Annotated in this window: 50 protein-coding genes and 2 pseudogenes (1 of these 52 only partly in view); 23 read left to right on the top strand and 29 right to left on the bottom strand. The window is 68.8% G+C overall.

Translation table 11 applies throughout. The annotated features are described in order from the left end of the window. The 7 genes from ACIHFB_RS08095 to ACIHFB_RS08125 all read right to left on the bottom strand — a co-directional run. Positions 1-386 carry the 5' portion of an FAD-dependent oxidoreductase gene (locus tag ACIHFB_RS08095; protein ID WP_365278823.1) on the bottom strand. Its footprint begins 946 nt before the window's first position, so the window shows 386 of its 1,332 coding nt (coding positions 1-386); it begins with the start codon at positions 384-386; its stop codon lies beyond the left edge, outside the window. Between the two features lie 40 nt (positions 387-426). Beyond that, positions 427-972, bottom strand: coding sequence for a helix-turn-helix domain-containing protein (locus ACIHFB_RS08100; RefSeq protein WP_365278821.1), 546 nt, complete (start codon positions 970-972; stop codon positions 427-429). Positions 973-1,102: 130 nt separating this feature from the next. After that, positions 1,103-2,041: a sigma-70 family RNA polymerase sigma factor gene (locus ACIHFB_RS08105; protein ID WP_365278818.1), complete on the bottom strand. Its 939-nt coding sequence runs from the start codon at positions 2,039-2,041 to the stop codon at positions 1,103-1,105. A 10-nt stretch (positions 2,042-2,051) separates the two neighbouring features. After that, positions 2,052-3,275 carry an FAD-dependent oxidoreductase gene (locus ACIHFB_RS08110; protein WP_365278816.1) on the bottom strand — a complete coding sequence of 408 codons (1,224 nt, stop codon included), beginning with the start codon at positions 3,273-3,275 and terminating at the stop codon, positions 2,052-2,054. A gap of 100 nt (positions 3,276-3,375) precedes the next feature. After that, positions 3,376-5,220 carry a CDP-alcohol phosphatidyltransferase gene (locus tag ACIHFB_RS08115; RefSeq protein WP_400125917.1) on the bottom strand — a complete coding sequence of 615 codons (1,845 nt, stop codon included), beginning with the start codon at positions 5,218-5,220 and terminating at the stop codon, positions 3,376-3,378. Between the two features lie 187 nt (positions 5,221-5,407). Then, positions 5,408-7,345, bottom strand: coding sequence for a glycogen debranching N-terminal domain-containing protein (locus ACIHFB_RS08120; protein ID WP_365278813.1), 1,938 nt, complete (start codon positions 7,343-7,345; stop codon positions 5,408-5,410). Further along, positions 7,342-8,793: an MGH1-like glycoside hydrolase domain-containing protein gene (locus ACIHFB_RS08125; RefSeq protein WP_400125919.1), complete on the bottom strand. Its 1,452-nt coding sequence runs from the start codon at positions 8,791-8,793 to the stop codon at positions 7,342-7,344. Before ACIHFB_RS08125 ends, ACIHFB_RS08120 begins: the two co-directional genes overlap by 4 nt. Before the next feature lie 119 nt (positions 8,794-8,912). Between ACIHFB_RS08125 and ACIHFB_RS08130 the strand changes: the two genes are divergently transcribed. Together ACIHFB_RS08130 and ppdK are read left to right on the top strand one after the other, a co-directional pair. Next, positions 8,913-10,109, top strand: coding sequence for an ROK family protein (locus ACIHFB_RS08130; RefSeq protein ID WP_365278807.1), 1,197 nt, complete (start codon positions 8,913-8,915; stop codon positions 10,107-10,109). A 377-nt stretch (positions 10,110-10,486) separates the two neighbouring features. Further along, on the top strand, positions 10,487-13,243 hold the full coding sequence (ppdK, locus tag ACIHFB_RS08135) for a pyruvate, phosphate dikinase (protein WP_400126749.1): 2,757 nt from the start codon (positions 10,487-10,489) through the stop codon (positions 13,241-13,243). A 107-nt stretch (positions 13,244-13,350) separates the two neighbouring features. Here ppdK and ACIHFB_RS08140 read toward each other — a convergent pair whose 3' ends face one another. Further along, complete coding sequence (locus ACIHFB_RS08140; RefSeq protein ID WP_400125922.1) at positions 13,351-13,770, bottom strand: VOC family protein; 420 nt, start codon at positions 13,768-13,770, stop codon at positions 13,351-13,353. Positions 13,771-13,874: 104 nt separating this feature from the next. Here ACIHFB_RS08140 and ACIHFB_RS08145 point away from each other — a divergent pair, with 104 nt between their 5' ends. Next, positions 13,875-14,327 (top strand): TIGR03668 family PPOX class F420-dependent oxidoreductase, encoded by a 453-nt coding sequence (locus ACIHFB_RS08145; protein ID WP_400125924.1) that lies wholly within the window; start codon positions 13,875-13,877, stop codon positions 14,325-14,327. A 33-nt stretch (positions 14,328-14,360) separates the two neighbouring features. Here ACIHFB_RS08145 and ACIHFB_RS08150 read toward each other — a convergent pair whose 3' ends face one another. The 4 genes from ACIHFB_RS08150 to ACIHFB_RS08165 form a co-directional block, all read right to left on the bottom strand. Beyond that, entirely contained in the window at positions 14,361-15,482 is a 1,122-nt protein-coding gene (locus ACIHFB_RS08150) for a caspase domain-containing protein (protein WP_400125925.1), read from the bottom strand. After that, positions 15,475-15,927, bottom strand: coding sequence for a hypothetical protein (locus ACIHFB_RS08155; RefSeq protein ID WP_400125926.1), 453 nt, complete (start codon positions 15,925-15,927; stop codon positions 15,475-15,477). Before ACIHFB_RS08155 ends, ACIHFB_RS08150 begins: the two co-directional genes overlap by 8 nt. Before the next feature lie 52 nt (positions 15,928-15,979). Beyond that, entirely contained in the window at positions 15,980-16,456 is a 477-nt protein-coding gene (locus tag ACIHFB_RS08160; protein WP_400125927.1) for an excalibur calcium-binding domain-containing protein, read from the bottom strand. A gap of 126 nt (positions 16,457-16,582) precedes the next feature. Continuing rightward, positions 16,583-17,509, bottom strand: a complete 927-nt coding sequence (locus tag ACIHFB_RS08165; RefSeq protein WP_400125929.1) for an oxidoreductase — start codon at positions 17,507-17,509, stop codon at positions 16,583-16,585. 211 nt (positions 17,510-17,720) lie between these two features. Here ACIHFB_RS08165 and ACIHFB_RS08170 point away from each other — a divergent pair, with 211 nt between their 5' ends. Then, entirely contained in the window at positions 17,721-18,881 is a 1,161-nt protein-coding gene (locus tag ACIHFB_RS08170) for an alkaline phosphatase PhoX (RefSeq protein ID WP_365278793.1), read from the top strand. Positions 18,882-18,937: 56 nt separating this feature from the next. Here the strand turns inward: ACIHFB_RS08170 and ACIHFB_RS08175 are convergent, their stop codons facing one another. Continuing rightward, the gene (locus tag ACIHFB_RS08175; protein ID WP_400125931.1) at positions 18,938-19,540 is read right to left on the bottom strand and encodes a TetR/AcrR family transcriptional regulator; all 603 of its coding nucleotides are present in this window, start codon (positions 19,538-19,540) and stop codon (positions 18,938-18,940) included. Positions 19,541-19,617: 77 nt separating this feature from the next. Here ACIHFB_RS08175 and ACIHFB_RS08180 point away from each other — a divergent pair, with 77 nt between their 5' ends. The 3 genes from ACIHFB_RS08180 to ACIHFB_RS08190 all read left to right on the top strand — a co-directional run bounded on the left by ACIHFB_RS08180 (position 19,618) and on the right by ACIHFB_RS08190 (position 21,831). Beyond that, complete coding sequence (locus ACIHFB_RS08180) at positions 19,618-20,508, top strand: DMT family transporter (RefSeq protein ID WP_400125934.1); 891 nt, start codon at positions 19,618-19,620, stop codon at positions 20,506-20,508. A 50-nt stretch (positions 20,509-20,558) separates the two neighbouring features. Further along, positions 20,559-21,215, top strand: coding sequence for a maleylpyruvate isomerase N-terminal domain-containing protein (locus ACIHFB_RS08185; RefSeq protein WP_400125936.1), 657 nt, complete (start codon positions 20,559-20,561; stop codon positions 21,213-21,215). A 115-nt stretch (positions 21,216-21,330) separates the two neighbouring features. After that, a complete protein-coding gene (locus ACIHFB_RS08190) occupies positions 21,331-21,831 on the top strand; it encodes a pyridoxamine 5'-phosphate oxidase family protein (RefSeq protein ID WP_400125938.1) in 501 nt (166 codons plus the stop codon). Between the two features lie 40 nt (positions 21,832-21,871). Here the strand turns inward: ACIHFB_RS08190 and nirD are convergent, their stop codons facing one another. Genes nirD through ACIHFB_RS08205 form a run of 3 tightly spaced genes read right to left on the bottom strand, consistent with a single transcriptional unit; the run spans position 21,872 to position 26,049 of the window. Beyond that, entirely contained in the window at positions 21,872-22,222 is a 351-nt protein-coding gene (nirD, locus tag ACIHFB_RS08195; protein ID WP_365278778.1) for a nitrite reductase small subunit NirD, read from the bottom strand. Next, entirely contained in the window at positions 22,219-24,834 is a 2,616-nt protein-coding gene (gene nirB / locus ACIHFB_RS08200) for a nitrite reductase large subunit NirB (protein WP_400125940.1), read from the bottom strand. The genes nirD and nirB overlap by 4 nt, the downstream gene beginning before the upstream one ends. Beyond that, the gene (locus tag ACIHFB_RS08205) at positions 24,835-26,049 is read right to left on the bottom strand and encodes an NAD(P)/FAD-dependent oxidoreductase (protein WP_400125941.1); all 1,215 of its coding nucleotides are present in this window, start codon (positions 26,047-26,049) and stop codon (positions 24,835-24,837) included. Between the two features lie 369 nt (positions 26,050-26,418). Here ACIHFB_RS08205 and ACIHFB_RS08210 point away from each other — a divergent pair, with 369 nt between their 5' ends. Both ACIHFB_RS08210 and ACIHFB_RS08215 read left to right on the top strand, forming a co-directional pair. Next, the gene (locus tag ACIHFB_RS08210; protein WP_400125943.1) at positions 26,419-27,051 is read left to right on the top strand and encodes a LuxR C-terminal-related transcriptional regulator; all 633 of its coding nucleotides are present in this window, start codon (positions 26,419-26,421) and stop codon (positions 27,049-27,051) included. Between the two features lie 130 nt (positions 27,052-27,181). Further along, on the top strand, positions 27,182-27,967 hold the full coding sequence (locus ACIHFB_RS08215) for a TSUP family transporter (RefSeq protein WP_365278767.1): 786 nt from the start codon (positions 27,182-27,184) through the stop codon (positions 27,965-27,967). A 45-nt stretch (positions 27,968-28,012) separates the two neighbouring features. Here the strand turns inward: ACIHFB_RS08215 and ACIHFB_RS08220 are convergent, their stop codons facing one another. Continuing rightward, positions 28,013-28,630, bottom strand: a complete 618-nt coding sequence (locus tag ACIHFB_RS08220; RefSeq protein WP_365278764.1) for a class F sortase — start codon at positions 28,628-28,630, stop codon at positions 28,013-28,015. A gap of 108 nt (positions 28,631-28,738) precedes the next feature. Then, positions 28,739-29,260 (bottom strand): hypothetical protein, encoded by a 522-nt coding sequence (locus ACIHFB_RS08225; protein WP_365278762.1) that lies wholly within the window; start codon positions 29,258-29,260, stop codon positions 28,739-28,741. 285 nt (positions 29,261-29,545) lie between these two features. Between ACIHFB_RS08225 and ACIHFB_RS08230 the strand changes: the two genes are divergently transcribed. Together ACIHFB_RS08230 and ACIHFB_RS08235 are read left to right on the top strand one after the other, a co-directional pair. Then, positions 29,546-30,169, top strand: coding sequence for an NADPH-dependent FMN reductase (locus tag ACIHFB_RS08230; RefSeq protein WP_400125945.1), 624 nt, complete (start codon positions 29,546-29,548; stop codon positions 30,167-30,169). 89 nt (positions 30,170-30,258) lie between these two features. Continuing rightward, positions 30,259-30,843, top strand: coding sequence for a hypothetical protein (locus tag ACIHFB_RS08235; protein ID WP_400125947.1), 585 nt, complete (start codon positions 30,259-30,261; stop codon positions 30,841-30,843). A gap of 296 nt (positions 30,844-31,139) precedes the next feature. Here the strand turns inward: ACIHFB_RS08235 and ACIHFB_RS08240 are convergent, their stop codons facing one another. After that, the gene (locus ACIHFB_RS08240) at positions 31,140-31,724 is read right to left on the bottom strand and encodes a DinB family protein (RefSeq protein WP_365278756.1); all 585 of its coding nucleotides are present in this window, start codon (positions 31,722-31,724) and stop codon (positions 31,140-31,142) included. Positions 31,725-31,729: 5 nt separating this feature from the next. Between ACIHFB_RS08240 and ACIHFB_RS08245 the strand changes: the two genes are divergently transcribed. From ACIHFB_RS08245 to ACIHFB_RS08275, 7 genes and pseudogenes are all read left to right on the top strand, one after another. Next, complete coding sequence (locus tag ACIHFB_RS08245; RefSeq protein WP_365278753.1) at positions 31,730-31,858, top strand: hypothetical protein; 129 nt, start codon at positions 31,730-31,732, stop codon at positions 31,856-31,858. 250 nt (positions 31,859-32,108) lie between these two features. Continuing rightward, positions 32,109-32,303 (top strand): annotated as a pseudogene (locus ACIHFB_RS08250) (NADPH-dependent FMN reductase); the annotation flags it as partial. 377 nt (positions 32,304-32,680) lie between these two features. Next, entirely contained in the window at positions 32,681-35,980 is a 3,300-nt protein-coding gene (locus ACIHFB_RS08255; protein ID WP_400125949.1) for a LamG domain-containing protein, read from the top strand. A gap of 5 nt (positions 35,981-35,985) precedes the next feature. Beyond that, positions 35,986-36,216: a LamG-like jellyroll fold domain-containing protein gene (locus tag ACIHFB_RS08260; RefSeq protein WP_400125951.1), complete on the top strand. Its 231-nt coding sequence runs from the start codon at positions 35,986-35,988 to the stop codon at positions 36,214-36,216. Between the two features lie 88 nt (positions 36,217-36,304). Continuing rightward, positions 36,305-42,862, top strand: a complete 6,558-nt coding sequence (locus ACIHFB_RS08265; protein ID WP_400126750.1) for an RHS repeat-associated core domain-containing protein — start codon at positions 36,305-36,307, stop codon at positions 42,860-42,862. 78 nt (positions 42,863-42,940) lie between these two features. Beyond that, the gene (locus ACIHFB_RS08270) at positions 42,941-43,387 is read left to right on the top strand and encodes an SMI1/KNR4 family protein (RefSeq protein ID WP_365278744.1); all 447 of its coding nucleotides are present in this window, start codon (positions 42,941-42,943) and stop codon (positions 43,385-43,387) included. Between the two features lie 854 nt (positions 43,388-44,241). Further along, positions 44,242-45,041 (top strand): IS5 family transposase gene (locus tag ACIHFB_RS08275; protein ID WP_400126751.1). Its coding sequence is split into 2 segments (ribosomal slippage): positions 44,242-44,581 and positions 44,581-45,041, totalling 801 coding nucleotides; the frame shifts between segments, so codons are not numbered across the junction. Here the strand turns inward: ACIHFB_RS08275 and ACIHFB_RS08280 are convergent. Next, positions 45,031-45,348: an ankyrin repeat domain-containing protein gene (locus ACIHFB_RS08280; RefSeq protein ID WP_365278741.1), complete on the bottom strand. Its 318-nt coding sequence runs from the start codon at positions 45,346-45,348 to the stop codon at positions 45,031-45,033. The genes ACIHFB_RS08275 and ACIHFB_RS08280 overlap by 11 nt on opposite strands. A 100-nt stretch (positions 45,349-45,448) precedes the next feature. Here ACIHFB_RS08280 and ACIHFB_RS08285 point away from each other — a divergent pair, with 100 nt between their 5' ends. Next, entirely contained in the window at positions 45,449-45,751 is a 303-nt protein-coding gene (locus ACIHFB_RS08285) for a hypothetical protein (protein ID WP_365278738.1), read from the top strand. A gap of 28 nt (positions 45,752-45,779) precedes the next feature. Here the strand turns inward: ACIHFB_RS08285 and ACIHFB_RS08290 are convergent, their stop codons facing one another. Continuing rightward, complete coding sequence (locus ACIHFB_RS08290) at positions 45,780-45,965, bottom strand: DUF397 domain-containing protein (protein ID WP_365278735.1); 186 nt, start codon at positions 45,963-45,965, stop codon at positions 45,780-45,782. Positions 45,966-45,968: 3 nt separating this feature from the next. Continuing rightward, positions 45,969-46,856 (bottom strand): helix-turn-helix transcriptional regulator, encoded by an 888-nt coding sequence (locus ACIHFB_RS08295; protein WP_365278733.1) that lies wholly within the window; start codon positions 46,854-46,856, stop codon positions 45,969-45,971. A gap of 196 nt (positions 46,857-47,052) precedes the next feature. Here ACIHFB_RS08295 and ACIHFB_RS08300 point away from each other — a divergent pair. The 3 genes and pseudogenes from ACIHFB_RS08300 to ACIHFB_RS08310 all read left to right on the top strand — a co-directional run. Next, positions 47,053-47,388: pseudogene (locus ACIHFB_RS08300) on the top strand (ATP-binding protein); the annotation flags it as partial. 141 nt (positions 47,389-47,529) lie between these two features. Then, entirely contained in the window at positions 47,530-47,778 is a 249-nt protein-coding gene (locus ACIHFB_RS08305; protein WP_365279555.1) for a hypothetical protein, read from the top strand. 173 nt (positions 47,779-47,951) lie between these two features. Then, positions 47,952-48,095, top strand: coding sequence for a hypothetical protein (locus ACIHFB_RS08310; protein WP_365278730.1), 144 nt, complete (start codon positions 47,952-47,954; stop codon positions 48,093-48,095). Between the two features lie 66 nt (positions 48,096-48,161). Here the strand turns inward: ACIHFB_RS08310 and ACIHFB_RS08315 are convergent, their stop codons facing one another. After that, a complete protein-coding gene (locus ACIHFB_RS08315; RefSeq protein WP_400125955.1) occupies positions 48,162-49,820 on the bottom strand; it encodes a M4 family metallopeptidase in 1,659 nt (552 codons plus the stop codon). Positions 49,821-49,964: 144 nt separating this feature from the next. Between ACIHFB_RS08315 and ACIHFB_RS08320 the strand changes: the two genes are divergently transcribed. Then, on the top strand, positions 49,965-50,369 hold the full coding sequence (locus ACIHFB_RS08320) for a gamma-glutamylcyclotransferase family protein (protein WP_400125957.1): 405 nt from the start codon (positions 49,965-49,967) through the stop codon (positions 50,367-50,369). 31 nt (positions 50,370-50,400) lie between these two features. On the opposite strand, the gene ACIHFB_RS08325 is transcribed toward ACIHFB_RS08320, so the two are convergent. The 6 genes from ACIHFB_RS08325 to ACIHFB_RS08350 form a co-directional block, all read right to left on the bottom strand. Next, entirely contained in the window at positions 50,401-51,288 is an 888-nt protein-coding gene (locus ACIHFB_RS08325) for an SDR family NAD(P)-dependent oxidoreductase (protein WP_400125958.1), read from the bottom strand. A gap of 53 nt (positions 51,289-51,341) precedes the next feature. Next, on the bottom strand, positions 51,342-52,859 hold the full coding sequence (locus ACIHFB_RS08330; RefSeq protein ID WP_400125960.1) for an MFS transporter: 1,518 nt from the start codon (positions 52,857-52,859) through the stop codon (positions 51,342-51,344). A 220-nt stretch (positions 52,860-53,079) separates the two neighbouring features. Next, the gene (locus tag ACIHFB_RS08335) at positions 53,080-53,658 is read right to left on the bottom strand and encodes a TetR/AcrR family transcriptional regulator (protein WP_400125962.1); all 579 of its coding nucleotides are present in this window, start codon (positions 53,656-53,658) and stop codon (positions 53,080-53,082) included. A gap of 130 nt (positions 53,659-53,788) precedes the next feature. Further along, on the bottom strand, positions 53,789-54,352 hold the full coding sequence (locus ACIHFB_RS08340) for a hypothetical protein (RefSeq protein WP_400125963.1): 564 nt from the start codon (positions 54,350-54,352) through the stop codon (positions 53,789-53,791). Positions 54,353-54,501: 149 nt separating this feature from the next. After that, positions 54,502-56,634, bottom strand: coding sequence for a molybdopterin oxidoreductase family protein (locus tag ACIHFB_RS08345; protein ID WP_400126752.1), 2,133 nt, complete (start codon positions 56,632-56,634; stop codon positions 54,502-54,504). A gap of 115 nt (positions 56,635-56,749) precedes the next feature. Continuing rightward, entirely contained in the window at positions 56,750-57,421 is a 672-nt protein-coding gene (locus ACIHFB_RS08350; RefSeq protein ID WP_365278711.1) for an ElyC/SanA/YdcF family protein, read from the bottom strand. Positions 57,422-57,516 lie beyond the last annotated feature (95 nt).

The raw sequence follows: 57,516 nt of genomic DNA on the forward strand, positions 1-57,516 counted from the left end.
CCGGAGCCGACGACGACCACGTGTTCGCCGGGGCGTGCCGCCTTGATGATCTCGGCGGCTGCCCTGCGCCCGCTGAGCAGGGCTCCGGCCTGGGTGGCCGGCGCCTCGGCGGAGGTTGCCTCACCGGCGAAGTGCAGGCGCCCGACGGGGGCGGCGAGCTTTTCGCGTACGGACGGCCCGAGCGGGCTGGGGGCGAGGTACGAGTAGGAGCCGAGTGCGAACGGGTCGGTCGACCAGGACGTGCGCAGGGAGGCGACCGGCTCGGGCACGGAGCTGTCGTGCGACCCGCTGCCGTCGGTCCCGGTGGTGCCGCACGAGGATGTCGCACCGGCGGCGACGGCCGCTCCGGTGGCGGTCAGGAACCAGCGTCTGGTCATTGCGGTCATGTCCTTCTCTCCTTGTGGATGCCGACGGGGGACTGAGCGGTCAGGACCGTGCACCGTCGAGGAGGAGCTTGCTGAGGTAGTCCGGGGCCTGGCGTTCACCCATGACGCCCTCGCCGACGAGTTCCCAGGCGCACTCGGCCAGCGAGCACAGGGTGGAGGCGAGCCAGGCCGCCGGCATGTCCGTGCGGAACAGGCCCTCGCCCTGGCCGCGGACGACGAAGGCGGTGATGCGTTCCACGACCGCGTCCGCGGCATCGCTCAGCTCGGCCACGCCGAGCACGTCCGCCTCCACGTAGACCACGGACCACAGCTGGGCGAGCACGTCGTAGTTCCGCACCAGCACGGCCAGGGCCTCGTCGACCGGCGCCTCGTCCAGGCGGGCCTCTTCGAGGGCCTCCTCGCAGTGGGCGAGGATCCTGCGGCCCATCGCGTCGATCATCCCCTCGCGGGTCGAGAACAGCCGCGTCAGCGTCGCCCGCGACACCCCCACCCGCGCGGCGAGGTCTCCCATCGACGCCCCGCGGTCCTCCGCGATCACCCGAATCGCCCGCTCCAGCACCGCGTCCATGTCCGTACGCACCGGCACACCATCCCTTCCTTCTGACGCAATAATGCCTCACTTGAAGCAAAAGTGCATCAGTGGATTGACGCGACAGGGCGTCCACGGGGGTGCGGTGGCTACTGAGGTTCTCGGTTCGGGGTGACGGAGGCGCCGCTTACCACTGGCCGATGACCGGCGCGTCGGGTTCGTGCAGCGGCCACATCTCGGTGAGGCGGGCGAGCCGTTCCGTGGCGGCGAAGCCGTGCACCGCCGCCACCTTGCCGTCACTGATCTCGAACGCCACAGCGCCCACGACCCGGTCGTCGAGCACGGCGAGCACGGCGGGCCAGCCGTTGACCTGCCCGAGGTGGATGGTGGGCGAGCCGCCGGCCAGGCGCCGCTTCGCGGGAGTCGGTTTGAAGGCGGTCCGCATCAAGGTGGCGATGCGCTCGGGGGTCTCGTAGCGCCACAGCGTCCTGGCGAGTCCCGCGCCGTCGGAGACCGCGGTCGCGTCGTCGGTGAGGAGTGCCACCAGACGTTCGGTACGACCCGAGGACGCGGCGGCGAGGAACTCCTCCAGGACCTTGCGCGCGGACGCCGGGTCCACCTCACCGCCGCCGCGGCGTGCGGCCGCGACCCGGCGCCGGGCCCGGTGGACGTGCTGCTGGCTCGCGGACTCCGAGATGTCGAGGATCCCGGCGATCTCGGAGTGGGGGTAGGAGAACGCCTCGCGCAGGACGTAGACGGCCCGTTCGACCGGTGAGAGCCGCTCCATCAGGGTCAGGACGGCGAGCGACACCGATTCGCGCTGCTCGAAGGTGTCGGCCGGGCCGAGCATCGGGTCGCCGTCGAGAAGCGGCTCGGGCATCCAGGCTCCCGCCGCGCGTTCGCGGCGCACCGGTGCCGAGCGGAGCCGGTCCAGGCACAGGTTGGTGACGACCTTGGTCAGCCACGCCTCCGGCACCTCGATCCGCTCCCGGTCGGCGGCGTGCCAGCGCAGGTACGCGTCCTGCACGACGTCCTCGGCGTCGGATGCCGAGCCGAGCAGACGGTACGCGAGCGAGGCCAGCCGGGCCCGGCCGGCCTCGAAGCGATCGGTGGCGGTGCTCTCCATGCGGTCGACTTTATGCGGCGGCATTCTCGGGCGCGTGGGCAACGGCCGTGGCGTCGGGAGCCGTTGTGCCGGGGGTCACGTGGCGCTTGCGCTTCGGCATGCCGAAGGTCGGGTGCGCGGTGGCCCACAGGCTGCCCCTGAGGATGCTCGCCTTGAGCCGCGCGGCCTTCCGGCCGCCCACGAACCAGGACTTCGCCCGTACGTCGCCGTCGACCATCTGGAAGATCGCGTCGAACCGCCCGAGGCTGATGTGGTTGCCGACGTACGTCTTCTTGCCCCTCGGAACCGCGCGTCCGGTCAGCCGTGCCACGATCGCGTCGGTCGCCTGCATGTTGGTGTACCCCGCCGAGGCGCAGGACATCGGCAGCGGCCTGCCGTTGTCGCCGATCGCGTACGCGACGTCGCCCGCGGCGTAGACGTCCGGGTGCGAGACCGAGCGCATGGAGTCGTCGACGACGATCCGCCCTTCCCCGGTGACCTCCAGACCGGCGGCGGCCGCGATGGGGTCGACGGCGAACCCGGCCGTCCACACGGTCGCGTCGGCCGGGAAGGAGGTGCCGTCCGAACCGACCGCGCTCGTCGCCCCCACTCCCTCGATACGGGTGTGCTCGTGGACGGTGATGCCCAGCCGGTCGAACGCCTCCCGCAGGTGGCGCCGGGCCCCCGGGGAGAGCCAGGCTCCCAGCTCACCGCGGGCGGCGAGCGCCACGGAAAGACCGGGACGCGACTCGGCGAGCTCGGTCGCGGTCTCGATGCCGGTCAGGCCCTCGCCGACGACCAGCACGGCGCCGCCTCCGCCCAGAGTGTCGAGCCGGTCGAGGCGCTCGCGCAGCCGCAGCGCCGAGGGCCGTCCCGCGACGTCGAAGGCGTGCTCGGCCACACCGGGGACACCGTGGTCGGCGACCCGGCTGCCGAGCGTGTACAGCAGCGTGTCGTAGCCGAGCTCGTCGTCACCGCCCTCGCCGGTCACGGCGACGGTCCTGCGCTGCGCGTCCACGGCGGTGACACGCGCCACGCGCAGCCGTGCCCCGGTGCCCGCGAACACGTCGGCGAGGCGCAAGGTCGCGAGTTCCCGGCCCGCCGCGAGCTGGTGCATGCGCATCCGCTCGACGAAGACCGGCTCGGCGTTGACGACGGTGATCTCGGTGTCGGCGGGCGAGAGGCGGCGGGCCAGGTTCCCGGCGGCGAAGGCCCCGGCGTATCCGGCGCCGAGGACGAGGATGCGGTGCTTCATGGTGTGGCTCCCGTCTGAATCGTTTGACCCTTGAGCGGGACAGCGCAGCGATTCCTGACAGAAGCCCGGTGTGAGCTGGGTCACCGGACCGGGAACGTCGTCAGTTCTTCGTCGGGTGCGGCGTCGAGCCGTAGGCCAGCAGGAAGCGGTCGCGGAAGGCGTTCATCTTCCAGACGGGGGCGTTGTGGGCGGGCTTGAGGCCGTCGGTCCAGTTCCAGGACGAGATCTTGTCGAGGACCTTCGGGTCCTTGGCGACGATCGACACCGGGACGTCCCGGCTGGCGTTGTCGCCGCTGACCCGGGCGATCGGCTGGTGGTCGCCGAGGAAGACCATGACGGTGTCGTCGCTGCCGTAGCGCTCCAGCCACTGGGTGAGTGACGTGACCGAGTACTGGATGGACTTGCCGTACTCCTCACGTGACTTGGTGCTGTCGGCCATGACGGACGACGGGTTGGTGCCCGCCTTCTGGATGCCGTCGAAGATCGAGCCGTCGCCCAGCTCGTCCCAGCCGACCATCTTCGGGATCGGTGACCACGGCTGGTGGCTGGAGGTCAGGATCACCTCCGACATCAGCGGCTTGTCGCGCTTCTTGCCGTGCACCTGGCGCTGGAAGGCCTCCAGGGCGTACTGGTCCGGCATCGTCGACCAGCTGAACTTCGGTCCCTGATAGCCGAGTTGGAAGGCGTTGTAGACCTTGTCCAGGCCGTAGTACTGCTGCTCCGGCCAGCCCTTCTGGATGCCGGGCATGACGCCGACCGTGTCCCACGCGCCGGTCTTCTGGAACGCCTTGGTGAGGGAGAGGCGGTCGCTGGCCATGACGGTGCGGAAGCGCTGCTGGTTGTCGATCCACAGGCCGGACAGGAACGAGGAGTGGCCGAGCCAGCTGCTGCCGCCGTAGGTCGCCGACGTCAGCCAGCCGCTCTTCGCATGGAAGCCGGCCTTCGCCAGAGCCTCGGTGCTCGTGTCGAGCGTCTTGTCCACGCCGGGCGCCATGATCGGGTCCTCGATCGCACTGCGGCCGTAGCTCTCGATGAAGGTGAAGATGACGTCCTTGCCCCGCAGGTCCGGCACCAGCTGACTGCCCGGCGTACCGCCGAACGTGTCCGCCTTGGCCTCCTTCGCGAACGCCGCCTCGTCCCGCAGCGTGTCCTGCACCCGCCGCACCTGCATCTTCAATGTGTCCACGGTGCGGTCGGCGGCGACCGGCATGCCCGATATCTGGATGCCGAGCGCCGCGCACAGGATCCAGACGGTGCCCGCGATCAGCGTGCCGCGCGAGGCGACCGAGGCGTTCCGGGCGAGGAAGTCGGCGACCCTGACCGTCGCCAGCGCCATCACGACGAGCAGGGCCACGACGAGGAGTACGACTGCGATGGCGGCGACCGCCGCGACCGTACCGCCCATCGAGTCCGCCATGTACGACTGCGCGTCGTCCAGCAACTCCCAGTCCAGCACCAGGTTGAAGCCCCGGCCGAGGTACTCCCGGAACCCCATGTCGAGGAAGTTCAGAACGGTCAGCACACCGAGGGCCACACCGGACACCGCGGCGAGTGCCGTGCGGGGGCGGCGCGGCAGGCTGAGCAGGATGACCGCGCCGACGATCGCCTCCGCAGGCAGGCGCAGGAACCTGTTCGGGCGCAGTGCCGGCCATGCGTTCGGGAGGAGGAGCGCGGCTATGACCAGGAGTGCGGCGAGGGCGGTCGTGGTCCAGCCGAGGTTGCGGGCGGCGGTGGGGTGGCGGGAGGGCCAGGTCGCGATTCGTGTGCGGAGGGTTCGTGGCTTGGTGGCCTCGGCTTCGCCTTCGGCATTTTCGTTCCCACCCGCACCCCCCGTGCTGCTTTCGTCGTCGGGTGCGGGTGGCCCCTCAGGGGCGTTCTCGCCGTCGGCGGGCGCCGGCTCGTCGGTCGTAGCAGGCAGGTGACGTTGGCGCGTGAAGACGGGCACCCGAAGTCCTTCCGTGCGAGGCCCAGGATCTGGTGTCATCCCGTACGGTCCGCCTCCGGCCGGTGTTCAGCCATTTCGCCCAGCACTAGGCAAACACCCGGCAAACAACCGCGCCCCGAAGGGGCGCGGGGAACTGCGCGACCAGCCCCCATGCACCCGCAGTCAACAACGAGCCCCCGCGGAGCGACTACGCACCCCCAACCGCCGTGAGCAGCGCCAATGGCGCCGCCGCCGAGCGAGATTCCCGCACACACGCATGCGGATACGGCACCGGCTCCGCGTGGGTGTCCCGGCCGTAGCCCGCCAGAACCTCGGGCAGACGATGCCCGGTCGCCGTCGCGGCATCGACCAGGGCGTGGGCGACGGTACGGGCCTCGTCGTGCAGGCCGTAGCGGGCCAGACCGAGGGTGATCAGGGCGTTGTCATGCGGCCACACCGAACCCCGGTGATACGACAGCGGGTGATACGCAGGCTGGCCGGAGGCGACCGTACGGACGCCCCAGCCCGAGAAGAAGTCCGGTTCCAGCAGGCGCCGGCCGACCAGCTCGCCGTACTCCTTGTCGAGCAGCCCCGACCACAGCAGATGCCCGGCGTCGGAGGCCAGCGCGTCGACATGGCGGCCCTCGCCGTCCAGGGCGAGCGCCGGGAAGGACCGGTCCCGCATCCAGAAGTCGCGCTGGAAACGGTCCCGCAGATCGCCCGCCGCCTGCTCCAGCAGAGCCGCGTACACCTCGTCGTCCCACACGGTGCGGGCCAGCAGCGCGGTACGGCGCAGCGCGTCGTACGCATAGCCCTGGGCCCCCGCCGCCATCACCGAGCCGCTGGCGCGGGTGCCGTCGGCCGAGCAGATGGCGCCGGGGGAGTCCTTCCAGTTCTGGTTGGCGAGGCCGCCCTGGTCGGCGCGGTACACCAGATAGCCGCGTGAGGTGAGCCCGCCGTGGTCGAGCATCCAGCCGACCGCCGCGCGGGCGTGGGACTCCAGGCGCCCGGCCAGCTCCGTGTCCCCCGTGTGCTCGACATACGCGCCGAGGAGGACCAGGAACAGCGGGGTCGCGTCCACCGAGCCGTAGTAACGCCCGTACGGCACCTGCCCGAAGTGCGCCAGCTCGCCGTGGCGCACCTCGTGCACGATCTTGCCGGGCTGGGCGACCGAGCCCACGCCGGTCTCCGTGGCCTGGGCCGCGGCGAGCGCGGGGAGGGTGGCGGCGGCCAGCTGGGGGCGGTAGGGGAGGGCGAACAAGGACGTCAGCAGCGCGTCCCTGCCCAGCAGCGTCAGGAACCAGGGCGCTCCGGCCGCCGGGACGCGCAGTTCCTCGCCGTCCGGGCCCGCCGCCGGGACCTGGAGCGCGGCCAGGTCGGCGAGGCCGCGCGCACAGGCCGCGGCCAGCTCCGGCCAGCCGGTCGGGAAGGCCACGCCCTCCACGAACTCGCCTTCCAGGGAGAGGAGTTGGTCGGTCACCGCGGCGGGGGAGCGGGGTACCCGGCGGGCCCTCTTGTCGCCGTGCGGACGGGCCATCACCCGCAGGGCCAGCTCCGCCGTGCCGTGCGGCTCCAGGTCCAGGGTCCATACGAGGCGTCGCGCGCCGGTGCCGGTCTCCTCGACCGCATCCGGCACGGGCTCTGCCGTCACCGTCGTCAGCGAGCGCCATTCACCGCGCTGGTAGGTGAACTCCACGCCGTCGTCGAGGACTTGACGGGCGCGGGTGGCGCCGATCTTGGCGTATGTACGGTGGTCGGAGCGCAGCTCGAACTGGTCGGTGAAGTCGGCGTCGGCGGTGACCGCGAGGCGGACCGTGGTCGGCACCGGACGGTTGCTGGTCACCCGGATCAACTCGACGAACGCACCGTCGGTGACGGCCTGTTCGCGGAAGATCGTGTACGCGGGCGGCTCCTGGCGGCCGCCGCGCGGGACCAGGACACAGCGCGCGGTGTCCCCGTCGGCGACGGGACTGAGCGCTTCCGGTACGGCCCCGTCGACCGTCAGCTGCCAGCGGCTGAGGTGCCGGGCGTCACGCACGAACAACCCGTCCGGGGAACTGCCGCCCCGTACGCCGCTGATGTCGCCGCCGTCGCCGACGGCGGCGAACGTCCCGCCGTGCACGAGCAGATGATGCCGGTCCGTCATGCCCGGTCCCCTCCCTTGATCGCCGCGATGGCCGTGACCGAGGTGTCGCCGGCCGAGGTGTCGCTGTCCAGCAGGTCGAGCGTGAGCGCGGCGGTCCAGCTGAAGCCGGTGGCTCCGCAGGCCTCGCCGGTGTACGGGTCCACGTATTCGGCGAAGTCGGAGGTGTCGGCGGTGTCCAGCACCGCCGCCCGCAGTGCGTCGGCCCGCGCGCTCTCGCCGTGCGCCCGCAGTCCGCGCTCCACCAGCCAGCTCGTGTTGAACCAGGCGGGGCCGCGCCAGTAGCGGTGCGGATCGAAGGCCTCGCCCAGGAGGTCGTACGACGGGACGAGGCGGGTGCCGCCCCCGAAGTGCGGTCCGTGGAGCGTGCGTACGAGGGCCGTGGCGATCTCGCGGGGGAGGGTCGGCAGGAGCAGCGGGATGAGACCGGAGACGCTGCGTTCGGGGATGAGGGCCCCGCTTGCCGCACCGCCCGTCGCGCCGTCCGTCGTGCCGTCCCGTACGTCCCGGCAGAAGAACATGCCCGCCGCCGGGTCCCACAGCCGCTCCACCAGCGCCGCCGTCAGCCGCTCCGCGCGCGCGTGCCGGGCGGTCCCCGTCGCCCCCAGCTCGTGCGCGATCCGGGCCAGCGCATGCTCCGAGGCGATGAGCAGCGCGTTGAACGCGGGGTCCTCGACGGCGAACCGGCCTCCGCCGTCCTGATAGCCCCCGTCCCGGTAGTCCGTCGCCAGCCGCACATACCGTCCGTAGTCCAGATCGGTCGGCCGGTCCTCCGCCGCCCCGTGGTCGAGGTCGGCGCGCCTGAAGGAGCGGGCGGAGGCGGGCGTGATCCGGCTCAGCGGCGCGTCCCAGCAGGGGCTGTTGTCCATGCCCTGCTCCCACGGGTGCACGACGGACGCGAGAGAGCCCCCGCCCAGGTCCCGCCGGTGCAGCAGATAGCGATGCCAGGCGGCCAGCCGGGGATACACCCGGGAGAGGAAGCCGCGCGCCCGGGACAGACCGGGGTCGGCGCGGTGCACCAGCCAGGCCGCCAGCGCGTGCACCGGTGGCTGCACGATGCCGGACGTCTGTACGGTGCGCGGGGCGCCCGCAGCGCGCCCCGCGGTCGAGGAGCGCCAGAAGTCGGGGCTCGGGAAGTACGCGTCGAGGGGCACGGAAGGGTTGAAGACGATGTGCGGGATCCGGCCGTCGCCCCACTGGGCGTCGAGCAGCGTCTCCAGCTCCGTCTGCGCCCGTAACGGCGAGATGTGCCGCAGTCCGATCGCGATGAACGCGGAGTCCCAGGACCACTGGTGCGGGTACAGGCTGCGCGAGGGCACGGTGTTCGTGCCGGTCCAGTTGTCCTCCAGCACGCGCACGGCTCTGAGGTGCAGCGAAGGTTTCGTGGGCGGCGGATCGTATACGAGCTCACGCTGCGTGGGGCGTGCGGTGAGTTGGGCAGTGCGATCCACTCGGGGCTCCCCGAAGACGTCCGGCCGACCAGTTCGGCAGTGGCTACCGTAGAGTTACGTCTATTTAACACGCAAAACTCAATATGTAATGCAGGCTTGAGAAACACAAGGGGGTGCGCATGGCCGGTCGGAGTCAGGCGAGCGCCGGAGAACTGCTCGAACTGGTGCGTAGCGGCCGAGCGACGACCCGCGGTGCCCTCCAACAGGTGACGGGTCTCTCACGCGCGACCGTCGGCCAGCGTCTCGACCGCCTCTTCCGCGCGGGCTGGCTGCGCGAGGGCGCCGGCGGCCCGGTCGACTCCCCGCTCGGCGGCCGCCCCTCGATCACGCTCGAATTCGACGACGAGCACGCGGTCGTCCTCTCCGCCGACCTCGACACCCGGCACGCCCGCGCCGCCGTCCTCTCCCTCACCGGCGAGATCCTCGCCGAGCACTCCGGCACGCTGGTCATCGAGGACGGCCCCGACGCCGTACTCGGCGAGCTCGGCCACTGGTTCGCCGAGCTCCTGGAGAAGGCCGGGCATCAGGCCGGCGAGGTCTGCGGGATCGGACTCGCGGTGCCCGGCCCCGTCGACAGCGACACCGGCCGCGTCGTCCAGCCGCCGATCATGCCCGGCTGGGACGGCCACGACATAAGAGGCCGCCTCGCCAGGGCCTTCACCGAGCACACGGGTGCCGCCGCGGTGCCGGTACTCGTCGACAACGACGCGAACCTCATGGCGTACGGCGAACAGCGCACCGGATACCCGGACTGCTCGGCCTTCGTGCTGGTCAAGGTGTCGACGGGTATCGGCGCCGGCGTCGTGGTCGACGGCTCGCTCTACCGCGGCGTCGACGGCGGCGCGGGCGACCTCGGCCATATCCGGGTGGGCGCGGAGGCGCTGTGCCGGTGTGGTTCGTACGGCTGTCTGGCCGCCGTCGCCAGCGGTGGCGCCGTGGCCCGGCGGCTGGCCGAGGCCGGGGTGCCGGCGGCGTCGGGCTCGGATGTGCGGGACCTGCTGGCGTCCGGGCATCCGGAGGCGGCGGCGCTCGCGCGGGATGCCGGACGCGCGGTCGGGGACGTGCTGGCGACGGTCGTGACGCTGCTGAACCCCGGGGTTCTGATGATCGCCGGGGATCTGGCCGGAACTCCCTTCCTCACGGGCGTGCGCGAGCTGCTGTACCAGCGGGCACTGCCCCGCTCCACCGCCCACCTCGACGTCGTGACCTCACGGCTCGGTGAGCGGGCCGGGCTGGTGGGGGCCGGGGTGCTGGTCGTGGAGTATCTGTACGCGCCCGAGCGGGTGGAGGAGCGTCTGCTGGCGCTCGGGATGTAAGCAGCGCGTTTCGGTTCGGATACCTGTCCGCAGACCGTCCGTATGTCGTCCGCATGGTGAAATTCCGCCGCCTGTGGCAGCGTGATTCTCGCCACCCTTGATAAGGGTTGCGCTCAGATGAGCGGATCTTGAGCGGCTGCACTTCTCCAAGGGGTGGCACTCAGTGCCACCCCTTGATCGTTCATCGATCGAAATCAGACGTGTCGAGAGACGCTCATACGAGCGATATCCGTGGCCCGTGAGGGTGCATTCGTTCAAGAAGTGAACACATCGCTGGGCTATTCCTTGCCAAGCCTTGACTTTCGATCCTGTGGCGGACGGCTGGTTACGGGCTCATGACGCACAAGTGGACGTACCCAGACGCCTTCGATCTGGGTATGTTCCTCGCCGTCAGGGCAGCCACCGCGTCCTCTGAGGAGTTGGGACCCGTGTCGGAAAACAAAAAGTTCGTTTACGACTTCACCGAGGGCAACAAGGACCTGAAGGACCTCCTTGGCGGAAAGGGCGCAAACCTCGCCGAGATGACCAACCTGGGTCTTCCCGTCCCTCCGGGCTTCACGATCACCACCGAAGCCTGCAAGGTCTACCTCGACAGCGGCGAGGAGCCGGTGGCACTGCGTGACGAGGTGAGCTCGCACCTCGACGGCCTCGAAGCGGCGATGGGCAAGAAGCTCGGACAGGCCGATGACCCCCTCCTCGTATCGGTACGTTCCGGGGCGAAGTTCTCGATGCCCGGCATGATGGACACCGTTCTCAACATCGGGCTCTCCGACAAGTCCGTGCAGGGCCTGGCCAAGCAGGCCGGCGACGAGCGGTTCGCGTGGGACTCCTACCGCCGCCTCATCCAGATGTTCGGCAAGACCGTCCTCGGCGTCGACGGCGAACTCTTCGAGGACGCGCTGGAGAAGGCCAAGGAGGCCAAGAAGGTCACGGTCGACACCGAGCTGGAGGCCGCCGACCTCAAGAAGCTGGTCACCCGGTTCAAGAAGATCGTCAAGACCGAGGCCGGCCGGGACTTCCCGCAGGACCCGCGCGAGCAGATGGACCTCGCCATCCACGCGGTCTTCGACTCCTGGAACACCGACCGCGCCAAGCTCTACCGCCGTCAGGAGCGCATCCCCGGCGACCTGGGCACCGCGGTCAACGTCTGCTCCATGGTCTTCGGCAACCTCGGCCCCGACTCCGGCACGGGCGTCGCCTTCACCCGTGACCCCGCCTCCGGCCACCAGGGCGTCTACGGCGACTACCTCCAGAACGCGCAGGGCGAGGACGTGGTCGCGGGCATCCGCAACACCGTCCCGCTCGCCGAGCTGGAGACGATCGACAAGAAGTCGTACGACCAGCTGATGCAGATCATGGCGACCCTGGAGAACCACTACAAGGATCTCTGCGACATCGAGTTCACCATCGAGCGCGGCCAGCTGTGGATGCTCCAGACCCGCGTCGGCAAGCGCACCGCGGGCGCGGCCTTCCGTATCGCCACGCAACTCGTCGACCAGGGCCTCATCGACGAGGCCGAGGCGCTCCAGCGGGTGACGGGCGCCCAGCTCGCCCAGCTGATGTTCCCGCGCTTCGACGAGGAAGCGAAGGTGGAGAAGGTCGGCCGGGGCATCGCGGCCTCGCCGGGTGCGGCGGTCGGCAAGGCGGTCTTCGACTCGTACACGGCCGTGAAGTGGTCGCGCTCGGGCGAGCAGGTGATCCTGGTCCGCCGGGAGACCAACCCCGACGACCTGGACGGCATGATCGCGGCCGAGGGCATCCTCACCAGCCGCGGCGGCAAGACCTCGCACGCCGCCGTCGTGGCACGCGGCATGGGCAAGACCTGTGTCTGCGGTGCCGAGGAGCTCGAGGTCGACACCAAGCGGCGCCGGATGACGGTGCCCGGCGGGCATGTGGTGGAGGAAGGCGACCTGATCTCGATCGACGGGTCGAGCGGCAAGGTGTACCTGGGTGAGGTGCCGGTCGTCCCGTCCCCGGTGGTCGAGTACTTCGAGGGCCGGATGCACGCGGGCGCCCAGGACGCCGACGAACTGGTCGAGGCCGTGCACCGGATCATGGCGTTCGCCGACCGCAAGCGGCGCCTGCGGGTGCGCGCCAACGCGGACAACGCCGAGGACGCGCTGCGGGCCCGCCGCTTCGGCGCCCAGGGGATCGGCCTGTGCCGTACGGAGCACATGTTCCTCGGCGACCGCCGTGAGCTGGTCGAGCGTCTGATCCTGGCCGACACGGATGCCGAGCGCGAGGAGTCCCTGAAGGAGCTGCTCCCGCTCCAGAAGAAGGACTTCGTGGAGCTGTTCTCGGCGATGGACGGTCTGCCGGTGACCGTCAGGCTGCTGGACCCCCCGCTGCACGAGTTCCTCCCCGACATCACCGAGCTGTCGGTCCGAGTGGCCCTCGCGGAGTCCCGCAAGGACCCGCACGAGAACGACCTGCGCCTGCTCCAGGCCGTGCACCGGCTGCACGAGCAGAACCCGATGCTGGGGCTGAGGGGTGTGCGGCTGGGTCTGGTCATCCCGGGCCTGTTCACCATGCAGGTACGGGCGATCGCCGAGGCCGCGGCCGAGCGCAAGGCGGCGAAGGGCGACCCGCGGGCCGAGATCATGATCCCGCTCGTCGGCACGGTCCAGGAGCTGGAGATCGTCCGCGAGGAGGCCGACCAGGTCATCGCGGAGGTGGAGGCGGCGACGGGTGCGCAGCTGAAGCTGTCGATCGGCACGATGATCGAACTGCCGCGCGCCGCACTGACCGCCGGTCAGATCGCCGAGGCCGCCGAGTTCTTCTCCTTCGGCACGAACGACCTCACCCAGACGGTGTGGGGCTTCAGCCGGGACGACGTCGAGGCCTCGTTCTTCACGGCGTACCTGGAGAAGGGCATCTTCGGGGTGTCGCCCTTCGAGACGATCGACAGGGACGGCGTGGGCTCGCTGGTGAAGCTGGCCGCCGAGGCCGGCCGGGCCACCCGCCCCGACCTCAAGCTCGGCGTCTGCGGCGAGCACGGCGGTGACCCGGAGTCCGTCCACTTCTTCCACGAGGTGGGCCTGGACTACGTCTCCTGCTCTCCCTTCCGCATCCCCGTGGCACGCCTGGAGGCGGGCCGGGCGGCGTCCCAGTCCCAGGGCAGCGACCACCGCTAGCCACCAGTCCCCGGAGCCGTCGTCCGTCCCCGACCCTCACCGATGGGCGGCGGCTCCGGCGCACGAAGAGAGGGCGGCACCCCGTGCGGGGGGTGCCGCCCTCTCCCTCATGCCTCTCCGAGCTCCGTGAACAGCGTCAACTGGAGCGCACCGGGCGCCTCAAGCCGGGAGTTGAGCGAGTTCCAGGGCGTGCGCGTCGGCCCGGCCACCACCTCGGCCCCTGCCGCCGCCAGCTTCGCCGTCACGGCCGTGGAGTCGTCAACCTGGAACGCCACCCGAATGTGCCCGCCCACCCGCCGCCCGACCTCCACCTCGTCGATGAACGCGGCATGGTTCGGATCGGTCAACTCCAGCGTCGCCCGCCCGGCATCGAGAATCGTGACCCGCCCACCGGGCGAGGAGAACGCCGCCTGCTCGCTCAGGCCGAGTACGTCACGGTAGAAGTGCAGCGCCGCGTCGTAGTCGTCGGCGGTGACGACCAGGCGGAGTTCGCTGACGGCGGTGTCGGTGGCTGACTCGTCGGGCATGACGGCTCCTCGGGGATCGCGGTTACGCCCCGTCAACTCGCCGACGGGTCGGGGGATTCCGTGGCTACGGCGGACATGGGCCTTTCAGCTCTACCGTGGAGTGCATGCAACTGTCGCCGCTCGTCGCCCGGGAACGTTTCGTCGGGTCACCTGTCGCACGGCTGGCGACAGCCGATGCCAATGGGGTGCCCCACGCCGTGCCGGTGACCTTCGCCGTCCTGGACGACGTCGTGTACTTCGCGGTGGACCACAAGCCCAAGAGCACGTGGCAGCTGCGGCGGCTCAGCAACATCCGGGAGAACCCCTCAGTGACGATCCTGGTCGACCACTACTCCGAGGACTGGTCGACCTTGTGGTGGGCTCGCGCCGACGGCCGCGGGGAGGTTCTGGAGGACGGGCAAGAGCGGCACCGCGCGGTGGATTTGCTGCGCGACAAGTACGACCAGTACCAGGACTCTCCTCCCCAGGGTCCCGTGGTCGCCATTCGGGTCGATCGGTGGAGCGGCTGGACGTTCGGGCGCGCGTCGATGACGCCGGGAGCAGACCGTCCACCTTGAGCAGGAACTGCGCGAAGGCCTACCCGCCTTGCCCTAGAGGTCGTCCACTCGTTCCCATACGTGCCAGCCGAACTCCTGCCTTGCCCAGCGGAGCATCGTCTCGGTGACGGCTTGAGAGGACGGCAGGAAGGTGCGGACGTGTCGGTCCGGGGCGCCATCTCGGTACTCAAGCTGATAGTCGCCACCGCGATCGTGCCAGACCTGGATGTACACGTCCGGCTTGGCAGGTATCCGTTCTACGACGAGGAAATGGTCTTCTGTGCCACCTATGCGCTCCACCAGGCTGCGGAGTTCACCCTCAGTAACCCACTGACGGATCGTCTCGCTCTCGGTCGTCACTGAGATCGCCAGCGCACCCGCGGCCATCGCACGTGCTGTCGGCGACGTCTTGGTGGTGCGGAGGACGGACCTGCCAAGGATGACCCGATACTCCAACTCGGTCCACAGCTGCGGCCGCTGCTTGACTCCCGAGGCGCGCATTCGCTCGGCAACATAGTCGTAGAGGTCAAGAACGCTGATCAGGCCGTCCTTGTCAACGTCGGCCCGCCCTGTCCGCAGACCTTCGATCACAGCGCCTGTGAACTGGGAAGGCTCTGGCCCCAACTCGTTGAAATGATCGCCTTCCCAGGCGTACTCCGTGCGGCTGGTGGCTGTAATGACCACCCGGCCATGGCCGGCCAGTTCTTCCTGCAGATGGACGGCGTTGTCCCCCTTGCTGCCGGGGAGGAAAGCGCCGCTGTAACAGCAGTCGAGCAGTACGACGATCGATTTTGCTCGGCAGCGTTGCATCTGGGAGCGGAGGAACGAGGCAGAGACAGCGGTGGAGGCGAGCAGGCGCGGATCGGTGTCCCGAGCGGCGAAGAACAACTCGCCGCTGTCGTTCTTGAGGCCGTGGCAGGAGAGGTGAAGAAGCAGCAGATCGTTCCTGCCACGGTCCAGGAAGAACTCCTCGATGGTGCGGTTGGCCTCATGCTGTCGCGCGTCGACGACCTGGGTCACCTCGAAGTCGCCGATGCGAGGATCACGCAACACCTCGGCCAGGCCCTGGCCGTCGCGTGCCGGCGAGCGGAGTCGGCGCAGGCCCGCGTGGTCGTATCGGCTGGTTGCGATGAGGAGGGCGTCACGGCCACGAGACACTGCAGCCTCCTCATCCACCCGACACCTCCTCCGGTTCCGGTTCAGGGCCCGAGCCGGAGGAAAGGCCAGGTGCCGCCGGCTGATTGCCGGTGTGGGCATGGATGAAGGCGTCGATCAACCGCCGCTGATCCGCTGACGAGGTCGCCTCCACCTCAAGAACGTCCTCGCCGATGGTGATGCTCACCGTGCGCACAGGACGGTTCTGGATCCAGGTCTCCAACAGTCGTAGCACGCCCCGCAGCACCAACGGCGCGACCGTCACGGTCATGGCGCCCAGCGCGATCACTTCGCCCGGTTTCGCTCCCTCAGGGACTCCATCGGATCTGAGCAACTCCACGTTGTGGACGTCGAGTTCGAGCATGATCTGCTCGCGCAGCCGAAGGGTGAGCTCGTCCAGCTCCTCCTGGTCGACATCAGGCCTGCCCCGTAGGACGAGACCCAGCTGCCGTGTCGATTCGTTCACAACCGCTCCCGCGCCACGCTCGACCCTTTCGCGGGCGTCTGGACGCTGCCCCTCACTCGCATGCCACGCCGTCCCCGTCCCGGTCGAGGTGGGACCCGTAGCCGGGATCGCCGACGCGCACGGGCGCGGCGCCGGCGGCGCGGGCCGCGTCGCAGTTGTCGTAGTAGACGCTGTCGGAGCCGCCGCCGCTGTCGTCACCGGATCCGGCGTCGTCGGCGGCGGGCCGGGCGGTCACGGTCTTGGTGACCCGCACGGTCTTCGTGACGGTCGCCGTCGGTGCCGCCTCGGGCTCGGCGGTCTCCGTGGCGGTGGCTGTCGCCGTGACGGTGACGGTCGGCCCCGGCTTGGCCGCCGTGGGCTGCGCCTGGTCCGTCGTCGTGTCCCCGCCGCTGTTGCCGATCCCGACACCGACGAACAGCGCCACCGCGAGCGCCGGCAGGACGTACCGCTTCCGGGCCCATCTGGGCGTGGTTCCAGGAGCGGGCTGTGGCGGCACAGGCGGTGTGTTGTACGCGTTGCTCATGCTCATCCCCCAAAGGTGTTACGTGAGGAGATGACCGTATTGGCGCGCTACAAGTTGTGAAGGTGAAGTGACCATCTTGTGATGCATGAGTGGTCGGAGTGTGAGCCCTCGCCGCCCGTCGCCCGGGAAGCGTCAGACCTTCAACCCCTCGTACACCACCCCGGTCAACCCCTCCGACGCCTCCCAAAGGCGTTCGCTCGCGCGGTCGTTGAGGGTCCAGGGGGCGCGGCGGGACGGGCCCGGTGAACCGCGCCAGCCTGCGAAGGACGGGCCGGTGAAGGAGTCGGGGGGTACGTCGGGGGCGGTGGCGGCGTAGAGGGTGGGGAGGGCGCCGTTCTCGGCGGGCTGGGCGAGGGTTCGGCTGCCGAGGTGCCGCATGCGTTCGGTGAGCTTGTTGCCCGTCATGCGTGGGCCGGCGGTGTGGAGGTCGGTGTCGGAGTAGCCGGGGTGCGCGGCGGCGGCCAGGACGTTCGAGTCGGCGGCGGCCGTACGGCGGGCCAGCTCGTGGGTGAAGAGCAGGTTGGCCGTCTTGGAGCGGGCGTAGGCGGTCCAACGGTTGTAGCGTCGTTCGCTGTTGAGGTCGTCGATGTCGATGTTGGACAGGGCGTGCATGAAGCTGGAGACGGTCACGACACGTGCCCCGGGGGTGGCGTTCAGCACCGGCAGCAGCAGTCCCGTGAGCGCGAAGTGGCCGAGGTGGTTCACCCCGAACTGCGTCTCGAAGCCGTCCGCCGTCGTCCCGTACGGCAGCGCCATCACCCCGGCGTTGTTGACGAGCAGATCCAGCCGCTCGTACGGATACCAGGCCGCGAACTCCCGTACGGAACCGAGGTCCGCGAGGTCCAGCCGGCCGAACTCCACGTCCGTGTCCGGTACTTCGCTGACCATTCGGTCCCCGGCCTCATGGCCGCGCGCCTCGCTGCGGCAGGCGAGCACCACGCGGGCGCCCCTGCGCGCCAGCTCCCGCGCGGTCACGTACCCGATGCCGCTGTTGGCGCCGGTGACGACGGCGACGCGGCCGCTCTGGTCGGGCATGTCACTCGCGTTCCAGCCGGGCATGACGGGGCTCCCTCCGGTGTGCGGACCCGGTTCAGCCTACGGCGGTGGGCGGCCGGCGCAGCCCTCCGACGCGTACTCGGCCGCCACAGCCTGTCCATGACCTGTCAACCCACAGTGCCCGAGGGAGGTAACCCCGCGCCCCTAACGTCCCTCACCGCACGACCCCGTCGCCGATCGGCGACGGGGCGGTCACGCCACCCTTGGAGCGAGAGTGGAACGTCGTACCCTCCTGCGTGCGGCCGTCCTCGGCGGGTCCTCCGCCGTGTTCGGCGGAACCCTGTGGCGCGGCGCCGCGTATGCCGCGCCCGCACAGCCCGGCACCGGCCCCTACGGAGCGCTCGGCTCGCCGGACGCCAATGGCATCAGACTGCCGAGCGGCTTCACCAGCCGGGTGATCGCCCGCTCCGGCCAGACGGTGTCCGGCACGTCGTACACCTGGCACAACGCCCCTGACGGCGGCGCCTGTTACGCCGACGGCAGCGGCTGGATCTATGTCTCCAACTCGGAGATCAACCCGTCCGGCGGCGTGAGCGCGGTGAAGTTCTCGTCGAGCGGGACGATCACGAGCGCGTACCGCATCCTGGCGGGCACCCGGCAGAACTGCGCGGGCGGCAGGACCCCGTGGAACACCTGGCTGTCCTGCGAGGAGGTGTCCCTCGGCTACGTCTACGAGACCGACCCGTGGGGTGTGAACACGGCCGTACGGCGGGACGCGATGGGCCGCTTCAAGCACGAGGCCGCCGCCGCGGACCCGGTGCGCCAGGTGATCTACCTGACCGAGGACGAGACGAACGGCCGCCTCTACCGCTTCGTCCCGACGACCTGGGGCAACCTCTCCTCCGGCACCCTCCAGGTCATGGTCGCGGGCTCCGCCACCTCCGGCTCCTTCACCTGGGCCGACGTCCCCGACCCGGACGGCTCCCCGACCTCCACCCGCACCCAGGTCTCCGGCTCCAAGTCCTTCAACGGCGGCGAGGGCTGCCACTACGCCGACAACACGGTCTGGTTCACCACCAAGGGCGACAACCGCGTCTGGCAGCTCAACCTGACGAACAACACCTACGAGTTGGCGTACGACGACTCCCTGGTGACGTCGGGCACGGCCCCCCTCACCGGCGTCGACAACATCACCGGCTCCTCCTCCGGTGACCTCTTCGTCGCCGAGGACGGCGGCAACATGGAGATCTGCGTCATCACGCCGGACGACGTCATCGCGCCGTTCCTGCGCATCGACGGGCAGTCGGGGTCGGAGATCACCGGGCCGGCCTTCTCGCCCAACGGCTCCCGGCTGTACTTCTCCAGCCAGCGGGGGACGAGCGGGAGTTCGTCCGGTGGGATCACCTACGAGGTGACGGGGCCGTTCCGGTCGTAGCGGCCCGGCGGCGGGGGCGCCGCGTCCGTGTCACGCGGACGCCCCCGCCGCAGCACCTATGACAGGACCCTGCCCGCCTCGTCGCGTGCGTGGCCGATCGGGTCCGGGAAGATGCGCATGCCGTGGGCGACCAGCGCCCCCTCGTGGAGCAGCATCAGGGTGCGGGCCGACTCCTGGGCCCTCTCCGGGGCGACCTCGCGGGCCAGATCGGTGAAGAGCTCCAGCATCCACTCCTTCTGGCCGGTGATGATCGCGTAGGCCGGGTGGGCGGGATCGCTGATCTCGGCGTGGGCGTTGACCATGCTGCACCCCTTCGGGCTGCTCTCGGTCATCCATGCGCGGGACGCGTCGAAGACCGCGAGAACCCGGTCGACGGGTCCCGACCCCACGTCCGCGAGCCGCTCCTCGAGGAACGCCCGCCAGCGCTCGTCGCGGTCGGCGAGGTACTCGACGACGACCTGGTCCTTGGAGCCGAACCGGTCGTAGAGCGTCTTCTTCGTCACCCCGGCCTCGGCTGCGATCAGGTCCACGCCGACCGCGTGGATGCCGTGCTCGTAGAAGAGCCGTGACGCGGCTGCGAGAACGCGGCGCGCGCCCGGGGTCATCGCGATCCGTGTGATCCGGGGGGTCCGGGTGATCCGTCGGGTGCCCATGGCCATCAAGTATACCGATCTGTATAGTGAGGTCCACGAGCTGAGGTATACCGATCTGTATAGTCGCCATGGGGTGGTGAACCGTGAACCTCCTCCTCTCCGTCGCCTTCGTGCTCTGCTGGAGCTCGGGATTCGTCGGCGCCAAACTCGGCACGGAAAGCTCGACCGCCGTGACGATCCTGATGTGGCGGTTCCTGCCCCTGGCCGTCGTCCTCGTCGCGGTGGCCGTGGGCAGCCGCCGAGCGTCGTGGCAGGGACTGACCGCCCGCGACGTGGCGCGACAGACCGCGATCGGGCTGCTCTCCCAGAGCGGCTATCTGCTCACCGTCTACTACGCCATCCAGCTCGGCGTCTCCAGCGGCACGACCGCCCTGATCGACGGCACCCAGCCCCTCGTCGCGGGCGCGCTGGCCGGCCCGCTGCTGCGTCAGTACGTCTCGGGCAGACAGTGGCTCGGCCTGTGTCTGGGACTCGGCGGCGTCGCCCTCGTCACCACGGCCGACGCCTCGGCGAACACCGGCGTCGCCTGGTGGACCTATCTCGTCCCCTTCGCCGGAATGCTTTCCCTGGTGGCGGCCACCTTCCTCGACCAGCGATCCCCGACGCACGTCACGCCCCTGGTGTCGATGACCGTCCACTGCACCACCAGCGCGCTCGTCTTCACGGGAGCCGCCCTCGCGCTCGGGGGTGCCGCACCGCCCGCCACCGGGTCGTTCTGGATGGCGATCGGATGGCTCGTGGTGCTGTCGACGTTCGGCGGATACGGGCTCTACTGGCTCGTGCTGCAGCGCTCCGGGGTGACCGGGGTCAACACGCTCATGTTCCTGATGGCGCCCGTCACGGCGATCTGGGGCGCCGCGATGTTCGGCGAGCCGTTCACCGTTCAGACCGCCGTCGGTCTGGTGGTCGCCCTCGCGGCGGTGACCGTGGTGCGGGGCACGAGCCCGCGCGCGTCGGCGGCGGCCCGGCGATGAGCCGCCGAATGCGCTTGTCCGCCGTTCAGGTCCCGCACTACGGTGCCGCGGTGGATCTCTTCTCCCGCGCATGGACGGCGTTGCTCACGGCGGTCGCCGAAACCCCGGACGAGGACTTCGAGCGACCGTCCGGCTGTACCGGCTGGCGCGTACGGGATCTGGTGTGCCACCTGGTCATCGACGCCCAGGACGTCCTGATCACCCTGGTCACACCCGCCGACACGGAACCGTCCGCGGACGCGGTCACCTACTGGGACCTCCTCGCCGAACCCCCGGCCGGCGACGACCCGCTCGATGCGCTGATCCCCCGACTGGCCACGGCCTACGGCGAGCCGAGGTGGCTCAAGTTCCATCTCGACGACGTCGGTTCGGCAGCGGGACGCGCCGCCGGCCTCGCCGACCCCGCCGCCCGCGTCAGCACCCAGGACAGGGTCCTGACCATCGGCGACTACCTGTCCGCGTACGTACTCGAATGGACCCTGCACCACCTCGACCTGATCGCGCACCTGCCGTCGGCCGCCGAGCCGCCCGCCGAGACCCTCGCGGCGGCACGCGCGTCACTGGAGAAGATCGCCGGGACCGCGCTTCCCGCCTCGTTCTCCGACCGGGACGCGCTGCTGATCGGCACCGGACGGCGTACCCCGACCGCCGCGGAGACGGTCGCGCTGGGCGAGCGGGCCGCGAAACTCCCGCTCATCCTGGGCTGAGGCGGCCAGTCGGCGAGGCGATGAGTTTCCGTCCCGCCGTCGGTCACCATTACCGAGCCGGCCCGAGACGGGCGGTCGGAGCGGTGGCGAACAACGACACTTGGGAGTGCTGACCGTGCAGCCGAACGAGATCACCGAGGTCCTGAACCGTCCGATCAGCCAGGAGCTGCTGGCCCGCGACCTGACCCGCCTCGCCTACATCGCCAAGGACGGCACACCCCGGGCCATCCCCATCGGATTCACCTGGAACGGCTCCGAGATCGTGATGTGCACGCCGAAGAACGCCCCGAAGCTCACGGCGCTCCGCCGCAACCCGGCCGTCGCCCTCACGATGGACACCGAGGTGCACCCGCCGAGAATCCTGCTGCTCCGCGGCCGGGCCGAGCTGGACGTCGTCGAGGGCATCCCGGACGAGTTTCTCCAGATGAACGGCACCTACACCATGACGCCCGAGCAGCGGGTCGAGTGGGAGACCGAGATCCGCTCGCTCTACGACGGCATGGTCCGGATCGTCGTGACCCCGACCTGGGCCAAGCTGATCGACTTCGAGACGACGCTCCCGATCGCGGTCGAGGAACTGGCCCGACAGCGGGAGGAACGCCGGCGCACCGAGTGACACCGGCGTTCCGCAAGGCCGACCGGGCCGATCATGCCGACTACGCCGTCCGCACCCCGTACGTCCCCACCCGCACAGCCTCGTCGTCCAGGCATTGCCCGGACTCCAGGTCGAAGCGCTGCTTCAGCAGGGGGGAGGCGACGAAGGGGCGGCCCTTGTGGGTGCCGGTGAGGCCGCGGGAGAGGACTGCCGCGCCGGTGAACGGGTCGCGGTTGTCGATGGCGTAGAGGTTGCCCGCGCGGTCGCGGAAGAGGGCCGCCTGCCGGCCGTCCGGGAGCAGGGCCGCCACACCGCGGCCCGGCAGCAGGACGTTCAGGTCGCAGACCGTGAACCAGCTGTCGTCGAGGCTCAGTTGGACCTTCAGGTCGGTCGTCTCGGGTGCCAGGGTCATCGCTGGGCGGTTCCTTCCAGGACGTCTTCAGCGGGGCGCATGCCGATGGACAGCAGCGGCAGGTCGGGCTTGATCTGGTCGCGCTCGGGCACGAAGCCGACGACCGGGTCGGGGGTGTCCGGCGCGTTCACGAAGGACACGAACCGGGCGAGCTTCTCGGGGTCGTTGATGGTGGCGGCCCACTCGTCGCGGTAGTGGGCGACGTGCGCGGTCATCAGCGTCTCCAGCTCCTCGCAGATGCCGAGGGAGTCCTCCACGACCACGTCGCGTACGTGGTCCAGGCCGCCGGGGAGCCGCTCCAGCCAGGTCGACGTCCGCTCCAGACGGTCCGCCGTGCGGATGTAGAACATCAGGAAGCGGTCGATCAGCTTGATCAGTTCGGCGTCGTCGAGGTCCTGGGCCAGCAGGTCCGCGTGGCGCGGGGTGGCGCCGCCGTTGCCGCCGACGTACAGGTTCCAGCCGCCCGCGGTGGCGATGACGCCGAAGTCCTTCGACTGGGCCTCGGCGCACTCGCGGGCGCACCCGGAGACCGCCGACTTCAGCTTGTGGGGCGACCTGAGGCCCCGGTAGCGCAGCTCCAGGTCGATCGCCATGCGGACCGAGTCCTGGACGCCGTAGCGGCACCAGGTCTGGCCGACGCAGGACTTCACCGTACGGAGGGACTTGCCGTAGGCGTGGCCGGACTCGAAGCCGGCGTCCACCAACCGGGTCCAGATCAGCGGGAGTTGCTCGACCCGCGCGCCGAACATGTCGATCCGCTGACCGCCGGTGATCTTCGTGTAGAGGCCGAAGTCACGGGCGATCTCGCCGATGACGATCAGGCCCTCGGGGGTGATCTCACCGCCGGGGATACGGGGAACGACCGAGTACGAGCCGTTCTTCTGGAGGTTGGCGAGGAAGTGGTCGTTGGTGTCCTGAAGGGTGGCCTGCTCGCCGTCGAGGACGTAGCCGTCGGCGCCGATCGTCGGGGCGAGGGAGGCGATGATCGAGCCGACCGCCGGCTTGCAGATCTCGCAGCCGTCACCGCCCCGGGCGTCGTCGCGGCCGTAGCGGTCCAGCAGGTCCTGGTAGGTGTTGATGCGCAGGGCGAGGACGATCTCGTACAGCTCCTCGCGGGTCTGTGCGAAGCAGCCGCACAGGCCCTTGTCGACCTCGACGCCGCTCGCCTCCAGCTCGGCGGTGACCAGCTGGCCGAGGACCTTGACGCAACTGCCGCAGGTCGTACCGGCCTTGGTGCACTTCTTCACCTCGGGCACGGTGGTGCACTTGTGCTCGGTGACCGCACCGCGGATCGTGCCCTTGCGGACGTTGTTGCAGGAGCAGATGATCGCGTCGTCCGGCAGCGCGGTCGGGCCGAGCTGGGCGGACTCACCGGTGCCGGCCGGCAGCACCAGCGACTCGGGCGAGACCGGCGGGACGGAGCCGGTGAAGGCCTTCAGCGTGCCGTACGCCTCCGCGTCGCCGACCAGGATGCCGCCGAGCAGGGTGCCGTCGCGGCCGATGACCAGCTTCTTGTACAGGCCCGCGCGGGAGTCGGAGTAGACGACGTCCAGGCAGTCGTCGGTCGCACCGTGCGCGTCGCCGAAGGACGCCACGTCCACGCCGAGCAGCTTCAGCTTGGTGGACAGGTCGGCGCCGGTGAACGTCAACTGCTCCGTCTCGTCGGAGGCGATCGTCGCCGCCGCCGTCTCCGCCTGCTCGTAGCCGGGGGCCACCAGGCCGTACACCCGGCCGTCCGACGCCAGCGCGCACTCGCCGATCGCGAACACATGCGGGTCGGAGACCGTACGGCACTGCTCGTCGACCGCGATGCCGCCGCGCTCGCCGACCGTGAGGCCCGAGTCCCGGGCCAACTGGTCGCGGGGGCGGACACCGGCGCTGAACACGACCAGGTCGGTGGCGAGTTCGGAGCCGTCGGACAGCTTCATGCCGGTGACCGCGCCGTCCTCGTCGACGACGATCTCCTGCGTGCCCACACCGGTGTGGACGGCCAGGCCCATCTCCTCGATGGTGCGCAGCAGCGCGGCACCGCCGCCGTCGTCCACCTGTACCGGCATCAGGCGCGGCGCGAACTCGACGATGTGGCTGGTGAGTCCGAGCCCCTTCAGCGCGCCCGCGGCCTCCAGGCCGAGCAGACCGCCGCCGACCACGGCACCGGTCGTGCGGGTACTGGCGTACTCCTCGATGGCGAGGAGGTCCTCGATCGTGCGGTAGACGAAGCAGCCCGTGCCGTCCTTGCCCGGGACCGGCGGCACGAACGGGAAGGAGCCGGTGGCCAGGACGAGGATGTCGTAGTCGACGACCAGCCCCGAGCTGGCGGTCACCTTCTTCGCCTCGCGGTCGATCGTCTCCGCCGGGTCACCGACGTACAGCTCGATGCCCTCCTTCTCGATGAACTCCATGTCGGTCATCGAGAGGTCCTCGGGCGTCTTGCCCGAGAAGTACGAGGTGAGGGCGACGCGGTCGTACGCGGGGCGCGGCTCCTCGCACAGCACGACCACGCGGTGCGTGGCGGTCATGCCGCGCTCGGCGAGCGCTTCGAGGAAGCGCTGGCCGACCATGCCGTGGCCGACGAGCACGATCGTGGGGGTGGCCCCCTCAGTGGCGGTCATTCAGGAGCCTCCATCGTTGGTGAGCAGGTGGAGCAGGGGGGCGCCGTCGGCGGGGAGCGGCTCTGCTCCCTCCCAGGCACGGGCCAGGGCGCCGACGGTGCCGAGTTCGCCGACCAGAACGCCGCCGACCACGCGGTCGTCGCGGACGACGACCTTGCGGTAGGTGCCGCGGGTGGCGTCGGCGAGCTGGACGACGTCGTCGCCCGGCCGCGGCACGGTCTCGCCGAACGCGGCGAGGTCGAACGCGTCCGTCCCGTTCAGGGTCAGCCGGGTCAGCGAACGGGTGCCGGTGTAGCGGGCGCCGGCCCGGCCCGCCAGCGTCTCGGCCAGTACGTCGGCCTGTTCGAGGGCCGGTGTGGCGAGCCCGTAGATGACGCCGTCGTGCTGGGCGCAGTCGCCGATCGCCCGGATGTGCGGGTCGGACGTACGGAGTTCGTCGTCGACGATGACGCCCTTGCGGACGGCGAGCCCCGCGATCTGCGCGAGGCCGACGCGCGGGTGGACCCCGCAGGCCAGCACGACGACGTCGGCGTCGAGGGCGTATCCGTCGGCCATCTCGACCGAGCGGACCGCGCCGCCGACACAGCGCACGTCGCGCACCCGGCATTCGGTGTGGACCTCGACACCGAGGTCCTTCAGATGCCGCAGCACCAGCTTCGAGGCGGCCGGGTCGAGTTGGCGCTCCATGAGCCGCTCGGCCTGCTGGGCGAGGACGACCTGCGCGCCGCGCATGGCGAGCGCACGGGCCGCGGAGACCCCGAGGAGCCCGCCGCCGATGACGACCGCGCGCACGCCCGGCCGTACCGCCTTGGACAGGCCGAGGCAGTCGTCCATGGTGCGGAACGCGTGGACGCCTTCGGGGAGTTCATGGGTTCCCGTGAACAGACCGCGCAGGGGCGGGAGTACGGGGTTGGAACCGGTGGCCAGGACCAGCGTGTCGTATGCGATCTTCGAACCGTCCGTGCACTCCACCTGCCGCCCGGCGCGGTCGATTCCGGTGACCTGGGTGCGGACGAGCCCGGCGGGCGTCGGCAGGGCGATCACCTCGGGCGCGTACCGGCCGGCCAGCACCTCGGCGAGCAGCACCCGGTTGTACGGGCGGTGCTCCTCCTCGCCGATCAGCGTCACGGGCGTGCCGAGCTCACCGAGCCGCCGGGCGAGACGTACGCCCGCGAGGCCGGCGCCGATCACCACCACACGCGTATTCGAGGTCATGCCCCTGAGCGTGCGGTGCCGGTGTTACCCGACCGCATCACGTCTGTTTCCCGCGGGGAACGCTGCCCTCAGCGGAGGTGGGGAGAGCGTGTGAGGGTTCGGACGGCACGCAGGTGGCGGGCTGTGAGACGAGCCCGGTACGGGTAACCGAACCAGCGGCTTCCGTGTCCCCACCATCGTCTACGAAGTGGGGCGGGGGCAGGGTGGAGACGTGGGGTTCCAGCAGCTCATGCCGAGGGAGGCGCCAGATGGGCGGTGCCCGGAATGTTCTGGTTCGCGAGGCAGCGGGCACGTCAGGGCGGGGCAAGGCGGCGCTCCAGTTGTGGCCGGCGGAGCTGCCGTCGGGACGGATTGCCTAGGTTGCTGTCCATGTCCTGGCTCCGTGCGCTCGCTCACCGACTCCGGGCTCTCGCCCTGGCCACCTTCGGTTTCCGTGCGCTGGCCGTCGCGGACGCCGACGCCCTGCTGGCCGCCGTCGCCGAGCACGCCCCCGACGTCGCCGTCGTCGACATCCGGCTGCCGCCCACCCAGACCGACGAGGGCGTACGGGCCGCCGTACGACTGCGTGAGCAGCACCCCGGCACCGGTGTGCTGCTCTTCTCGCAGTACGTGGAGACCGCGCATGCCGCCCGACTGCTCGGCAACCCGGCCGGGTTCGGGTACCTGCTGAAGGAACGGGTCGCCGACATCGCCGAGTTCGTCGGCGCGCTGGAGCGGATCGCGGCCGGCGGCACCGCCCTCGACCCCGAGGTCGTCTCCCAGCTCTTCGGCGCGAGCCGCCGCACCAACGCCCTCGACGCGCTCACACCCCGTGAACGCGAGGTGCTGGCGCTGATGGCCGAGGGCCGCACCAACCACGCCATCGCCACGGCCTTCACCGTGTCCGAGCGGGCCGTCGAGAAACACATCGCCAACATCTTCACCAAGCTCGACCTGCCGCCGTCGGACACGGGGAACCGGCGGGTGCTGGCGGTACTGAGGTATTTGGAGAGCACGGGCTGAGTCCCAGAGGCCGAGTGTCAGGGGCTGAGTCCCAGAGACCGAGTGTCAGGGGCTGAGTCCCAGAAGCTCAGTCTCAGATGCCCCTCAAATAGATGGACGCCACACGGACCCCGTCCATAGGGTCGCGATCATGCCCGACATATCGCTGACCATGGTCGTCGTCCTGTGCGCCGCCGCCCTCGCGGCCGGCTGGATCGACGCCGTGGTCGGCGGCGGCGGTCTCCTGCTGCTCCCCACCCTGCTCCTCGGCCTGCCGAACTCGGCGTCGGCGGCCCAGTACGCGCTCGGCACGAACAAGGCGGTCGCGATCGTCGGCACCACGGGGGCCGCGGTGACGTACGCCCGCAAGACCCCGGTGGACGTGCGGCTCGCCGTACGGATCGGGCTGGCGGCGCTCGCCGGGTCGACGGCGGGGGCCTTCGTGGCCGCCGGGATGAGCACGGACCTGCTCAAGCCGATCGTGATGGTGGTGCTGGTCGGCGTCGGAGCCTTCGTGATCCTCCGCCCCGCCTTCGGGACGGCCCCCGCGACGACGCCCGTCTCGCCGCGCCGCGTGCTCGCCGCGATCGGTCTCGCGGGCCTCGGCATCGGCTTCTACGACGGTCTGATCGGCCCCGGCACCGGCACCTTCCTCGTCCTCGCGCTCACCGCGATGCTCCACCTCGACCTAGTGACCGCCTCCGCCACCGCCAAGATCGTCAACTGCTGCACCAACGCGGGCGCCCTGGCCACCTTCGCCTGGAAGGGCACGGTGTACTGGCAGCTCGCCGCCCTGATGGCCGTCTTCAACCTGGTCGGTGGCATGGTCGGGGCGCACACCGCCCTGAAGAAGGGCAGCGGGTTCGTGCGGGCCGTGCTGCTGACCGTCGTCTTCACGCTGGTGGCGAAGATGGCGTATGAGCAGTGGCCGGCGTAGGGGGAGAGGGCTTCGGCGCACCGGAATCGCGTGGCCTGATTCAGGTCAACGGCTGCCGGTCAGATGCGCGAACACGACCACGTTCCCCTGATAGCCGGTCGTCCGTGAGTAGCCCCCGCCGCAGGTGATCACCCGAAGCTCGGGCCGCCGCGCCGCCCCGTACACCTTCTCGTCGGGGAAGTCCTTCGCGTTGTACACCTCGACGGCGTCCACGGTGAACAGGGCGACACCCCCGTCACGCCGGTCCACCTCGACCGTGCTGCCCTTCTTCAGGGCGCCGAGGCCGTAGAAGACGGCGGGGCCCTCGGTGTTGTCGACGTGCCCGGCGACGATGGCGGTGCCCGTCTCGCCGGGGGTGGTGCCGTCCTCGTACCAGCCGGCGAGGTTCTTCTCCTTGGCCGGCGGCACGTCCAGACTGCCGGTCTTCGTCAGCCCGAGGCCCATCAGCGGGGCGTTCACGCGGATCGACGGGATGCGGATGCGGTCCGGCGGGGAGGGGGGCAGCGCGGGCGCGGCGGACCGTGGGGCCAGGTCGGCGTGCGCTTGCGCCGCGGACGGCTGCGGCGGCGTGTGCGTCCGGGCGCCGCTGCTCAGCAGCCACGCGCCGGAGCACAGAGAGGCTATGGTCACGCCCGCTATCGCGGCGTTGCCCAACCTGCGCATCACGACCTCCTGGAGCTGGGCCCGATCCCCCTCCGAGCCGCGAGGGGCGTCGGACCCGGAGGGGGAGGGGACGTGCGGTACCGGCGGACGGACAGCGGAGGGTGTCCGTCAGATCCCGTCGCCTCTCGCCCGGCGATGCAGGAGCCAGGTACCGCCCGCGGCGGCGACGGCGAGAGCCGCCACGCCGGCCGCGGTCTGTACGGGATCGGGGCCCAGTGCGCCGCCGACCCCCGTCTTCACGCTTCCTCTGGGGTGCACCTGCTCACGGGCCGAGGTCAGCGTGACCACCAGGTCGCCCGCCACCCGCTTGCCGTCCTTGGCGCAGGTCGCGACGATCTCGTACGTCCCCGGCTGCGCGCTCGGCGGCACCCTGAACTGTCCGATGGCGTTGTCCTCGTGGGTGCTCGGCGCCAGCGTGAACGCCCCCGCGCCGACCGCGCTGGCGTCGCCCGCCGCCGTCCCCGTGTCACCGCACGCCTTCGTGTTCACCGAGACCTGGCCGCCCGGGACGACGGAGGACGGATACACGTCCAGACTGCCGACGTCCGCGGCGTACACGGGCGCGGTGCCGAGGCCCGCGGCGGCGACGGCGAGTGCGGCACCGGACAGCAGGCGGGCGGTACGTCGCATCGGGGCTCCCCGTCGATCGAGCTCATCATTGGTTTCCCTACCGAGGAAAAAGCCAAGAGGCCGAGCGCGCTTCCTGAGCGGGCGTCAGAAATGGGGTGAACGGGTGTCGGGCGGGGGTTCCGTGGGACCTCCCGTGGTGGTGTTTCGGCAGGTCACGAGCGTGTGGCAGGTGACCGTCGGCAAAGAACCCGAAGAGTGCGGGGGCAAGGGTGTGAACGGGTGACCCCGGGGGCCGGCGCGCCGAGGCTTGACCTCAACCAAGCTTGAGCTACGAGGCTGTGCCCCATGCAGACCCAACCAGCCCCCGCATCCGCATCCTCCCCCTCCCTCTTCCCGACGGCCCCCCTCAACCTGACCCTCGTCATCGGCAGCAACCGCCACGGCCGCTTCGGCCCGGTGGTGGCGGACTGGCTCCTCGACCGAATCCAGGACCACGAAGATCTGACCCCGCAGGTGGTGGATGTCGCTGAGATCTCTCTCCCGACGTCCTTCGCTCCGACCCCGCAGGCCACCGCCGAACTGTCCGAGGTCACTCCGAAGCTGGCGTCCGCGGACGCGTTCGTAGTCCTGACACCCGAGTACAACCACTCCTTCCCCGCCGGCCTGAAGAACCTCATCGACTGGCACTTCACCGAATGGCGCGCCAAGCCGGTCGCCCTCGTCTCCTACGGCGGCCTCGCGGGCGGCCTGCGCGCCGTCGAGCACCTCCGCCAGGTCTACGCCGAACTCCACGCCGTGACGATCCGCGACACCGTCTCCTTCCACAACGCGGGGACGTCCTTCGACGACGAGGGCCGCCTGAAGGACCCGTCCATGCCGGACGCGGCGGTGAAGGTGATGCTGGATCAGTTGGTGTGGTGGGGGAGGGGGTTGCGGGAGGCGCGGGGGCGGTGGCCGTATGTGGGGTAGGGGGTGGTGGGTGGCAGGTCTTCTCGATTGGTGCCGCTCGGCGCTGAAAGAGGATGCCGGAGGACAGAGCCGTGTTCCATGATCGCCTCATGTCGAATCCTGCTTCATTCCGCGATCAGAGCAACTGGGCCGATGGCTTCTACGAACTGGCCATCGAGGTTGGATCAACCGATGACGCCCGGATCCAGGAAGTTCTGGGTGCGGTCTGGTCCGCGGCGGGTGTGCAGGGGTGCTTTGCGTTCCGAGACCGTGAGCCCGAGGAGCAGGAGCCCGTGTCGTGCTCGGCCGCCTCCCTGGCCGAGTACGGCCACCTCCGCGGTCAGGTGCGCCTGCCGACCGGCCGGCCGGCGGTGTGCGGTTGCGTGGCGATCCGCGGGGGCGATGAGAGCAGCGACTGGCTGGACTTCTACGTTCCCGTCGGAGCGTTGAGCAAGGCGGGTATCGCCTACTGGGACGGCGGATCGTTCTTCAGGTCCGCCGTCATGGACGACTGGCTTGCAGCCGTAGGGGCCCGAGCCTTCCGCCGTACGCCTTTCAGCCTCGCCGTGATCGGCTTCGAAGTCTCTGGATGCACCGATGCGGCGACGCTGGCGGGCAGGCTGCCGGAGTCACGCGGAATCGGTTACCTGCTTCCGCTGGACGGAGTCCTGCACTACGGGGCGGCCAACGACTGAGCCCGCACAACCTGGGCGGGCATGACGTCCGGCAGCAGATCAGCCCCGCGCTCGCGCAGCTTGCTGCCCTTCTTGCCGGGATCGACCCGCGATCGACCTCGCCCCGGGCCCCGAGTCCGTCCAGCACCGCCCGGTGCAGCCGACGCCACGGACCGGCCACGGTCCGTACCGTGAAGCGGCGATGCGCGGTGGCGGGCGACGTTGCCGAAGCCGAACATCACGTCACATGAGACAACCTCCAAAGCCACCTCTAAGCCCCCTCCAAAGCCACCTCTAAGCCCCCTCTAAAGCCACCTCTAAGCCTTGATTGGTGCGGCCGACCTGGCGGCCTGCTCGATCTTCGCGCAGTAGGCTGCGCGCGCTTCCTCGTCGATCGGCTGCTCGTGTTCGGCGCGCAACCCGGTCCGGCCGTCGATGCCCTCGCGCAGGATGTCGGCGTGCCCGGCATGCCGGACGGACTCGCTGAGGACATGGACCATGACGGCGAACAGGTTGGTGTTGGGATACGGCTCCGACCACCACGGCACGTGGCCGGGGGCGTCGAGGGGAAGCTCGTCGATCGTCGCGTCCGAGTGTTCCCACGTGCGCCGGTAGAACCCGATGATCTGATCGCGGGTCTCGTCCTCGGCCGCCCACTGATCGCTGCCGTCGGAGTCCTGCCACCGGCACAGCGATTCCGGGGAAGGGCGGTCGAAGACCTCGCCGAAGTACCTGGCCTCGACGGTGGCCACGTGTTTGACCAGGCCGAGGAGGTTGGTCCCGGTCGCTGTCAGAGGTCGGCGGGCGTCGTACTCGGACAAGCCGTCGAGCTTCCAGAGCAGCGCCTTGCGGTCCCGCCGCAGTCTCCCGTGCAGGTTGTCCTTCGCGAAGTCATCGATCATGCGGCATGAGCCTGCCATGGGCCGCTCATGCTCTCAAGATCCCGTACGTGGTCCGCAACGACTGGCAGAACCGAGGCCTGGCCATGGCAGCCGCCCTGACGCGCTACGAGAAGCTCGCGAAACTTGCCACGTGAGACAACGTCTCAGGCAGGCCCGCTGACGCGGACCCGCGCGGCCGGGTCGCCGGGACGACCATCAGCCGCCGGCAGACCGCAGGCGCCACTACATCGCCGACCAGAACCGACGGCGACACGTGATCTGATGCCGCAGACCGGCGCCAAAAGGGTGCTTGTGGTGTTCCGACTGCCTCGCCCTCACGCCTCCGGTGACACGCGACGCGGTCCTGAAGCCCTGGCCGAACACACCAGTGGCAGAGGGCACCCCGGTGCGCCCGGGGGCGGCCTGCGCGCCGTCGAACACCTCCGCCAGGTCTACGCCGAACTCCACGCCGTGACGATCCGCGACACCGTCTCCTTCCACAACGCGGGGATGTCCTTCGATGAAGAGGGCCACACGAAGGAGCCGTCCATGCCGGACGCGGCGGTGAAGGTGATGCTGGATCAGTTGGTGTGGTGGGGCTGGAGGTTGGGGGTTGGGCTGCCCTTCTCCTGCGTACACCTTAGATTCGCCTTCTCTTCGTATTCAGATGGAGCGGCGAGTCGTCTGGTCACGTTAACTCTCGGCCGAAACTGGCTGAATGATCTGTGGTCCTCTCGATTTCCCTTAAGTTGGCATGTCTATGATCCCCGCCATACTTGCGATGCTTGTGTGACACATGGGGTGAGGTTGTGAAGTCGCATTTGGGGGCACGGTTTCCGCTGCGGAATCCGTGGATGCGTAGGGCAGTTGCGAGACTGCTGGCGTGGGCGCTGCTTGTCAGCGGTGTGGTTCTTCTGAACGCTCCAGCTGTCCACGCTGATACGTCGGAGTCCCAGACGCCGTCCGAGCAGGCCGCGGTGACGGGCGAGCCGGTCGAGGTGACGGCGGAGCGCACGGAGTATGCGCAGACGTTCGCGAACCCGGACGGGACGTACACGCTGAAGCAGGCGACGGCGCCACAGTGGGCGAAGGACGCCTCGGGCGAGTGGCATGACATCGACACGACGCTGGTGCGCAGGGCTGATGGCACGATCGGGCCGCGCTATGCAGCCGTGGGTGAGTCGTTCTCGGGCGGCGGCAACCAGGACATGGTCCGCCTGGAAGACGATCAGCGGGCGCTGTCCGTCCGCTGGCCCGGAGACCTTCCCGAGCCGTCGCTCGAGGGGGCGACGGCCACTTACGCGGAGGTCATGCCCGGCGTGGATCTGCAGCTGACGGCGGTGCCGGACGGGTATCGCGAGGTTCTGCGGGTCAAGTCGGCGGAGGCGGCGCAGAGCGAAGCCCTGGAGCAACTGAGGTTTGCCGTCGCGGGCAGGGGTGTCTCACTGGTCACGGGAGCTGGTGGCGGGCTGCGCGCGGTCGATGCCGACGGCAACGCGGTGTTCATCGGGCCGGCGGGGCAGATGTGGGACTCCGCCGGAGATGACAGCGGTGTTCAGGCTCAAACGCTGCGGATGTCCGGTGCTGAGCCGTCCTCCGACACGGGGACAGCCGTAGCGGCGGAAGCAGATGGCGATGCCCCGATGGAGCCGGGCGACGGTGCCGCCACCGCCCACCTCCCCGTGCAAGTCAGCGACGACAGTATCGCTGTCACCCCAGACCTGAACCTGCTGCGCGGCGACAGCACGGTGTACCCGGTCTACATCGACCCGTCGGTGGGACTGTCGCGCGCGGAGCGGACGGTGCTGTCCTCGGACGGGGACAAGTTCTACCAATTCTCGGGTGACTACGGCGTGGGGCGCTGTGCCCCTGCGGACGGCTACGCGTGCGACTCCAACTTCACGAGCAACTACGCGAACCGCATGTACTTCGAGTTCAGCCCCAGCGCCCTTGCGGGCAAGCACGTTCTGAACGCCACGTTCCGCGCGTACGAGACTTGGTCGTTCAACTGCAATCCCTACACGGTCAATCTGGAGCGCACCGGAAACATCTCCGAGGGCACGCGGTGGCCCGGGCCGACGATCGGGGCCCTCATGGACTCCCGGAAGGTGTCAGCCGGCCGGGGGGACAACTGCAGCCCTGCCCAGCCCGACTCCTGGGTTGAGTTCAACGGCAACCTGACCAAGAACGTTCGGGACTTCGCCGACGGCAAGTTCTCCAGGCTCACGCTGATGCTGAGGGCCGCCGACGAAGGCGAACCGCGTGCTTGGAAGCGTTTCGACGACAACGCCCAGCTCACGGTGGACTACGTTCCGGACCCTGGTGTGCCGATCAACGTTGGTGTGATTCCGGGTGTGGCCAAGGTGGGGTTGCGTGGTTACTGCCACCCGGCGAGTGATCCGCTGGCCGTCACGGTGGACCAGCCCACGGTCCGTGCCCGGGTGGAGACCGAGGTCTCGCCGGGAGCGAATGACAGCAAGGGCCAGCTGAAGGTCAACTACCGGATGGCGCGCCTCGTGGGCGATGCGTGGGAGGAGATCTGGGCGGACGATGCGCCCGACTCCGGCTACGTTCCGGACGGCACGCTGCTGGACAAACAAACGACGAAGCGCACGGACGGCACGCAGTACCGCTATCGTGCCCGCACCCAGTCTCATTGGTCGTACAACGGTGCCAGCGGTGACTTGTACTCGTCGTTCTCGCCCTGGTGCTACTTCGTCATCGACTCCACCGCGCCCAAGGCTCCGACGATCGAGCCGAAGGATCCCGTCAAGGGCTCTCCCTACTTGGAGTGCGTGACGGATGCCTGTCCGGCCGAGGGCGGGCCGGGCGTTGCCGGCAGCTTCGTCTTCAAGCCCAACGCCGTGGATGACGACATCCTCAAGTACCGGTGGACGCTGACCGGCCCGAACGGGCAGGTCGGACCTGCGCATACCGTGGACGCGACGAAGGACACTCACACGGCCGAAGTCACGACCGTCACCCCGAGCATGGGTGGCACGCACCATCTCAAGGTGTGGTCCATGGATGTTCGAAATCGCACCGGGACACCGGAGACGTTCGACTTCCAAGTGATCCTTCCGCCGGGCCCGATCGGTCGCTGGCGCTTCGATGACGTTCCTCCCTCTTCCGGACCTGCCACAGCCAAGGACAGCTCGGCCGAGGACCCGAACCACGAAGAAGAGGCACCAACCCACAACCTGACGCTGCGCGACGGGGCCGGGTTCTCCACCATGGCCCGACGAGGCGACGAGGACACCTCGCTGTGGCTGGACAGCAGCCAACCCGAACTGCAGCAGGCGTATGCCGACGCTTCCGCGCCGGTGGTGAACACCGCGCATTCGTTCACCGTCTCGGCCTGGGTCTATCTCACGGATGCCTCGTCCAGCCGGATGATTCTTGCCGCGCCCGGCAAGGAGGCGCAGGCGTTCGCGTTGTACTACTCGTCGTCCTCGCGGTCGTACGTCTTCCACTACACGGCCACGGACTCGGCCACTCCGGTCTTTGTGAGGTCCGCTGCCACTGCTGCCGATCCGCCACTACGGGTCTGGACTCACGTGGCGGGCGTCTACACCGCCACAACGGATGCCAAAAAGGACACGATCCAGCTGTTCGTGAACGGTCGTGCTCAGGGGGAGCCGGTCAACTTGTCTGCCGCCGCGCCCAGTTACAAGCCTTGGGTGGCCGGGCAGGGCCTACAGGTGGGCCGCTCGATCGTGCGGGGCACTGCCGGGCAGTACTTCCGTGGCCGCATCGATGAAGTCGCTATATGGCAGAGCGCGTTGTCCGCCGACGAGGTCGCCAAGGAGGCCAAGGCAAGCGAGAGCGACGTTCCCACCGTCGAGTTGGTGGCCGACTGGAACGTGGAGACGTCGTCGGGAGCGTCGGTCAGTGAGCTGACGCCCTACCCGATCGGTGCCATGTCATTGAAATCAGGGGCGAGCTTGGACGGCGAGTCCAGCACATTGGTACTCGACGGGAGCGGCGGCCATGCGTCGGTCCTTGGGCCGGCGATCGACGAAACGGGTTCCTTCACGGTCTCCGCGCAGGTTCAGTTGAATCCAGCTGAACTCAACAAGAAGCCCGACGGCTATCAAGCCCAGATTGCGAGTCAGTCCGGAAGCGGCGGAGCCTCATGGGCCCTGGTCGTGCAGAAGCTGGCCGCCGACGCGTATCTATGGAAGTTCGTCCGCACCACGCCCTCCGGGACATCCGTGGCCACGGCTGATGTGACGACCTGTCCGAACTGGCGGACACCAGCTCCTCGGCGACGTTGACCGGTGTGTACGACGCGCAGGAACAGGGCGGCCGCATGCACCTGTACGTGGGTGCCAAGGCTGTGGACGACGGCGTGAACAATGCTGACACCACGCCTCAGCAGGGTGCCGGAAGTCTCGCCATGGGCGGCACGTCCAGCAGCAGTTACTTCGCGGGAAAGCTGAGCCGACTGCGGATCTGGGCTGGAGCTATGACCCCCGACGAAGTCATCTCGCGCGTCGTCTCCAGCGATTGATCCCCTTGACCTCTCTTGCCGTGCCACGGCACGGCCTCCCCACTCATGCCCCTTCGGGCGCTGTTGATGGAGCTTGGACATGAGACCCATGCCGCCGTTCCGCCGTCCTACCGCAACCAAGGCCCGACCCCGCCGACACGGCAGGATCGCCGTCACCGTTGCTTTCGCCCTCCTGCCCGGCTTGCTCAGCCCGCTGAGTGCGGTGGCCCAAGAGCCGCAGCCGTTGGGCCGTCCCGATAGTCCGAAGCAGGTCTCGACCGAGACCGTTCCGCTGAAGCCGAAGAAGACGGCGACCTCTCGCCTGATCGCCCGTCAGGAAGCCGCGGGCAAGAAGGCAGTGGATCGGGCACTGCGCGACCAGGCGGCAAAGGCGGAATGGCCGACCCCTGCGGCCACAACCATCACCACGCCCGCCACTGGCACGACCAAGGCCACCGTGGGCTCGCTGCCCCTGTCCTTGACCGCCTCTACGGCCAAGTCGGGCCGGGCCGAGAAGGCAGCGCAGTCGGTCAAGGTGACGGTGCTGAGCCAGAAGCAGACGAGGGCTCTCGGCATCAAGGGTGTCGCCCTGACCGTCACGGCACCGCCCAGCGGTGGGACGGCCGATCTCGCCATCGACTACTCGGCGTTCGCCGGCGCCTACGGCGGTGACTGGGCCGGTCGCCTTCAGGTCCTGCGCCTGCCGGGTTGCGCCCTGGCCGAACCCGGCAAGAACTCATGCCGCGTCACGACACCGTTGACGTACACCAATGACCGTAGCGGAGAGGAACTCCGCACCCAACTCGCCTTCAGCGCAGCACAGTCGGCGACAGCCGAGGGCCAGACGATGGTGCTCGCACTCGCGGCGGGTACCAAGTCCGGCGGCGGCGACTACAAGGCCACCCCTCTGTCGGCCTCCTCCACCTGGCAGGCCGGCGGCTCCTCGGGCACCTTCACCTGGAACTACCCGATCAAGACCCCGCCGGCCGCCGCGGGCCCCGCTCCCAATCTCGCCGTCTCCTACGACTCCGGCAGCGTGGACGGCCGCACCGCGAACACCAACAACCAGGGCAGCCAGATCGGCGAGGGCTTCGATCTGACCTCGTCCTACATCGAGCGCAAGTACGGCTCCTGCGACGACGACGGTCAGGACGACAAGTACGACCTGTGCTGGAAGTACGACAACGCTTCTCTCGTCCTCAACGGCAAGGCCACCGAGCTGGTCAAGGACGACACCACGGGCAAATGGCGGCTCAAGGACGACGACGCCTCGATGGTGACCCACTCCACGGGCGCCGAGAACGGTGATGACGGCGACGCCGCCACCGATGGCAAGGGCGAGTACTGGACCGTCACCACAGGCGACGGCACCAAGTACGTCTTCGGCCTCAACAAGCTGGATGGCGCGGGCAGCGAACGCACCAACAGTGTCTGGACCGTCCCGGTCTTCGGTGACGACAACGGAGAGCCCGGCTTCAGCAGCGGCACTTCTCTCAGCGGACGAGCCAAGACCCAGGCATGGCGCTGGAACCTCGACTACGTCGAGGACACCCACGACAACGCCATGAGCTACTGGTACACGGCCGAGGCCAACAACTACGACACACTCGGCGACGACAGCACCGGCACCTCGTACACGCGGGGTGGATACCTCTCCAAGATCCTCTACGGCCAGCGGGCCGGCGCTCTCTTCTCCGGCACCCCCGCCGCGTCCGACAAGGTCACCTTCACCTACGACGAGCGCTGCATCCGCACCGACGACGGCTGCGACTCCCTGACCGCATCCACCAGCCCGCACTGGCCCGACGTGCCCTTCGACGCCATCTGCAAGGACGGCGACAAGTGCACGGGCAATGTCGGCCCCAGTTTCTTCACCCGCAAGCGGTTGACCGGCATCACCACATATGCGTGGAATGCGGCCCTCGCCCCGAGCGCGGACTTCGACGCTGTCGACTCCTGGAAGCTCACGCAGGCGTACAAGGACCCCGGTGAGATCGGCTCTTCAGGCGACCAGTCCCTGTGGTTGCAGTCCATCCAGCACACTGGCGAGCACGGCACGCCGCTGTCGACGGAGCCGATCACCTTCACCAGCGAGTTCCTCAAGAACCGCGTCGACGGCGAATCCGACGACATCCTGCCACTGGCCAAGCCCCGTCTGACCGGCATCGTGACCGAGACCGGCGCCAAGACCGCGGTCACCTATGCCGCGGCCGAATGCGTCGCGGGCCAGACGAGACCCCGTCCTGACCAGAACAAGAGCACCTGTTACCCCGTCTACTGGAGGCCGAACGGGGGAGACGTCGATCCGATTCTGGACTGGTTCCAGAAGTACCCGGTGATCGCTGTCAACACGACCGACGAGATCGGAGCCTCCGGCACGATCTCCGACACCTACGAGTACCCCCCGAACAGCGGGGCCTGGCACTACAACGACGACCCCATGACCCCCGAGAAGGAGCGCACCTGGTCCATCTGGCGCGGCTTCGCGAAGGTCACCCACCTCACCGGCCCCGCCGCCGGCCCGCGGAGCAAGACGGTCACCGTCTACATGCGTGGCATGAACGGCGACCGCCTGCTGCAATCCGACGGCAAGACGCTCGACCCGGACGCCCGTAGAAGCGCTGAGATCACCGGCGTCAAGGCCGCGGCCATCACGGACGCCGACCAGTACGCGGGCTTCACCCGGGAGACGGTCACCTACAACGGCGCCGACGAGGTGTCCGGCACGGTCAACGACCCTTGGTCGCGAAGGACCGCCACCCAGCACAAGTCGTACGCCGACACCGAGGCGTACTACGTCCGCACCGGTGCCTCCCACGCTCGTACGCGTATCACCAGCAGCACGCCTGTAGACCGCACGCGATCGACCGTCACGACGTACGACGACTACGGCATGGCCCAGACCGTGGAAGACAAGGGCGATGACGCCGTCTCCGGTGACGAGACCTGCACCCGCACCTGGTACGCCCGCAATGCGTCCGTGGGCCTGACGTCACTGGTCTCCCGCACGCGCACCACCGCGGACCCCTGCGCCACTGCCGACACCGCGCTCAACCTGCCCGCCGATTCCACCACCGCAGGCGACGTTATCTCCGACACGGCCGTCACGTATGACGCCACGTCGGCCTGGACCGCGAGCCAGTCACCCACACTGGGTGAGCCGCGGTGGACCGGTCGCGCGAGCGGCTATGACGCGAGCGATCAGCCGAGTTGGCAAAAGGTCACCACGACGACGTTCGACACACTCGGCAGGCCTCGGATAGTCAAGGACACAAACGACGTCCAGCAGGGGGAGACCGTCTATACGCCGGCCGCCACCGGCCCCCTGACCGCCACGACGGTCGCCGACGCCAAGACCTTCACCACCAAGAGCGTCATCGACTTCGCCACGGGTGCGACCACCAAGGCCACCGACCCCAACTCGAAGATCACCGAGACCACGTACGACAGTCTTGGACGCGTCACCCAGGTATGGCTGCCCAATCGGCTGCGCATCGCTGGAGCCACACCGAACTTCAAGTACGAGTACCACTTGTCGAAGGGCACGGCGTCCTGGGTCTCGACGAGCTCCCTCACGCCGACCGCCTCGGGTTACAACAGCACGTACACCATCTACGACTCGTTGCTGCGAGCCCGGGAAACCCAAACCGCCTCGCCGTCCGGCGGCCGCATCGTCAGCCTGACCCAATACGACACCCGCGGCCTGGTCAGCTCCACCCTCTCGGACATCTGGGACGCGAACAACGCCCCATCCGGCGACGACCCGGCCACAGTGGAGGGCAGCCAGGCCCCCTTGCAGGTGGACACCACCTACGACGCCGCCGCCCGCCCGATCACCAGCGAGACGAAGGTGCAGGGAGTCCACCGCTGGACGACGACCACCAAGTACCAGGGCGACCGAGTCATCCAGACGGCTCCCGCAGGGGGCCAGGCCACCGCGACCCTGACCAACGCGCTGGGCCAGACGACCGAAACCCGCGAATACGCCGAGCCCAACGGCACCGGCTCCTACAACCACACCCGCTACACCTACACGCCCGCCGGTCAGCAGAAGACCCTCACCGCGCACGACAACAGTGTCTGGTCCTACGTCTACGACCTCTTCGGCCGCCAGACCAGCGCCACCGACCCCGACTCGGGCACGACCAGCACCCACTACGACAACCTCGACCAGGTCGAGTGGACGCTGGACGCGGAGAACAACAAGCTGATCTATCAGTACGACCTGCTCGGGCGTAAGACCGACCTATGGCAGACCGATAAGACCGCCGCCAACAAGCTCTCCCACTGGGACTATGACCAGGTCGCCAAGGGCCAGCAGGACACGTCCACGCGCTACGTCGGCGGCACCGCTGGAGACGCGTACGTCAAGAAGGTCACGAAATTCGACGGCCTCTACAACGCCACAGGCACCTCGCTGACCCTGCCGGCCACTGAGCCTCTGGTCGCGGACAAGTACGTCCCTGCGACGCTGAACTTCACCGCCAGCTACAACGCGGCCAACCAGCTGTCCGTCATCGGCGACCCCGCCGTCGCGGGCCTTGCCACAGAAGGCATCAGTACCACCTTCGACGACTTCGGCAACCCGAAAACCGTCAACGGCAAGAGTGGCTACCTCCTGGGCGCCGCCTACTCCGAACTCGGCGACCTGACCATGCTCACACTGGGCATGGACTCCACCAGCTCGGCGAAGAAGGCGTACCTCAACTACGAGTACGAGCACGGCACCCGCCGCCTGACCCGGTCCTACATCACCGACGACACTCACAGCTACAAGCCACAGGACCTCACCTTCACCCAGGACGACGCGGGCAACGTCACCTCCATCAAGGACGCCAGCACGCTCGGCGGCACCGGCCAGGCGGACAACCAGTGCTTCGCCTACGACGGCTACAGCCGCATGACGGAGGCGTGGACCCCCAAGACGGCCGACTGCGCCAGCACAGGCCGCACCACCGCCAACCTCGGCGGCGCCGCCCCGTACTGGACGTCGTACGCCTACACGGCATCTGGCCAGCGCGACACCGAAACGCAGAACCTGGCAGCCGCAAAGCAGACGACCGACTACGTCTACGGAACCACCAACGGCCAGCCCCACCCGCTGGGCCAGACCACCGGCGCCAAGAACTCCACGTACGCCTACGACAAGACGGGCAACACCACTAGTCGCTCCGGAGCCACCGCCGCACAAACCCTCGCCTGGAACAGCGAAGGCAACCTGGCCAAGCTCACCGAAGGCGCCAAGCAGACCGGTTACATCTACGACGCCGACGGCAACCTCCTGATCCGCCGCGCGACCGGCGACGGCGACACCGTCCTCTACCTCGGGGACACCGAAGTCCGTCTCACGGTCAAGGGCACAACGAAAACCCTCACAGGCACCCGGTACTACGCCGCGGGTGGCCAGACAATCGCCGTCCGCACCGCCACAGCCGGCACAAGCACCACCAAACTCTCCTTCCTCTCCACCGATCCCCATGGCACTGCGAGCGTCGCCCTCGACGCCACCACCTGGGCCGTCACCAAGCGCTACACCACCCCATTCGGCGCCCCGCGCGGCACCACCCTCTTCGGCCCCTGGCCCGACGACAAGGGCTTCCTCGGCAAACCCGCCGACGCGTCAACAGGCCTGACCCACATCGGAGCCCGCGAATACGACCCGGGAATCGGCCAGTTCATCAGCGTCGACCCGCTTCTCACCCCTGACCGCCACCAGACCCTGAATGGCTACAGCTACGCCGGCAACAATCCGGCCACCTTCAGCGACCCCACAGGCCTGTGGCTCGACGACGGAACCGGCCACAACGAACCACGCCCTGGCGGAGGCGGCGGTGGCCAGAGTTCGACGCCCGGTGTCCCGGCGGGCGGAACCGGCACAGACGGCTGCTACTACACCTGCAATTACGGAGGCGGCGGCAGCGACAGCGGGGGCACTGCCAGCACCTCTGATGGTGGAGGTACTGGGCCTACTCCCGAGCCTCCCTTGAAGACAGGGCCGTCGGATGACAGCACGCCGAGTCCGCAGCCACAAGCACCGCCTATCCAAGTGCCTAGCTGGGTCTGCAACTCAATGTGTTTTGCTCAACAAATTGAATACAGTTCACTGGGGCTAATTCCTGCTGGTACAGGAATGAAATGCAAGGAAGGGGCTGTCGGTTCTTGCCTACTTCTCGGTGCTGCTGCTTTCCCGTGGGGGAAATTTGGGGGCGTCGTTGGGAAGTCACTTTCGGGTGCCGCTCGGCTGGGGGCCGTCAGCAAGTTGCTGGCCGTTCACGATTCCGTAGCCGTTGCTGCAATCAAGGGCATTCGGGCCACGTGGGACATTGGAAAGCAGCGCACTGTTGCAGCTGGTGTTCTACAGACAGAGGATGGCGCCGTCATCTTCAGGTCGGCCAGTGGTCCTGAAAAGAGTGGCTTGATGGAAAAGCCCACCAATCCGGTATTCACGACAAAGAACACAGGAAAGAAGGGGAACTTTGCTCGCAATGCGGATGCGGAGTACAAGATAATGGAGGGGGCTGCGGGGATTCTCGGGAAGCCTGGTAATCAGCGAGGGGTTCTCACTATCCAAGTAGGCAAGACGCCTTGCACTTCCTGTCGCGGCGTTATAGATCAGTTCCGGGAGCGGTACCCTAACGTCTGGCTACGCATCGGCGTCGGCGAGTAGTCTGCGATACGTTAAAAGTCCAGTCGGCCCCGCTTGGGCGTGGCCGACTGGACAATGTAAACGTTGAGAAGGTGTGGTATGGATTTCATCGAAAAATATAAGGCAGCTTTTGCTGTAAGCGTCTCGAACGGATTCTCTGAGACTCGAATCAAGGGTATGTCCTCTGTGGAGATTGAGGAGGTGGAGCGCGAGCAGGGTGTGCGGATCCCGGATTCCTATAGGAAGTTTCTGGAGTTCTGCGGTAACTCGCAAGGGGGTGTTTTGGAATCGGAGAATATTTACTCTAGAGACCTCCATGGAATCAAGGGTGCTGCAATGGAGGCGCTACGTGATGGGGGTGATGACGTTTCCTTGGACGGCTATATTGTCTTCATGATGCATCAAGGTTACATCTTCTTTTGTATGCGTGAGGGGAGTGCTGATCCTTCAGTCTACGGGTATTCAAGCGTTGAGGGTGGCGGATTGAGATCGGAAGAGGCTTCATTTTCGGAGTTTATTGAGTATGCATTGTCTGAGGGATTGTAGGGTCTATTGACCTCTTCTCGGTCCTCTCTTGCTTATCATCCTTGAGGCTGTGCGGATGTATTCGAGCTGGGTCGGATGAGGACGGCGCGGGCGATCCGGGTGGTGACGGAGAGAAGGCAGCTCCCGGGCAGGGACTTGGTGGTGACCTTCAGATGTGCGTGGGTACGTTCGGCGCGACCGGCCCGCGTGGTAGCCAGCCGGACGCCAAGGAGGTTCAAAACCCTCTTTGCCTCCATGGAGAGCGGCGTCGAAGAGAACGATCGTGAAGGCGCGCCTCAAATACCTGCTCTACGTCCCCCTGTGGTCGGCCGGAGGCTATCAGTAGGCCCCTCTCGGCAGGTCTATTACTGGACCGTGACGGTGAGCGAATGACTCTTGTGACGCGTGGCGTAGCGAGGCTCCGTGTGGTGGCAGCCGCCCTGGTCGGTCGGCAGGCGGCCCAGGTCGGCCGGATCTTCCGGGTGGTGGCGCTGGTCGTGCTGGCGGCAGGTTTCCTTGGCCTGTGTTCGGTGGTCTTCCCCGTGAAGTCGGGGGTGCCAGAGCTCGTGCGGGACGTTCGGAATGAGGACACGTCTGTCGTGCAGGTCGCCAGTTATGGCGCCGGCGAGGTACATGTCTATTGGTCTGCTGGATATCTGCGGGACTACGAGTTCACGGATCACTACGAGCTACGTCTGACCGATGGCGGTATCGCTTCGCCGGACGAGCAGTTGGCGGCGGACGTGAAGAGGCGGCTGGGCGAAAGTGCCGATGCGGTGACCTTCGAGCGTGGTGACCAGTTCGACGCCTTCGGCTTCATCGACCCACTTACAGTTCATCTCATTTGGCTGGATAGGCTGTGGCCCGTGGTGGGGATCGTTGAGCGGCTGGCGCCGGACGAGTTGTGGCAACTGTTCCAGCGGGTGGTGCCGGAGGCGCCGACTCGGCCTCAGGGCGGGGGCCGGCGCTGGCACGGTGACCGCGAGGTGCTGGCCGCGATCGTGTTCGTGGCGACGTCGGGCTGCACGTGGCAGCAGCTGCCCGCCGCTTCGTTCGGACCGTCGGGAGCGACGGCTCACCGCCGGTTCACCGAGTGGACGCAGGCCAGGGTGTGGGCCAAGCTGCACCGCCTGGTCCTCGACGAACTCGGTTCCCGTGGCGAGCTGGACTGGTCCCGCTGCGCGATCGATTCGGTCAACATGCGGGCCCTGAAAAGGGGGACCTGACAGGTCCGAATCCTGTCGACCGGGGCAAATACGGCTCGAAGATCCACCTGATCACCGACCGGAACGGTCTGCCCCTTTCTGTCGGAATCTCTGCGGCCAACGTCCACGACAGCCAGGCCCTGGTCCCGCTCGTGCAGGGCATCCCGCCTGTCCGTTCCCGCCGCGGACCTCGGCGGCGCAGACAGGCAAAGCTTCACGCCGACAAGGGATACGACTACGCCCACCTGCGACGATGGTTATCGGCACGCGGCATCCGGCACCGGATCGCCCGCAAGGGGAGGGACAGCTCCCAGCGGCTGGGCCGCCACCGTTGGGTCGTTGAACGGACCGTGGCCTGGCTGGCCGGCTGCCGCCGCCTTCATCGCCGCTACGAACGCAAGGCCGAACACTTCCTCGGCTTCACCAGCATCGCCTGCACCCTCATCTGCCTACGCCGCATCACCCGCTGATGTGCCGGAGCAACAGCTTGACTGCCAGGTCATGGCCGTAGTGCACGGCGAGGTCCATGGGCGTTTGCCCGTCAGGCCCTGGCAGTTGCGGGTCAGCACCGAAGGCCAAGAGCACAGCGGTGGTATGCACCGTCAGCGGGCCACCGCTCTGCAAGGCGCCGTCACCTTCCGCGTCAATGGCGTGCATCAGGAGCGTCATGTTGCCGCATACCTCGTCGGGGTCGACTCCCTTGGCCAGCAACTGAGCCAAAGCCCCTGCGTCCTCGTCCTCCACCGCTTGATGCGCTGGCGTCCAGATGTTCTCCACGGCGGCATTCAACCGTTGCTGCACACTGTCCGGCGCGCCCTTCTCAGCCTCCGCTCACCAATTGAGATGAGCTGTTATTCCGCTCATGTGGTGGCGGATCATGACCTACCTCGCGTGGCCGGTCGCGGTCTGCTGCGTCGTCGCACTCATGGACATGGTGATGCACAAGAAACCCCGCTCACTGAGCGCGGGTTACTGGATCTTTGCCTCGCTTGTCTTCGCGGCCGGATTCCCGGCGTACTACTGGTCGGAGCCCCGGCCGCTGTGGGCCCGACGGGCGCCGGCTGCTGATGGCGGGTTCCCGATGTCAGGCCGGCGAGTGATGGGTGCCGCGTTGTGTTGGGCGGCACTTGGCGGTGCGGTGGTGGTCACCATGGCGCTGCTCCGTGGCTTCCTTGGATGAGGAGAGCCAGGGCATTGCGCAATTGCGGCTACAGGTCCCCCTCCCTCAGGGCTGACTCGAAGGATTTCCAAATGGTGGGGCGGAGTTGGAGGCAGGCGCCGTCCGGGTTCTTGGAGTCCCGTATCGCAACGGTGTGGGGGATGTTTGTGGCTATTTCGACGCACTCGGCCGCCTGGTCGCTGTAGCTGGACTTGCGGTAATCGAAGTCAGGCACGGCTCACGGTCCCTTGAACAGCTTGTGGAGGAACGAGACCGACTCCCGCTCGCTGAGAGAGCGTTCGGCGATCTTCTCGAACAACTCATCGTAGGCGGCCGCAGCGTCTCCGCCTTCCACCCAGCGTTGGGCGAAGGGGGCCTCAACGTAGACGACGTCCATGGCTCCGGGCTCTGCGAACGAGATGATGTTGAAGGAACCGTTCAGGCCGGGGTGCGTACCGGCCCCGAGGGGAAAGATCTGGAGGGTGACGCTCGGTAGTTCGGCCATTCGTGCAAGATGTTCGAGTTGCCCTCCGGCTGTCGCCGCCCCGTTGGGGAAGTTTCGGAGCACCGCTTCGTAGATCACGACTTGCAGCGAGAGGGGCGGGTCTTCGGAGAGGCGTCGCTGCCGTGTGAGCCGTGCCGTGATGAACTCCTCGTCCGGATCCGGGCTCTTGGCTACTTCCGCCGTGGGCCCTTGCCGCAACGCCCTAACGTACTCGGGTGTTTGAAGCAACCCAGGGACGAATGCCGGCTGCCAGATCTTGATGGTTGTCGCAGCGCTCTCCAGCGAGACGTACTCGTGCATGACGCCATGGATTGTGTAGTCGTCCCACCAGCCCTTGGCCTTACGGCGTTCCCGGTCGATCTTGGCCAGTTCGAGAAGCCCGCCCACCATCCCGGGGTCGTGGACGCCGTACAGCTCGCACAAGGCCCGGATGTCCGGGTCGCGCATGGGAACCCAGCCGCCCTCCATCTTCGCGACCTTGGTCGTAGACGCGGTCAGCGCCTTACCTGCTTGAGTCTGATTGAGACCAGCAGCGGTGCGCAGCTTGGTGAGTTCGCCGCCGAGTCGGCGTCCCAGCACGGTGGATGTGCTGTTGCCCTGCGTCGGCCGGGTTGCTGTCACGGTGGTGCTCCTCCTGGCGTTGGTGCGCGGTCAGTCTGGCGTGGTACCCCAGGGCGCCGCAAACAACTTTCGGAGGAATAACTCTGGGAGTAACTTGCGGAGCGTGTCGGCGCGCCCTACCGTCGGTGACGAACTGCTCGCAAGGCGGCGTCAGTTATCACCTGGCCCTGCCCATCCTTGCCCGGAGGAGAGCGACATGATCGCCCCTGACAAGCCCGATGAAGGTCCGCTTCACTACGACCGCCTCGACTACACCCCGTTCCCCAAGAGCGTCACCCTCGCCCGCCGCCGAGCCCACCGCCTCGTGACCGACTGGGGCCACCCCGCACTCGCCGCCGACACCGCCCTGTTGGTCTCCGAACTCGGCGGCAACGCCGTCCTCCACGGATGCCTCCGCGACCGTCTCTTCCGCGTCGAGCTCACCCTCACCGAGCGCGCTCTACGCATCGCCGTCTCCGACCCCAAGGGTGAGTTACTCCCAACCCCACGCCGCGCGTCGGACGACGACATGTTCGGGCGAGGCCTGCTCATCGTGCGGGAGATCGCAGCTCGGTGGGGCGTTCGTGAACAGGCCGTCGGCAAATCGGTGTGGTGCGAGCTGGACGTTGTACGAGAAGAGGCCTCGCCCGACTACCGTGAGCCCATCGAACCACGGTCTCCAAGGAGGATGACGATGGCCGAGCCGCTCAAGACCTTCGTCAATGGCGTAGAGGTCGAGGTGCCCAACAGCATCCCGGACATCCGCGCGGCCCTCCCGGGCGAGCGACGAGAGGAGTTCGACCGAGCGATCAACGAGGCCGGCGTGCACGACATCCACGACGTCATGCGGCAATGGATGCTGGAGGCTGTACCCGACCCGGAGGCCGACGCGATCCTGGAGCGGCTGGCAGCGGACGAGGCCGAGAGGCGAGGCGCGGCTTGAGCTACCGCATCACCTACGCGCCGCCCGCCGACGACACCCTGACCAAGATGCGGAACGCCGAGGGATTCCGGGATGCGATGCCGCGGACCATCGGCCGTGATCCGTACTGACGGTGACTGTGGTCAGGCTCATTCCCTCGCTTTGATCGAAATCTCGCCTGGGAGGTGATTCAGATGGAGGTGGGACCCGGTGATCTTGACGACGAGGCCGCCTCAGATACCGAACGGCGTAGACGTGCCACGGCCGTGGAGCGTATGCGGCGGATGGTCGCCGACGGCGAGATCGACTTGGTGCTCATCGAGAAGAACGCTGATTGACGCCTCGTCGCCACGCAAGGCGCGGCCGCCCCGTCGCTCCCGACGAACCGGCCGCCCACGCCAACCTCACCCCACGTCCACAGCACTCCAAGCCGCACCCACCGCGTCATACTCCGCGCTCCCGGCCCCGTACAGATCCGAGGCCGCCTTCAACGTAGCCACCCGAGCCCCCGCGTAATCCGTCGACGACGTCATATAAACCGTCAACGCCCGATACCAGATCGCCCCCAGCTTCCCCCGCCCGATCCCCGCGACCGAAGACCCGTCGCACGTGGGCGAGTTGTGAGCGACCCCGCCGATCGTCTTCGGTCCGCTCCCCTCCGCCAGCAGATAGGCGAAGTGGTTGGCGACGCCCGACGAGTAGTGGACGTCCAGCTTCGCGGTGCCGGTGCTCCAGCAGTCCACCGAGTTGCCGTCCTTGGACGGCTTGTCCATGTAGCGGAGGGCGGAGCGGCCCAGGCCCGACCGGACGATCTTCTCGCCGATCATCCAGTCACCCGGGTCCGAGGCGTTCGCCGCGTAGAACTCCACCAGCGTGCCGAAGATGTCGGACGTCGCCTCGTTCAGGCCGCCGGACTCGCCCGAGTACGTCAGCGCCGCCGTCGACGACGTCACGCCGTGGGACATCTCGTGCCCGGCCACGTCCAGGGACACGAGCGGGCCGAGCTGCGTCCCGTCGCCGTCGCCGTACGTCATGCAGAAGCAACTGTCGTCCCAGAAGGCGTTGTTGTACCGCGTCCCGTAGTGGACGCGGCTGTACGAGCCCACGCCGTCGCCGCGGATACCCGAACGCCCGTGCACGTTCTTGTAGTAGTCCCAGGTGACGTCGGTGCCGTACTGCGCGTCCACCGCCGCCGACGCGCGGTCGGTGCTCGCGCCCGTGCCCCATCGGTTGTCGGTGTCCGTGAACACCGTGGACGGCGCCCGGCTCAGGCAGATCGTCGTGAGCAGGCACAGATCTGTCTTGTTCGCCGCGTCGCCCGTGTACGTGTTTCCGCGCGTCGGGTCCTTGAGGGCGTACGTCGATCCCGACGCCGTCGTCTCCAGCGGGACCGTCCCCGCGTACAGCGACTTCCCGTCTCCCGTCGCCGATTCGAGCACGTCCCAGGCGTCGATCTGGTCGCCGGTGGCGGCATCGGTCAGCACGGTGCGTGCGACCGGATTGCCGAGTGAGTCCTGGGCCGTCGCGTCCGTCCGCCAGGCCAGCTTCGGGGCGCCGTGCAGGGCGTCGACGACCAGCTGCGGCCTCGACGTCAACTTCCGCAGCGTCTCACCCAGGTTGGCCGCCCGCAGCGCGTTCGCCGCCAGGTCCGCCGCCTTCGGCCCCGACAGCCGGGGAGTCACGCTCGACAGCGCGATCGCCTGCCGAGTGGCGCGCGAGACACTCCGAAACGTGCCGTCCGGCGCCAGGTGGAGCACGAAGTCGCCGCCCAGGACCGGGAGATGACGGTACGTCCGGTCGTAGCGGATGTGCTGCGTGCCGTCCGCGTCGACGATGACGTCCCGGACGGAGGTGTCCTGGGCGGAGGTGAGACCGAGGGCTGTGGCGTGCTCGGCGAGGGCCTCGGCCGCGTTCTCGAGCGCGGTGGTGCGGGACGGGCGGTCGGCGGCGTCCGCCGTGGGGGAGAGGACGGCGGCCAGCAGAGCGGCTGCGGTGGCCGCCGTGCCGGCCGCGGTGAGACGGGAACCTCGGATGTGCCGTGTCCGCATCCGTATACGGCTCATGGATCTCCTCGGGGAGGCGCCTTGGGGCGGGCGCGTGGGGACGGGGGCGGTGATCGTTCTTGCGGGTCCTGCGATTCAAGGCCCGCCGACCTGCCATGTCCATGGCGCTGACGAGGAGATATGTGAGGGGAGAGAATCGTTTCTGTGAGCCTCCCGTTCTTCGTCTACGGCACCCTCCGCCCCGGCGAGCACAACCACGGCCTCTTCCTGCGCGGCCGCACGCAGACGGAGGAGCCGGGACGGCTCGCGGGCGCGGTGCTGTACGACGGACCCGGCTATCCGTATGCCGTCGAAGAGGCCGGAGGCGGCCCGGTGTACGGGGAACTCGTCACCGCCCGGCCTGAGGCGTACGACGAACTCCTCACCGCCCTCGACCGGTTGGAGGAGTACATCCCCGGCGACCCGCGCAATCTCTATGAGCGCGTGGTGCGTGAGGTGACGCGGGAGGCGGACGGTGCGGCCGTACGCGCGTGGGTGTACGTGGCCGCGCCCGCAGTCGCCGTACGACTGCGGGCGCGGGGGAAGCTCATTGAGCAGTGGCCGTCGTGAGGTCGTGGATCTCGACAGGTCGACCCCGTCGTTATCCGCCCGCCTCCTGCCGGGAGCCGGCGGCCAACATCCCGCCACTGCTGTGCCGGAGCATCGTCTTGACGGCGTCGTTGCGGGTGAGGGCGCCCATCTGGCGGGCGCTCTCACCGAGTTGGTCGCCCACGAAGCAGGTCGGGCCGTTCGGCAGGTTGGTGATCGCGGCCGCCACGACCTCGTCCGGCGTGCTGACACCGGGGAGCGGGGCCGGATCGTCCGGGCTGACCAGGATCCCCTGGGCGACCAGCATCCGGCGCAGGGCCGGGGTGTCGGTGGCCCCCAGCACCAGCGACAGGACGTCCACGCCGTTGCCGTGCAACTCCGTCCACAGCGCCTCGGCCATCACCATGTCGAAGGCCTTCGTGGCCGAGTAGGCCACCAGGTTGGTGGAGCCGTAGAGCCCCGCGGCCGAGGAGAGCAGCACGATGGCACCCTTGCCGCGGGCCTGCATGGGTGCGGCGAAGTGGTGGCAGAGCCGCAGGGGCATGACGCAGTTCCGGTCCACCATGGCCACCGCGGTCTCCACCGGTCTGGCCAGGAACGGTTCGTAGTCGGGGTCCGCGCCGGCGCAGTACATCACCGTCCCGATGTCGAGTCCGGCGGTGGCCGCCACGATCGTCTCCATGGCGTCGTGGTGGGAGAGGTCGACGGCGAGGGTCCGGGTGTCGGCACCCGTGTCCGCGCGGATGGCCGAGGCCACCTCGTCGAGAGCGGCCTGGCGCCGGGCGAGGAGCACGACGTCGAGACCGCGCTCGGCCATCGCGCGGGCATAGGCGGCGCCCACTCCCTCCGACGCGCCGGCCACAAGAGCCCAGGGGCCGTACCGGTCGACGAAGGGGGTGTCGGTGCTGCTTGCCGCCGGTGCGTTGTCGAGATCTGTCATGGCATCCTCCTTGACTGCATCGCCTGGTCAGGTGGGCATTGGAAGGGTCGTGGTCACATGTGGACGACGGGGCCGCTGTGTTCACTGCTCTCGGGGCGGCCCTTGCGGAACATGAGGGCGGCGATCACAGCGCCTGCGACGAAGAGGCCGGCCGACCACCAGTAGGCGGTCGAGTAGCTGTTGAGCTGAGCCTGGGCCAGCGTGGCCGGAGTGGGCTTCCTGCCGACGAGATAGGCGGTTGCGGCGCTCGCGGCGAGGGTGTTGAGCAGAGCGGTGCCGATGGCGCCTCCGACCTGCTGCATCGTGTTGACCGTCGCGGAGCCGACGCCCGCGTCCTCGTCGCTGATCCCGTGGATGGACAGACTCATCGCGGGCGGCAGCGACAGGCCGATACCGGAACCGATCAGAAGCAGTCCGGGCAGCACACCGGCGGCGTAGCTGCTGTTCAGGTCGAGCGCCGTCAGCAGGGCCAGGCCGGCGGCCGACAGCAGCAGGCCCAGGGGCACGAGCACCTTGGGGCCGATCCTGGGCAGCAGCACGCTGATGGACAGCTGGGCGAGGACCATCAGACTGCCCATCATCGGCAGGAACGCGAGCCCTGTCTTGACGGGGGTGAAGCCGAGCGAGGCCTGGAGGTAGTAGGTCAGGAAGAGGGAGACACCGAAGAGTCCGGCGCTGGCGATGGCCATCACGATGAAGGACGCGCCCCGGGTGCGATCGGCCAGGACACGCAGGGGCAGCAGCGGATGCGTGGCGCGGGTCTGCCACCAGGCGAAGGCGGCCAGCAGCACCACGGCGGCAGTCAGGCTTCCCCAGGTCATCGGCGAGGACCAGTCGTACGTCTCGGCGTTCGCGAAGCCGTAGACCAGGCTGAAGAGACCGGCCGAGCCCAGGACGGTGCCGGGGAGGTCGAGCCTGGGCCGCACGGCCGGGGCGCCCTTGCGCATCAGGACGAGTCCGCCGATGAACGCGACGACGGCGAAGACCAGATTGACGTAGAGGGTCCAGCGCCAGCTCAGGTGCTCGGTGAGCAGTCCGCCGAGCAGCAGTCCGAAGGCGCCGCCCGCGCCGCCGATGGCGCCGAAGACGCCGAAGGCGCGGGCCCTGTCCTTGTCCGAGGTGAAGGTGACGTTGAGCACGGCGAGAGCCGCCGGGGCGAGCAGCGCGCCGAAGATCCCCTGAAGGACGCGCCCGGTCACCAGAATCTCGAAGTTCGGCGCCGCGCCGGCCATCGCCGAGGCGCCCGCGAAGCCTGCGATACCGACCAGGAAGACGATCTTCCGGCCGAAGAGGTCGGCAAGCCTGCCGCCGAGGAGCAGCAGACTGCCGAAGGCCAGGGCGTAGGCCGTGACGATCCACTGCCGGTTTCCGTCACTGAATCCCAGGTCGCGCTGTGCGGAAGGCATGGCGATGTTCACGATCGTGACGTCCAGCACCACCATCAGCTGGGCGATCGCGATCACGATCAGTACCCACCAGCGGCGAGGTTCCGGTGCGTCTCCGACCGCGATGTCGGTCCGGGGCGGGGACGCTGCCGCTTCCTCGGTCAGCGGCTGGGGGGATATGGGCATGGGACTCTCCGGGAGCACAGAGGAAAATCGAAACGAATCAGTTTCGCTGTGCCAGTTTAAACATAATATGGCAGCGACTGCCACTCGGCGCGGTCTGCCGTGAGGCAGCTCCTGTCGCGCAGGTGGAGAGGGGGTGAAGTTTCCGCGCGCGCCGCGGCGTCACCCATGGCCCACAGGTGGTGATCTGCCGTCGTACGCCGCGCGTCGGTCGGGCTTTGTCTCACATGGGAGGTGTCGGCATGGGGACATCGCCGGTACGCAGAAGTTCGACAGCTCGCCCGACGGCCAGAGTCATGGCGGCGGGCTCCCCGCTGCGCGCCCACTCCAGGATCGAGAGCTCCATGACGGCCGCGATGTTCGCGGCGGCGAGGGCCGCGGCCATTTCAGTGGTGCGGCCGCCGGTGCGCCGGTGGATCTCCGCTGCGAGGCTCTCGCGCCACAGCCAGGTCACGGCACGCAGCTCTGCATGCAGGGACAGCGTCCGGTAGACGATCCGGAAGGCGACGATGCGTCGTTCCGAGTCGCCCTCGATGGTGCGCCGGACACTGTCCAGTACCTGGTACAGGGCCTGAGGCAGCGGGGTTTCCTCGGGCAGGCCGCGCAGTTCTTCGAGCGCGGTGTGCAGGGTGTCCGCGGCGAAGTGGACGACGAGAGCTTCCTTGGTCGGGTAGTAGCGGTACACCGTCCGAGGGCCGACCTCCGCCACCGCGGCGATCTGATCGATCGTCGTGGCGTCGAACCCCTGCTCGCTGAACAGTGTGATGGCCGTGTCCGCGATGAGCCGGCGGGTCCGCTCCATCTTGATCTCCCGAAGCCCCACTTCGCCACCCTCCGCCCACCGGCTTGCCGTCCCTGCCGATCCCCATACTGTCATGTGGCGGTCACCGCCACATGACAGTAAGAGTCAGTACGCAGGCTTGGCGGAGTGTCTAGTCGCTGTCGCTGTCGCGGTCGCTCAGGGTGTACCCGCCGTCGACGACCTTCGCGTCGGCGGCGGGTGCCATGCACTTGGTGAGCGGCGGCTTGCCCTTCTCGGTGGCCCCGGAGAGCCCGATACGGGCCTCGCCCCTCTCCGGGACGAGGAAGCTCACGCCCATGCGGGTGTGCGGGTCCAGCGTGGTGAGCCAGGGGTGGCCCGGGCTGGTGCGGACCAGGCGGCCGGTGACCGTGGCCGTGGGGCCGCCCGTGGTGAGGCAGTCGACCTCGAACTCGCTCCAGTAGAGCTTGCCGTCCTGGGCGTGCGAGATGCGGAAGGTGCCCCAGGAGCGCTGCGGGATGCTGCCCACGGTGTACGTGGAACGGGCGTCGACGGACACCCGTACCTCCTGGTTCGCGACCGGGTAGTCCATGCGCGCGTCGCCCTTGAGCGAGGAGACGGTGGTGGTCTTCGGCGCAGTCGGCGAGGACGGGGCGGGTGCGGCGACGGCGACGGGCGCGGCGACGGCGGCCACGAGGGCGAGGAGGGCGGTGGCGCGCAGGGTTCTGTTCAGCATGCGGGGCTCCGATCGGAGGGCGTTTGGATACCCCTGATCGTCGTCAACTCCCCTTCCCGCAGGCATCGTTCGCAAGCCGGGTCCGTCTCCGCCGCACAGCGGAGACGGAGGTCCACCGGAGTGCCGAGCGCCCCGCGGGAGGAGCCGGTCTACGGCTTCACGGTCTCCAACCGAACCGCACACGCCTTGAACTCCGGCATCCGCGACGTCGGATCCAGCGCCGGGTTCGTCAGCGTGTTGGCGCGGCCCTCGCCGTACCAGTGGAAGGGCATGAACACCGTGTCCGGTCGGATCGTCGTCGTGATCCGCGCGGGCGCCACGGCCCGGCCCCGCCGGGAAACGACCGCCAGGGGTTCGCCCTCCTGGGCGCCGAGCCGCTCGGCCAGTCGCGGGTGCAGTTCCACGAACGGGCCCGGCGCCGCGGCGTTCAGCTCGTCCACGCGCCGGGTCTGGGCGCCGGACTGGTACTGGGCGACGACCCGGCCGGTCGTCAGGAGCACCGGGTACTCGTCGTCCGGTTCCTCCGCGGTCGCCCGGTGCGAGACGGTGACGAAGCGGGCGCGGCCGTCCTCGGTGGCGAAGCGGTCGAGGAAGAGGCGGGGGGTGCCGGGGTGGACGTCCGTCTCGTCGTCCCGTGCGTCGAGCGACGCGTCCTCCGCGTCCTCGATGTCAGCCTTGGGGGCCGGGCACGGCCAGAACACCCCGTTCTCCTCGGCCAGCCTGCGGTAGGTGATCCCGGAGTAGTCCGCGGGGCCGCCCGCGCTCGCCCGGCGGAGTTCCTCGAAGACCTCCTCGGCGTCGGTCGGGAAGCCCTTCTCCACGCCGAGCCGGTCGGCCAGTTCATGCATGACGTCGAGGTCGCTGCGGATGCCGTCCGGCGGAGTGATCGCCTGCCGACGCAGCAGCACCCGGCCCTCCAGGTTGGTCGTGGTGCCCGTTTCCTCCGCCCACTGCGTGACCGGGAGGACGACGTCCGCCAGTGCCGCCGTCTCCGACAGCACGACATCGCACACGGCAAGGAAATCAAGGGACTTGACGCGCTCCTCGATGTGCGCGGCGCGCGGCGCCGACACCACCGGGTTGGAGCCCATCAGCAGCAGCGCCCGAATATCCGTCCCCAGCGCGTCCAGCAGCTCGTACGCGCTCCTCCCCGGCCCCGGCAGCGAGTCCGGGTCCACGCCCCACACCTCCGCCACATGCCGTCGCGCCGCCGGGTCGGTCAGCTTGCGGTAGCCGGGCAACTGGTCGGCCTTCTGGCCGTGTTCGCGCCCGCCCTGTCCGTTGCCCTGCCCGGTCAGACAGCCGTAGCCGGACAGCGGGCGGCCGGCCCGTCCGGTCGCCAGGCACAGGTTGATCCAGGCGCCCACCGTGTCGGTGCCCTTGGACTGCTGCTCGGGTCCGCGCGCGGTGAGCACCATCGCTGCCTCGGGCTCGCAGAACATCCGTACGGCTTCGCGGAGTTGGGGCACATGGACGCCCGTGATCCGCTCCACGTACTCCGGCCAGTGCGCCATCGCCGCGGCCCGCGCCTCCTCCCAGCCGGAGGTGCGCTCGCGGATGTACTCCTCGTCCGTGCGGCCCTCGGCGACGACCAGGTGGAGGAGGCCCAGCGCGAGCGCGAGGTCGGTGCCGGGGCGGGGCGCCAGGTGCAGGTCCGCCTGCTCGGCGGTCTTCGTGCGGCGCGGGTCGATGACGATCAGCGTGCCGCCGTTCTCGCGCAGCTCGGTGAAGAACCGCAGGGACGGCGGCATGGTCTCCGCGAGGTTCGAGCCGACGAGGATCACACAGCCCGTCTTGGGTATGTCCTCCAGCGGGAAGGGGAGTCCGCGGTCCAGCCCGAACGCCTTCGTCCCGGCGGCCGCCGCCGACGACATGCAGAAGCGGCCGTTGTAGTCGATCTGGGAGGTGCCCAGCACCACGCGCGCGAACTTGCCGAGCGTGTACGCCTTCTCGTTAGTCAGCCCGCCGCCGCCGAAGACCCCGCACGCGTCCGGACCATGCTCCGTGCGCGTGCGGGACAGCTCCTCGGCGATCCGGTCCAGTGCCTCGTCCCAGGAGGCGGGCACGAGCTCGCCCTCGGAGCGCACCAACGGGGAGGTCAGACGCACCCGGGACGAGAGCACCGCCGGCGCCGTACGGCCCTTGCCGCACAGCGCGCCCCGGTTCACCGGGAAGTCCGCGCGCTCCGTCACCTCGACCGTCCCGTCGGGGGTCGGCGTCAGATTCATCCCGCACTGCAGGGCGCAGTACGGGCAGTGCGTGGGCGTCGCGGTGTTCTGCATGCCATTCAGCATGCTTCGTCCTTGTTACGCGCCGGGACGGCTCTTTGTTACGCGGCCGGGACGGCGACCTCCCCGCGGCAGCCGGTCTGCCGTGAGGCGTGCACATCCACCCCGCTCACCCGGCGGCGGTCAGCGCCCGCGCCACGCCCGGCTCCTTCGGTCCCAGGAACCTCGGATCCGGCTCGAACACCGCGTCCACGGCGGCCTTCCCGGCAGCGACCAGCTCGCGGACACCGCCGTAGTACCAGGTGGCGTTGTGTACGTCGGTCACGCCGACGCCGTACGACGTCACGCCCGCCTCCTGGCACAGCGCGACCGCCCGCCGGATGTGAAACCCCTGGCTGATCAGCACGGCCTCGTCCACCCCGAAGATCTTCTTCGCACGGACGCAGGAGTCCCAGGTGTCGAAGCCCGCGTAGTCACTGACGATCCGCGTGTCCGGCACGCCCTGCCGGGTCAGGTAGGTGCGCATCGCGTCGGGCTCGTCGTAGTCCTCGCGGCTGTTGTCGCCGGTGACGAGGACGACCTTGATCCGGCCCTCGCGGTAGAGCTCGGCCGCCGCGTCCAGCCGGTGCGCGAGATACGGCGACGGCTCGCCGTCCCACAGACCGGCGCCGAAGACGACCGCGACGTCGGTGCGCGGCACGTCCGCCGTGGTCCGCAGCCGGTCACCGGCCGCGACGTACATCCAGGTCGCCGGGAGCAGCGCCAGCCCGCACCCGAGCATCACGGCCTGCACCAGCCGGCGCTGCCCGGTACGGGTGCGCGGCAGACGAGGTCGGCGCATTCTCACGGTCCCTCCCTGGTGGGCTCTCGACACTCACAGACGTCCCAACGGCCGCCGTGGTTCGTGTCGAGGCACGTGATCAGCTTCACTCTCCT

This window comes from Streptomyces sp. NPDC051963, assembly GCF_044593495.1.
In the GTDB taxonomy this organism is placed as follows: Bacteria; Actinomycetota; Actinomycetes; order Streptomycetales; family Streptomycetaceae; genus Streptomyces.

Excerpts from the sequence above, each read along its gene's own strand:
- ACIHFB_RS08105 (WP_365278818.1), bottom strand. The coding sequence starts at position 2,041 with ATGGAGAGCACCGCCACCGATCGCTTCGAGGCCGGCCGGGCCCGGCTG.
- ACIHFB_RS08110 (WP_365278816.1), bottom strand. The coding sequence starts at position 3,275 with ATGAAGCACCGCATCCTCGTCCTCGGCGCCGGATACGCCGGGGCCTTC.
- ACIHFB_RS08120 (WP_365278813.1), bottom strand. The coding sequence starts at position 7,345 with ATGACGGACCGGCATCATCTGCTCGTGCACGGCGGGACGTTCGCCGCC.
- ACIHFB_RS08130 (WP_365278807.1), top strand. The coding sequence starts at position 8,913 with ATGGCCGGTCGGAGTCAGGCGAGCGCCGGAGAACTGCTCGAACTGGTG.
- ppdK (WP_400126749.1), top strand. The coding sequence starts at position 10,487 with ATGTTCCTCGCCGTCAGGGCAGCCACCGCGTCCTCTGAGGAGTTGGGA.
- ACIHFB_RS08140 (WP_400125922.1), bottom strand. The coding sequence starts at position 13,770 with ATGCCCGACGAGTCAGCCACCGACACCGCCGTCAGCGAACTCCGCCTG.
- ACIHFB_RS08145 (WP_400125924.1), top strand. The coding sequence starts at position 13,875 with ATGCAACTGTCGCCGCTCGTCGCCCGGGAACGTTTCGTCGGGTCACCT.
- ACIHFB_RS08160 (WP_400125927.1), bottom strand. The coding sequence starts at position 16,456 with ATGAGCATGAGCAACGCGTACAACACACCGCCTGTGCCGCCACAGCCC.
- ACIHFB_RS08165 (WP_400125929.1), bottom strand. The coding sequence starts at position 17,509 with ATGCCCGGCTGGAACGCGAGTGACATGCCCGACCAGAGCGGCCGCGTC.
- ACIHFB_RS08175 (WP_400125931.1), bottom strand. The coding sequence starts at position 19,540 with ATGGCCATGGGCACCCGACGGATCACCCGGACCCCCCGGATCACACGG.
- nirD (WP_365278778.1), bottom strand. The coding sequence starts at position 22,222 with ATGACCCTGGCACCCGAGACGACCGACCTGAAGGTCCAACTGAGCCTC.
- nirB (WP_400125940.1), bottom strand. The coding sequence starts at position 24,834 with ATGACCGCCACTGAGGGGGCCACCCCCACGATCGTGCTCGTCGGCCAC.
- ACIHFB_RS08205 (WP_400125941.1), bottom strand. The coding sequence starts at position 26,049 with ATGACCTCGAATACGCGTGTGGTGGTGATCGGCGCCGGCCTCGCGGGC.
- ACIHFB_RS08210 (WP_400125943.1), top strand. The coding sequence starts at position 26,419 with ATGTCCTGGCTCCGTGCGCTCGCTCACCGACTCCGGGCTCTCGCCCTG.
- ACIHFB_RS08215 (WP_365278767.1), top strand. The coding sequence starts at position 27,182 with ATGCCCGACATATCGCTGACCATGGTCGTCGTCCTGTGCGCCGCCGCC.
- ACIHFB_RS08220 (WP_365278764.1), bottom strand. The coding sequence starts at position 28,630 with ATGCGCAGGTTGGGCAACGCCGCGATAGCGGGCGTGACCATAGCCTCT.
- ACIHFB_RS08225 (WP_365278762.1), bottom strand. The coding sequence starts at position 29,260 with ATGCGACGTACCGCCCGCCTGCTGTCCGGTGCCGCACTCGCCGTCGCC.
- ACIHFB_RS08230 (WP_400125945.1), top strand. The coding sequence starts at position 29,546 with ATGCAGACCCAACCAGCCCCCGCATCCGCATCCTCCCCCTCCCTCTTC.
- ACIHFB_RS08235 (WP_400125947.1), top strand. The coding sequence starts at position 30,259 with ATGTCGAATCCTGCTTCATTCCGCGATCAGAGCAACTGGGCCGATGGC.
- ACIHFB_RS08240 (WP_365278756.1), bottom strand. The coding sequence starts at position 31,724 with ATGATCGATGACTTCGCGAAGGACAACCTGCACGGGAGACTGCGGCGG.
- ACIHFB_RS08245 (WP_365278753.1), top strand. The coding sequence starts at position 31,730 with ATGAGCCTGCCATGGGCCGCTCATGCTCTCAAGATCCCGTACGTGGTC.
- ACIHFB_RS08265 (WP_400126750.1), top strand. The coding sequence starts at position 36,305 with ATGCCGCCGTTCCGCCGTCCTACCGCAACCAAGGCCCGACCCCGCCGA.
- ACIHFB_RS08270 (WP_365278744.1), top strand. The coding sequence starts at position 42,941 with ATGGATTTCATCGAAAAATATAAGGCAGCTTTTGCTGTAAGCGTCTCG.
- ACIHFB_RS08285 (WP_365278738.1), top strand. The coding sequence starts at position 45,449 with ATGACCTACCTCGCGTGGCCGGTCGCGGTCTGCTGCGTCGTCGCACTC.
- ACIHFB_RS08305 (WP_365279555.1), top strand. The coding sequence starts at position 47,530 with ATGGCCGAGCCGCTCAAGACCTTCGTCAATGGCGTAGAGGTCGAGGTG.
- ACIHFB_RS08310 (WP_365278730.1), top strand. The coding sequence starts at position 47,952 with ATGGAGGTGGGACCCGGTGATCTTGACGACGAGGCCGCCTCAGATACC.
- ACIHFB_RS08315 (WP_400125955.1), bottom strand. The coding sequence starts at position 49,820 with ATGAGCCGTATACGGATGCGGACACGGCACATCCGAGGTTCCCGTCTC.
- ACIHFB_RS08325 (WP_400125958.1), bottom strand. The coding sequence starts at position 51,288 with ATGACAGATCTCGACAACGCACCGGCGGCAAGCAGCACCGACACCCCC.
- ACIHFB_RS08330 (WP_400125960.1), bottom strand. The coding sequence starts at position 52,859 with ATGCCCATATCCCCCCAGCCGCTGACCGAGGAAGCGGCAGCGTCCCCG.
- ACIHFB_RS08335 (WP_400125962.1), bottom strand. The coding sequence starts at position 53,658 with ATGGAGCGGACCCGCCGGCTCATCGCGGACACGGCCATCACACTGTTC.
- ACIHFB_RS08340 (WP_400125963.1), bottom strand. The coding sequence starts at position 54,352 with ATGCTGAACAGAACCCTGCGCGCCACCGCCCTCCTCGCCCTCGTGGCC.
- ACIHFB_RS08345 (WP_400126752.1), bottom strand. The coding sequence starts at position 56,634 with ATGCAGAACACCGCGACGCCCACGCACTGCCCGTACTGCGCCCTGCAG.
- ACIHFB_RS08350 (WP_365278711.1), bottom strand. The coding sequence starts at position 57,421 with ATGCGCCGACCTCGTCTGCCGCGCACCCGTACCGGGCAGCGCCGGCTG.